This is a genomic window from Peribacillus sp. RS7 (genome assembly GCF_041956845.1).
Taxonomy (GTDB): Bacteria; Bacillota; Bacilli; order Bacillales; family DSM-1321; genus Peribacillus.
Map to the genome: position 1 here is coordinate 5,016,093 of NZ_CP168135.1, position 57,671 is coordinate 5,073,763.

Annotated in this window: 49 protein-coding genes (2 of these 49 cut by a window edge); 11 read left to right on the plus strand and 38 right to left on the minus strand. The window is 39.5% G+C overall.

Features of this window, described 5'->3' with window-relative positions:
• The 5 genes from ACDZ29_RS24895 to ACDZ29_RS24915 all read right to left on the minus strand — a co-directional run.
• Positions 1 to 83: the 5' end (the start) of an amino acid ABC transporter permease gene (locus ACDZ29_RS24895; protein ID WP_370015221.1), read on the minus strand. Its footprint begins 556 nt before the window's first position; 83 of the gene's 639 nt are visible here — the first part of the coding sequence; its start codon is at positions 81 to 83; the stop codon falls past the left edge of the window.
• Between the two features lie 102 nt (positions 84 to 185).
• Positions 186 to 1,013: a transporter substrate-binding domain-containing protein gene (locus ACDZ29_RS24900; RefSeq protein ID WP_289325233.1), complete on the minus strand. Its 828-nt coding sequence runs from the start codon at positions 1,011 to 1,013 to the stop codon at positions 186 to 188.
• A 22-nt stretch (positions 1,014 to 1,035) separates the two neighbouring features.
• A complete protein-coding gene (locus tag ACDZ29_RS24905) occupies positions 1,036 to 1,764 on the minus strand; it encodes an amino acid ABC transporter ATP-binding protein (RefSeq protein ID WP_289316246.1) in 729 nt (242 codons plus the stop codon).
• A gap of 438 nt (positions 1,765 to 2,202) precedes the next feature.
• Complete coding sequence (locus tag ACDZ29_RS24910) at positions 2,203 to 2,613, minus strand: hypothetical protein (protein ID WP_289325234.1); 411 nt, start codon at positions 2,611 to 2,613, stop codon at positions 2,203 to 2,205.
• A 337-nt stretch (positions 2,614 to 2,950) separates the two neighbouring features.
• Positions 2,951 to 3,853, minus strand: a complete 903-nt coding sequence (locus ACDZ29_RS24915; protein WP_370015222.1) for an AEC family transporter — start codon at positions 3,851 to 3,853, stop codon at positions 2,951 to 2,953.
• Positions 3,854 to 4,113: 260 nt separating this feature from the next.
• On the opposite strand from ACDZ29_RS24915, the gene ACDZ29_RS24920 reads away from it, so the two are divergent.
• The 3 genes from ACDZ29_RS24920 (at position 4,114) to ACDZ29_RS24930 (ending at position 7,566) form a co-directional block, all read left to right on the plus strand.
• Positions 4,114 to 4,566: a nucleoside deaminase gene (locus tag ACDZ29_RS24920; RefSeq protein WP_289318367.1), complete on the plus strand. Its 453-nt coding sequence runs from the start codon at positions 4,114 to 4,116 to the stop codon at positions 4,564 to 4,566.
• 32 nt (positions 4,567 to 4,598) lie between these two features.
• On the plus strand, positions 4,599 to 6,362 hold the full coding sequence (gene ade, locus ACDZ29_RS24925; RefSeq protein ID WP_375089013.1) for an adenine deaminase: 1,764 nt from the start codon (positions 4,599 to 4,601) through the stop codon (positions 6,360 to 6,362).
• A gap of 145 nt (positions 6,363 to 6,507) precedes the next feature.
• Entirely contained in the window at positions 6,508 to 7,566 is a 1,059-nt protein-coding gene (locus ACDZ29_RS24930) for a lactonase family protein (RefSeq protein ID WP_375089014.1), read from the plus strand.
• A gap of 65 nt (positions 7,567 to 7,631) precedes the next feature.
• On the opposite strand, the gene ACDZ29_RS24935 is transcribed toward ACDZ29_RS24930, so the two are convergent.
• From ACDZ29_RS24935 to ACDZ29_RS24955, 5 genes are all read right to left on the minus strand, one after another.
• Positions 7,632 to 8,429 (minus strand): endonuclease I family protein, encoded by a 798-nt coding sequence (locus ACDZ29_RS24935; protein WP_375089015.1) that lies wholly within the window; start codon positions 8,427 to 8,429, stop codon positions 7,632 to 7,634.
• 93 nt (positions 8,430 to 8,522) lie between these two features.
• Entirely contained in the window at positions 8,523 to 9,137 is a 615-nt protein-coding gene (locus tag ACDZ29_RS24940) for an NUDIX hydrolase (RefSeq protein ID WP_375089016.1), read from the minus strand.
• Between the two features lie 583 nt (positions 9,138 to 9,720).
• Positions 9,721 to 11,061: an aspartate aminotransferase family protein gene (locus ACDZ29_RS24945; protein ID WP_375089017.1), complete on the minus strand. Its 1,341-nt coding sequence runs from the start codon at positions 11,059 to 11,061 to the stop codon at positions 9,721 to 9,723.
• A gap of 70 nt (positions 11,062 to 11,131) precedes the next feature.
• Entirely contained in the window at positions 11,132 to 12,589 is a 1,458-nt protein-coding gene (locus ACDZ29_RS24950) for a CoA-acylating methylmalonate-semialdehyde dehydrogenase (RefSeq protein WP_289335134.1), read from the minus strand.
• Positions 12,590 to 12,788: 199 nt separating this feature from the next.
• Positions 12,789 to 13,337 (minus strand): GNAT family N-acetyltransferase, encoded by a 549-nt coding sequence (locus tag ACDZ29_RS24955; protein ID WP_370015229.1) that lies wholly within the window; start codon positions 13,335 to 13,337, stop codon positions 12,789 to 12,791.
• Between the two features lie 120 nt (positions 13,338 to 13,457).
• Here ACDZ29_RS24955 and ACDZ29_RS24960 point away from each other — a divergent pair, with 120 nt between their 5' ends.
• Both ACDZ29_RS24960 and ACDZ29_RS24965 read left to right on the plus strand, forming a co-directional pair.
• The gene (locus ACDZ29_RS24960; protein ID WP_375089018.1) at positions 13,458 to 14,414 is read left to right on the plus strand and encodes a D-2-hydroxyacid dehydrogenase; all 957 of its coding nucleotides are present in this window, start codon (positions 13,458 to 13,460) and stop codon (positions 14,412 to 14,414) included.
• A 184-nt stretch (positions 14,415 to 14,598) separates the two neighbouring features.
• Positions 14,599 to 14,799, plus strand: a complete 201-nt coding sequence (locus ACDZ29_RS24965) for a cold-shock protein (RefSeq protein WP_029714163.1) — start codon at positions 14,599 to 14,601, stop codon at positions 14,797 to 14,799.
• Positions 14,800 to 15,017: 218 nt separating this feature from the next.
• On the opposite strand, the gene ACDZ29_RS24970 is transcribed toward ACDZ29_RS24965, so the two are convergent.
• The 8 genes from ACDZ29_RS24970 to ACDZ29_RS25005 form a co-directional block, all read right to left on the minus strand.
• A complete protein-coding gene (locus tag ACDZ29_RS24970; protein ID WP_375089019.1) occupies positions 15,018 to 15,872 on the minus strand; it encodes a crotonase/enoyl-CoA hydratase family protein in 855 nt (284 codons plus the stop codon).
• A gap of 215 nt (positions 15,873 to 16,087) precedes the next feature.
• Positions 16,088 to 17,080 carry an ABC transporter ATP-binding protein gene (locus tag ACDZ29_RS24975; RefSeq protein ID WP_375089020.1) on the minus strand — a complete coding sequence of 331 codons (993 nt, stop codon included), beginning with the start codon at positions 17,078 to 17,080 and terminating at the stop codon, positions 16,088 to 16,090.
• Between the two features lie 13 nt (positions 17,081 to 17,093).
• Positions 17,094 to 18,107, minus strand: a complete 1,014-nt coding sequence (locus ACDZ29_RS24980; protein ID WP_289325244.1) for an ABC transporter ATP-binding protein — start codon at positions 18,105 to 18,107, stop codon at positions 17,094 to 17,096.
• 49 nt (positions 18,108 to 18,156) lie between these two features.
• The gene (locus ACDZ29_RS24985; RefSeq protein ID WP_375089021.1) at positions 18,157 to 19,086 is read right to left on the minus strand and encodes an ABC transporter permease; all 930 of its coding nucleotides are present in this window, start codon (positions 19,084 to 19,086) and stop codon (positions 18,157 to 18,159) included.
• Positions 19,086 to 20,015, minus strand: coding sequence for an ABC transporter permease (locus ACDZ29_RS24990; RefSeq protein WP_141994689.1), 930 nt, complete (start codon positions 20,013 to 20,015; stop codon positions 19,086 to 19,088). The genes ACDZ29_RS24985 and ACDZ29_RS24990 overlap by 1 nt, the downstream gene beginning before the upstream one ends.
• Positions 20,016 to 20,148: 133 nt before the next feature.
• The gene (locus tag ACDZ29_RS24995; RefSeq protein WP_375089022.1) at positions 20,149 to 21,783 is read right to left on the minus strand and encodes a peptide ABC transporter substrate-binding protein; all 1,635 of its coding nucleotides are present in this window, start codon (positions 21,781 to 21,783) and stop codon (positions 20,149 to 20,151) included.
• A gap of 722 nt (positions 21,784 to 22,505) precedes the next feature.
• Complete coding sequence (locus tag ACDZ29_RS25000; protein WP_289325247.1) at positions 22,506 to 22,940, minus strand: DMT family transporter; 435 nt, start codon at positions 22,938 to 22,940, stop codon at positions 22,506 to 22,508.
• 180 nt (positions 22,941 to 23,120) lie between these two features.
• Positions 23,121 to 23,693 (minus strand): GNAT family N-acetyltransferase, encoded by a 573-nt coding sequence (locus ACDZ29_RS25005; protein ID WP_289325248.1) that lies wholly within the window; start codon positions 23,691 to 23,693, stop codon positions 23,121 to 23,123.
• Positions 23,694 to 24,225: 532 nt separating this feature from the next.
• Between ACDZ29_RS25005 and ACDZ29_RS25010 the strand changes: the two genes are divergently transcribed.
• The 3 genes from ACDZ29_RS25010 (at position 24,226) to ACDZ29_RS25020 (ending at position 26,795) form a co-directional block, all read left to right on the plus strand.
• A complete protein-coding gene (locus ACDZ29_RS25010) occupies positions 24,226 to 24,852 on the plus strand; it encodes a CAP domain-containing protein (protein WP_289325249.1) in 627 nt (208 codons plus the stop codon).
• 273 nt (positions 24,853 to 25,125) lie between these two features.
• Positions 25,126 to 26,007 (plus strand): tetratricopeptide repeat protein, encoded by an 882-nt coding sequence (locus tag ACDZ29_RS25015; RefSeq protein ID WP_375089023.1) that lies wholly within the window; start codon positions 25,126 to 25,128, stop codon positions 26,005 to 26,007.
• Between the two features lie 188 nt (positions 26,008 to 26,195).
• Positions 26,196 to 26,795 carry an exonuclease domain-containing protein gene (locus ACDZ29_RS25020; protein ID WP_375089024.1) on the plus strand — a complete coding sequence of 200 codons (600 nt, stop codon included), beginning with the start codon at positions 26,196 to 26,198 and terminating at the stop codon, positions 26,793 to 26,795.
• 547 nt (positions 26,796 to 27,342) lie between these two features.
• On the opposite strand, the gene ACDZ29_RS25025 is transcribed toward ACDZ29_RS25020, so the two are convergent.
• The 8 genes from ACDZ29_RS25025 to ACDZ29_RS25060 form a co-directional block, all read right to left on the minus strand.
• Entirely contained in the window at positions 27,343 to 29,739 is a 2,397-nt protein-coding gene (locus ACDZ29_RS25025) for a YhgE/Pip family protein (protein WP_375089025.1), read from the minus strand.
• Positions 29,740 to 30,159: 420 nt separating this feature from the next.
• Positions 30,160 to 31,158, minus strand: a complete 999-nt coding sequence (locus ACDZ29_RS25030) for a nitronate monooxygenase family protein (protein WP_289316224.1) — start codon at positions 31,156 to 31,158, stop codon at positions 30,160 to 30,162.
• A gap of 169 nt (positions 31,159 to 31,327) precedes the next feature.
• Positions 31,328 to 32,071, minus strand: coding sequence for a Cof-type HAD-IIB family hydrolase (locus tag ACDZ29_RS25035; RefSeq protein WP_289325254.1), 744 nt, complete (start codon positions 32,069 to 32,071; stop codon positions 31,328 to 31,330).
• A 290-nt stretch (positions 32,072 to 32,361) separates the two neighbouring features.
• Positions 32,362 to 33,357 carry a cation diffusion facilitator family transporter gene (locus ACDZ29_RS25040; protein ID WP_375089026.1) on the minus strand — a complete coding sequence of 332 codons (996 nt, stop codon included), beginning with the start codon at positions 33,355 to 33,357 and terminating at the stop codon, positions 32,362 to 32,364.
• A gap of 286 nt (positions 33,358 to 33,643) precedes the next feature.
• A complete protein-coding gene (locus ACDZ29_RS25045; RefSeq protein WP_289325256.1) occupies positions 33,644 to 34,402 on the minus strand; it encodes a hypothetical protein in 759 nt (252 codons plus the stop codon).
• A gap of 257 nt (positions 34,403 to 34,659) precedes the next feature.
• A complete protein-coding gene (locus ACDZ29_RS25050) occupies positions 34,660 to 36,078 on the minus strand; it encodes an amino acid permease (RefSeq protein ID WP_375089027.1) in 1,419 nt (472 codons plus the stop codon).
• Between the two features lie 846 nt (positions 36,079 to 36,924).
• Entirely contained in the window at positions 36,925 to 38,016 is a 1,092-nt protein-coding gene (locus tag ACDZ29_RS25055) for a histidine kinase N-terminal domain-containing protein (protein ID WP_375089028.1), read from the minus strand.
• Positions 38,017 to 38,288: 272 nt separating this feature from the next.
• Positions 38,289 to 40,130, minus strand: a complete 1,842-nt coding sequence (locus tag ACDZ29_RS25060) for a sigma-54-dependent Fis family transcriptional regulator (protein ID WP_375089029.1) — start codon at positions 40,128 to 40,130, stop codon at positions 38,289 to 38,291.
• A gap of 521 nt (positions 40,131 to 40,651) precedes the next feature.
• On the opposite strand from ACDZ29_RS25060, the gene ACDZ29_RS25065 reads away from it, so the two are divergent.
• The gene (locus ACDZ29_RS25065) at positions 40,652 to 42,133 is read left to right on the plus strand and encodes an aldehyde dehydrogenase family protein (RefSeq protein ID WP_289325259.1); all 1,482 of its coding nucleotides are present in this window, start codon (positions 40,652 to 40,654) and stop codon (positions 42,131 to 42,133) included.
• Positions 42,134 to 42,376: 243 nt separating this feature from the next.
• On the opposite strand, the gene ACDZ29_RS25070 is transcribed toward ACDZ29_RS25065, so the two are convergent.
• From ACDZ29_RS25070 to ACDZ29_RS25085, 4 genes are all read right to left on the minus strand, one after another.
• Entirely contained in the window at positions 42,377 to 43,081 is a 705-nt protein-coding gene (locus ACDZ29_RS25070; protein WP_289316217.1) for a TerC family protein, read from the minus strand.
• Positions 43,082 to 43,401: 320 nt separating this feature from the next.
• Positions 43,402 to 44,889: a tagaturonate reductase gene (locus ACDZ29_RS25075; RefSeq protein ID WP_375089030.1), complete on the minus strand. Its 1,488-nt coding sequence runs from the start codon at positions 44,887 to 44,889 to the stop codon at positions 43,402 to 43,404.
• An 83-nt stretch (positions 44,890 to 44,972) separates the two neighbouring features.
• A complete protein-coding gene (locus ACDZ29_RS25080; protein ID WP_370015263.1) occupies positions 44,973 to 45,986 on the minus strand; it encodes a zinc-binding alcohol dehydrogenase family protein in 1,014 nt (337 codons plus the stop codon).
• 31 nt (positions 45,987 to 46,017) lie between these two features.
• Positions 46,018 to 47,523 carry a UxaA family hydrolase gene (locus ACDZ29_RS25085; RefSeq protein ID WP_375089031.1) on the minus strand — a complete coding sequence of 502 codons (1,506 nt, stop codon included), beginning with the start codon at positions 47,521 to 47,523 and terminating at the stop codon, positions 46,018 to 46,020.
• A 199-nt stretch (positions 47,524 to 47,722) separates the two neighbouring features.
• Here ACDZ29_RS25085 and ACDZ29_RS25090 point away from each other — a divergent pair, with 199 nt between their 5' ends.
• Positions 47,723 to 48,592 carry a helix-turn-helix domain-containing protein gene (locus tag ACDZ29_RS25090; protein ID WP_375089032.1) on the plus strand — a complete coding sequence of 290 codons (870 nt, stop codon included), beginning with the start codon at positions 47,723 to 47,725 and terminating at the stop codon, positions 48,590 to 48,592.
• Between the two features lie 108 nt (positions 48,593 to 48,700).
• On the opposite strand, the gene ACDZ29_RS25095 is transcribed toward ACDZ29_RS25090, so the two are convergent.
• The 8 genes from ACDZ29_RS25095 to ACDZ29_RS25130 all read right to left on the minus strand — a co-directional run bounded on the left by ACDZ29_RS25095 (position 48,701) and on the right by ACDZ29_RS25130 (position 56,886).
• The gene (locus tag ACDZ29_RS25095; protein WP_289325265.1) at positions 48,701 to 49,942 is read right to left on the minus strand and encodes an MFS transporter; all 1,242 of its coding nucleotides are present in this window, start codon (positions 49,940 to 49,942) and stop codon (positions 48,701 to 48,703) included.
• 157 nt (positions 49,943 to 50,099) lie between these two features.
• Positions 50,100 to 51,101, minus strand: a complete 1,002-nt coding sequence (locus tag ACDZ29_RS25100; RefSeq protein WP_289316211.1) for a LacI family DNA-binding transcriptional regulator — start codon at positions 51,099 to 51,101, stop codon at positions 50,100 to 50,102.
• 206 nt (positions 51,102 to 51,307) lie between these two features.
• Positions 51,308 to 52,144 carry an SDR family oxidoreductase gene (locus ACDZ29_RS25105; protein WP_375089033.1) on the minus strand — a complete coding sequence of 279 codons (837 nt, stop codon included), beginning with the start codon at positions 52,142 to 52,144 and terminating at the stop codon, positions 51,308 to 51,310.
• Entirely contained in the window at positions 52,141 to 53,217 is a 1,077-nt protein-coding gene (gene uxuA, locus ACDZ29_RS25110; protein WP_289325267.1) for a mannonate dehydratase, read from the minus strand. The genes ACDZ29_RS25105 and uxuA overlap by 4 nt, the downstream gene beginning before the upstream one ends.
• Before the next feature lie 12 nt (positions 53,218 to 53,229).
• Positions 53,230 to 53,850, minus strand: a complete 621-nt coding sequence (locus ACDZ29_RS25115; RefSeq protein ID WP_289325268.1) for a bifunctional 2-keto-4-hydroxyglutarate aldolase/2-keto-3-deoxy-6-phosphogluconate aldolase — start codon at positions 53,848 to 53,850, stop codon at positions 53,230 to 53,232.
• A gap of 13 nt (positions 53,851 to 53,863) precedes the next feature.
• The gene (locus tag ACDZ29_RS25120) at positions 53,864 to 54,883 is read right to left on the minus strand and encodes a zinc-binding alcohol dehydrogenase family protein (RefSeq protein WP_375089034.1); all 1,020 of its coding nucleotides are present in this window, start codon (positions 54,881 to 54,883) and stop codon (positions 53,864 to 53,866) included.
• Positions 54,884 to 54,892: 9 nt separating this feature from the next.
• The gene (allD, locus tag ACDZ29_RS25125) at positions 54,893 to 55,903 is read right to left on the minus strand and encodes an ureidoglycolate dehydrogenase (RefSeq protein WP_289325270.1); all 1,011 of its coding nucleotides are present in this window, start codon (positions 55,901 to 55,903) and stop codon (positions 54,893 to 54,895) included.
• A gap of 26 nt (positions 55,904 to 55,929) precedes the next feature.
• Positions 55,930 to 56,886: a sugar kinase gene (locus tag ACDZ29_RS25130; RefSeq protein WP_375089035.1), complete on the minus strand. Its 957-nt coding sequence runs from the start codon at positions 56,884 to 56,886 to the stop codon at positions 55,930 to 55,932.
• A gap of 371 nt (positions 56,887 to 57,257) precedes the next feature.
• Here ACDZ29_RS25130 and ACDZ29_RS25135 point away from each other — a divergent pair, with 371 nt between their 5' ends.
• Positions 57,258 to 57,671 carry the start of a DMT family transporter gene (locus ACDZ29_RS25135; protein ID WP_375089036.1) on the plus strand. Its footprint extends 504 nt past the window's final position, so 414 of the gene's 918 nt are visible here — the first part of the coding sequence; the start codon lies at positions 57,258 to 57,260; the stop codon falls past the right edge of the window.

Sequence of the window (57,671 nt, forward strand, 5' to 3'; positions counted from 1 at the left end):
GCGATTAAACTCGACATGATCGTATTTTTAAAGCCTAATAAATACATATCCAGATTCTCTGTTAAAATGGAGAAATCAAGCACGGCATACACTCCTTTAACTAGTAAGGATGAGCAAAAAGCTCATCCTCACAAGACAAATGTTCAAATGTTAATTAAGGTCATTTCCCTTACATTTGGTAATGATTAATGTTTAATCCATTTATCATGGATTTCATCGTACTTGCCTGAATCTTTAAGTGACTTAAGGGCTTTATTCAATTCGTCAACAAACTCAGCATTTCCTTTTTTCACAGCAATGCCATAAGGCTCGTCTGTAAATGTTCCGCCAACAAGCTCATAATTTGGATCCTCGTCAGCCATACCATAAAGGATTGAATCATCCGTAGTCAATGCATCCCCTTGCCCAGATTTAAGTGCAGCGAACGCTTCGGAATAGTTTTCAAATTCAAGAACTTGTGCGTCAGGAGCCTTTTCACGGATATTTATGGAAGAAGTAGAGCCCTTAACAGCCAATACCTTTTTCCCTTTTAAACTATCAATACCCTTGATATCGCTGCCTTTTTTGACTAGCAGGGATTGTCCGGCATCAAAGTAAACATCGGTGAAGTCAACTTCTTTTTTACGATCTTCCGTGATTGTCATGGTCGCTACAATCGCATCGATATCACCATTATTCAATAAGGCCATCCTTGTTTTAGAAGTCACTTCTTTAAATTCAACTTTATTCTCATCACCTAGGATTTCTGCTGCAAGAGCTTTGGCGATATCAATATCAAATCCTTCTACATCTCCAGTACTAGGATTTTTCAATCCAAATAGCCTTGTATCATTTTTTACCCCAAAAACAATCTTATCCTTATCCTTCACTTGTGCAAGAACATCCGTTTCTTTGTCTTTACCGCCACCCTCTTTATCTTTGCCTGAATCTTCTCCCCCGCCGCATCCAGCCAATAAAATGACAGCCAATAAAGATAGCAAAGATAATTTCAACCATTTCTTTTTCTTCAACATGTTAATCACCCCTGTTTTTTATTTAATGATTTAATATACGGCTAAGAAATAAACGAGCCCTCTCTTCACGAGGATTGGCGTAAAACTCAGCCGGTGATGCCTCTTCTAAAACCCTGCCTTCGTCCATGAATACGATTCGATCCGCTACTTCACGGGCAAATCCCATTTCGTGCGTGACAACCACCATCGTCATTCCTTCATGGGCAAGTGCTTTCATAACATCCAGTACCTCGCCAATCATTTCTGGATCCAAGGCTGAGGTAGGTTCATCAAATAGCATGATTTCAGGCCCCATTGCCAAACCTCTGGCAATCGCTACCCTTTGCTGCTGTCCACCCGAAAGTTGGGAAGGAAATGAATTCGCCTTATCTCCAATCCCTACTTTCTCCAGATACTTTTGCGCAATCTTTTTCGCTTCCTCTTCTGATTGTCCTAAAACCTTCCTGGGTGCAAGCATGATGTTCTCGAGCACGGTTTTATGAGGATATAAGTGAAAATGCTGGAAAACCATACCGATATTCCGACGCAGTTTGTTTATGTCCGTTTTTCTATCCGCTACATTTAAACCATTAACGGAAAGGGAGCCTTCCGAAATGGTCTCAAGACGATTAATGCATCGAAGCAGGGTACTTTTCCCTGATCCTGACGGTCCGATGACTACTACCACCTCCCCTTTATTAATAGTAAGATTAATATCCTTCAATACATGGAAATCACCAAAATACTTATTCACCCGGTCAAAAACAATCATAATTGGCCTCCCTGCCCATAATCAATCTTTTGGTCTGAAAATTGATAATAATCAGAATTCTAAATGCATAATATAGCATTCTCTTAAATCGAATCATTTCTATATGTATAATCCTTTCTCCATTTATCATTTCCCAATATAAGGTTATTTTTTTTATTATTTTAAACTAGTAATATAAAAAAATATATTCAATATTCACATTATTCATTATATAAAATATTACTTAAAATTACCATATAAACTTTAAATTGTTAAAAGCAATAACATATTTTATGATACTATTGCTATATTCCATAAAACCCACATATTTAAATCGATCTCCCCTAAATGATTCCTATTTTTGTAAAAAGGGATTTATTTCCCGTAAGCAAAATGCCTGATATGAATTAGCAATTATAGAACGAACAAAAAAAAGACAGCAAAAGCTGTCTTTTACATTCATTCTTTTATAGCATCTTCAAATGGTGCTGAAAATAAGCCACTAGGCGCCAGCATATCCGTATCCGATTCCCGGCTTTCCCCACCCACAGTATATGGACCTGCTGGATAAAAATCAAACAAATCACTTTCCTTATGTATGATCAAAAAATACTCGTATAAATCATCCATAAGTTCCTGATGTTCATCTAATTTCATGATTTCGCCACATTCATCAATTACAAAGTTTTCATTAATCGCATCTTGAAGTTCCTCATTATTTGAATACGCGATAAAAAAATCCACATCTCCACACTCCATGCATAGCAAGAGTTTTTCTTCTAGTGCTTCTTGATAGGATTTCTGAACGATCTCCTTCAAAATGGCTTCAATCTTTTCAGGATTAGTTAGTTTAATTTTAGTCTGGATCACAAAATCCCTCCAATTTAATAAAATGACATTTAAAAAGTATATGCCAGTTTAATGAAAAATAAAAAAAGCAAGCTCACCCTTTGATCAATATTAAATGAAACTGCTATAAGTCCGTTCCTTATTAACCCATAAATCCAAATGGAATCCAAAGCCATCATTTCGTTCCTTAACCTAGACGCGTATGATAGCCATTACTCCACCTGCTCACTATAAGTGGAATTTGCCTAAACTTGATCATCAAGGGCAACGCATGTAATCCGGATCCCTGCGCATTTGTAAGGAATTCTCCGCCTCGTGTATATATTAAGTTTGCCCGCATAATCAGAATGATAATCTTCTATAATACAAAGAAAAAGATGATCGGAAGCGTAATCAAGCTTAATGAAGTACTAATGAACGTAGCACTTGAGACGAATTCAGGTTCTGTATTGAATTGGAGCGCATACATCGTAGTGTTGGCCGCCGTTGGCATGGCAGCTACGATAATCATGATATGCCTGACCATTTCATCCACTGGTAAGGCAAGTGATAACAGGAATGCAATGGCTGGCGAAACAGCAAGTTTAAGAAGAAGTGAAACTGATAGCTTACGATAGGCAATTTTTCTCAGTGAAATGTTGGCTAGCTGCATTCCGAGTGTAATCATAATTGTTGGGATTGCTGCATTTGCAACAAGGTTAATAGCTTCCATAACCGAATTGCTTAATGGAATTTTCACAAACTGAAAAACCGTACCTGCAATAGCTCCATACACGATTGGCATCCTGAATACTGCTTTAAGCGCTGTTTGGACTCCGTTACCTTCCGGGCTGCCCTTCGCTGCGAAATAGATGCCAATGGTGCACATGACTAACTGCTGACCCACCATCAGGATGATCGCATAATCGAGTCCTGCTGCACCGAATAACAGGAAAATGACTGGTGTTCCGTAATTCCCGTTATTCATGAATGCCGATGCCAATATCATGCCGCTTGTTTCGGTAACTGAATAATTACGGAAAAACGATATGATATAGACTACCAGTATGAGAGAAAGACAGAGTACTATCGTGAAAAGGAACAGATAAAAATAATCAATCGTAAATTCTGCGGAATAAAAAGTTCGGAACACAAGAAAAGGTGACATTAAATATAATGCCATCGTGGAAATCGATTTTGTATCAAGTTTAAACTTTTTCTGACCGACGTACCCTAAAACAAAAATACCGAATATCGGTAAAAGAACGCCCAAAAATCCCATACATCTCACCTTCATAATCCTATGATTTTCTTCTAACAATATCAGTTTTATCATTATTTGTAAAAATTCTCTCAAATCGTTCCTGATTCTAACGTCATATATCCTAACATATAATGATTTTTCTTTATTTTCAGAAAATTATATTCAATTTTTGTCTATATATGGTATATTATTTATTATATTTACGTTAAAAAACGTAACATCAACACAATTGGTTTATTAATAAATGAAGGGGTGTTTTTTTAGTGGATGTAAAATTCATGGAGATGGCCGTTCGGCTAGCAAATGAAAATGTATTGGCAAAGAACGGTGGACCTTTCGGTGCTATAATCGTAAAAGACGGCAAAGTTGTAGGAAGAGGATGTAATAATGTGACAACAGCCAACGATCCCACAGCTCACGCCGAAGTACAGGCGATACGTGATGCATGCAGGAATCTCAATAGCTTCCAGCTTACAGATTGTGAAATATACACTAGCTGCGAACCTTGTCCAATGTGCATCGGTGCCATTTATTGGGCACGTCCAAAAGCCATTTATTACTCATGCACTAAAGAAGACGCTGCACTTATTGGTTTTGATGATCACTTTATATACCAAGAACTTGCCCTGCCAATGAAAAACCGCACTATTAAAATGGAACAAATGTCTTTCAATGACCACGATTTACCATTCCGGACATGGGAGACCCATATTGAAAAAGTAAAATATTAATATGTTATATCTTTGCCAAAGGGGTTACGAATATGAAAAAAAACTTGCTTAAAAGGAGAATAGACGTCGCCGCAGGCAAAACGCCTGCAGACTGCGTCATTAAAAACGGGCAAATTATAGATGTATTCAATGGTGATACCTATTCAGGCGATATTGCCATTGTCGATGGTTTTATTGCTGGCATTGGGAGTTATGAGGGTATTTCAGAAATTGATGCTGCTGGAAAATTCGTATCCCCTTCATTCATTGATGGCCATGTCCACATTGAATCTTCGATGGTCAGGCCTTCTGAACTCGCAAAAATCCTCCTTTTACATGGTGTGACCAGCATCGTTGCGGATCCTCATGAAATAGCCAATGTTTCCGGTAAAAAGGGCATTCATTATATGATTGAACAATCCGGCCAACTTCCTTTTGACTTCTACTTCATGATGCCATCTTGTGTACCTGCTACGGAGTTTGAACATTCTGGCGCTGTCTTAAGAAGTGAAGATCTAAATTCATTTTATCAAAACCCGAAAGTGCTTGGTTTAGCCGAAGTGATGAATTTCCCGGCCGTTTCACATACGGAGGATGATATGCTGCAAAAATTATACGATGCAAATAGACTAGGCAAAAGCATAGATGGCCATGCAGCTGGATTATCCGAACAACAGCTCAATGTTTATATGAGTGCCGGCATTAAAACGGATCATGAATGCACTACAGCGGAAGAGGCAAAAGAAAGACTGCGAAAAGGAATGTATCTTATGATCAGGGAAGGTACTGTTGCCAAAGATTTATTAAACCTGGTTCCAGCCATTAATGAGCTGAACTCCCGCCGTTGTTTATTCGTCACCGATGACCGGCACCTCGATGATATTGTTTCTGAAGGAAGTATCGATCACAACGTTCGACTTTCCATAGAAAATGGTATCCCACCGATTACCGCGATTCAAATGGCGACCATCAATGCTGCAGAATGTTTTGGTTTAAAGGAACACGGTGCTATAGCACCCGGATACAAAGCAGACTTCCTTCTATTAGATGATCTCGATACAATCATCATCCATTCGGTCTTTAAAGAGGGAAAACCTATGGTCCAAAATAATCGATTACTGAACTTTCCTGAAAAGGAACAGGTTATTGACGACGGTTTGAAGCACTCCGTTAAATTTCATGAAATAACGGAAGATGATTTGGCGATACCTTTTAAAAATAATCTTGCTAATATTATTGAGATTACTCCAAACAGTTTGATTACAAAGCATTCGATTGAACCGGTTACACTTAATCATGATGGTCTATTCCAGTTCTCTGAACATGTTGATCATATAAAACTAGCAGTTATTGAACGGCATCATATGACCAAACAATTAGGTCTTGGAATCGTCAAAGGGCTTGGTTTGAAATCAGGCGCAATTGCCACTACAGTAGCCCATGATTCACATAATTTAATCATTGCCGGCACGAATGACCAAGATATGCTAAGGGCAGCAAAGGAAATCAAAAAGATGCAGGGTGGATTGGCCGTAATCCAAAATGGGAAAATACTAGCTTCCCTTCCCCTTCCAATAGCTGGATTGATGAGTGAATGCACATATATGGATGTGGTTCATTCATTGAAACGAATCGATGAAGCCCTTTTGAAACTCGGTGCCAACAGGCACTTCAACCCTTTCCTTACACTTGCGTTCTTGGCGTTACCTGTCATCCCGGAAATTAAACTGACGGATCAGGGCTTATTTTCCGTTTCTGAGTTTAGGCATATTCCTATTGAAGCCGTTATGCCTGCCGATAAGTTCAATCTACTTTGACCCCCTACCCGGGGGTTTTTCCCATTCACCCCCAAAATTTCTATATGAATAATGTTATAACTCAACTTAAATCGGGAAAAGGATATAATCGGTATCATCTATGTTAAAATAAAAAAAACACAAATCTTTCTTGGAGGAGATAAATATGGCAAAACATGATCAACAGACCATCATTGGATATATTGGCACTTACACAAAAGGAAGCAGCAAAGGTATTTATCGCTTTACTTTAGATACAGCAGAAGGAAAACTCAGTACACCGGTTCTTGCAGCAGAATTAACCGATCCGACTTATGTCGCCATCAGCCAGGACAAAAAGAATCTCTACGCCATTTTAAAAGAAGCGGGCAGCGGTGGAGTTTCTTCCTATTCGATTAATGAAGAATCGGGTGAACTTACCTTCTTGGGCCAACAATTGACACCGAATGGCTCTTCCTGCCATATAAGTGTCGACAGCAAGAAACAGGTCTTGATCACTTCCAGTTATGGAGATGGCCTGATTGAATCATATCCGCTTCATGACAATGCGACCCCTTTGCCAGTATCATCCACCATTCAACATGAGGGTCAAGGACCGAATGAAGAACGTCAGGAAAAAGCACACACTCACTTCGCTGGTTTCACACCGGATGAAAGGTTCATTGCTGTAGTCGACCTCGGAATAGATAAAGTAATAACCTATAAAATACATAATGGGGTTTTGGAAGAAGTAAACAGTTTATCTGTTGCTCCCGGCAGCGGACCGCGGCATTTGACCTTCCACCCAAACGGAAAATTTGCGTATGTCATGGCAGAACTTGTGCCGGAAGTCATTGTTTTGAGCTTCGATAGTCTATCGGGAAGCTTTTCTGAATTGCAAACGGTTCGGACCGTTCCGGAAGATTTCAAGGAAAATAACCAAGGAAGCGCCATTCATATTTCTGATGACGGGGAATTCATTTATGCCGCAAACCGCGGACATGATAGTATTGCCGTTTACCAAATCCATCAAGAAACAGGCAAACTGGCATTCGTGGAACTGGTTTCTACTGAAGGACATTGGCCACGTGATTTTTCATTGGACCCAAGCGGAAAATTCCTGATCGCTTCTAATGAACAATCAGGAAACCTGACACTATTTGCACGGAATGAACAGGACGGAAAATTAACATTGTTGCAAAAAGATGTTCAAGTTCCCTTCCCTGTTTGTGTAAAATTCCTTTAGTTCTATAATTAAAAAAGGATTGAAGCTTTTACCACAGCTTCAATCCCTTTTTTATAAATCCTTCTTTAATTCCATTTCTCCGCCATTTCCGGAAAATCTATAAATGGGTTTCGATTACCCTGAATTTCATGTATAGCCTGGTTTCTATGTTTTTCATAAATGCTGACCGGAAAAAGCCGGTGCCATTCCAAAAGCAGTGCCAGGTTAACTTTGCCGCTATCGATGATTCCCTCATATCTTAATAAAAAATACATGGTAGCTCTCGCTACGATACCTTTTCCATATTCAGGTTCGAATTTACCTTCATCAGATTTCCCGCAACCCGCCTTTATACCGGCAGCCGATGCTTCTGGGATATAATCCTCAAAATCATAGTATGGAAAGTTACTCCGGCTGCTGTTACAAGTTGGTTCACAAGCGAACAGATGGTGCAAATCTCCCCTCATCGGTTCTTTTTTATTGAACCATGATTGAGGTACGACATGTTCACAATTAACGAGCATGTTGTCCATCTTTGTTGATTCAATGCCTCTTGACAACACTTCAAGTATACGGATATCTTCCTCAATGACTTCCACAGGATCCATTCCTTTACCGGAATACAGACTTTTCAGTTTGCCATTTTCCTGTAAGTCCACCCAAGGGTAAACATGACGATGTGGTGAGTAGTTCAGCTGGTTTTTATGGGTTGTCACAAGCAGGTCCTTCAATCCTTCTCGGTCCAAGGAATCATCTTGATAGTATACACGCTTAAGTTCCTGATCTTTGGATTCATCATAGTATTCGCGGTTTTCATTGAAGTTCACAAACGCAGCCATTGCCATTGCCCGTTCTTTTTCAAGTACTTCAAAACTATTCTTCATCCACTCATCTCCCCACTTCTATTAAAACCTAACTTTTACCATATTTAAAGTTTAATAGAAATCGAACGAAAAAAAAAGGTGCTTTAGAAGGGTCTAACGAAGAATTTCAATAAAATGGGTAAGGATTTTTGCTGTCATTCCCCAGATTACACGATCGTTATATAAGTAAAAATATTCTTCCATCTGTTTTGGCTGCCATTTATAATTCTCTCCGCCAAAGATTAAATCATGGGGGAAGTTTTCATGTGGTTCCACTTTATACTTCACATGATATATCTCTGGCGGTTTTTCCATGAAAAAGGATAGCGGGACCGTAAAAATGGTTTCTACCTCAGCTGGATTAGGTATTATCCGTTGATGGTCACGAACAAATCCTGCATAAGGATAAACAATCATGCCAAAAGGAGATACCAAATAATCAATTGGAAAGACATTATAGATATCTTCTTTATTTAAATTAAGTTCCTCGTATGTCTCCCTTAGTGCAGCCGCCTGTTCATCATGGTCCAACTTGTCTATTTTACCGCCTGGAAAACAGATATCCCCCGGCTGCCTCCTCAGTTTGTGTGAACGCTCTTCAAATAGAACGTGTATTCCATCTTCCTTCTCTATTAGGGGTACCAATACGGCATACTTTGAAAAATTCCCACTCCCTAAAATTTCAGGGGTATGTAATGTGAGTTTTTTTGTTATATCTTCAGTTTTCATGTCCCTCACCTCTTCTGACGGAATATTGACGATATGAGATCGGTTTATTTTCTACCACTCCTTATCATTCCATTTTCAAACATACGCTATAACTAAGCAAGGAAAACGATTCCAATATGTTCCCTTTAATTCATAATAGATTACTTAGCCTCTATATTCTTGTTTTTTTCATACAATATAGGCCTTTAACATCCAAGAAAAGGAGGAATTAAACCTTTTTCCATTACACTAAATCTCTCATTTCATTTCCATGGGGAAAATATATTCATTAATAACCTATGTGATTAGCTAATTTGTGGATGGGCGATCACTGATAGGGTTTTTTCACTATTGATGGGATGCACATCATCCATATGGATCATTTAACAATAGATAAAAGCACCGGTCAAAGTTATGAACGGTGCTAAAACGAAACACAGCAGTCTCAATTAAAAAGTAAAGTCTAGATCCAATCTTTGTTAATTAACAAAACCGAATGTATAAGAGAATATTAATAGGTACATATAGAAATCACTTTAATACTGAATTTTCAGAAATCTAATTTGTGGCCACTCATTCTATTATTTCCCAAGGTTCGTAATATTTATAGTTCTGCTAGCGCTCGCTTTACTGTCGTTACGATGAATAAGAAATCCTCTTCAGTTATGCTAAGTGGAGGAGCAAGGGTCAGGACATTATTGAAGCCCGCTACCGTATCACCATTTTTACCTATGATCAGCCCCTTTTCTTTGCATGACGCAATCATTTTATTGATTTTGGAAAGTTCGATTGGCTGTTTTGTCCCTTTATCTTCCACCAGTTCAATTCCTACCAACAAACCTTTCCCACGCACATCGCCAACATTAGGATGAGATTTGATTTCTTCAAATTCTTGCAGCAAGCGAAACCCTAACTCTTTAGAACGTTCTATAAGTTTTTCATTTTCATATATTTCAATATTCTTCAAAGCAAGGGCACAGGAAGCTGGATTGCCACCAAAAGTATTTACATGACGAAAGCGGTCATAATCATTTGTACCGATGTATGCTTCATAAATTTCACGTTTGACGGCTGTGGCGGATAACGGCAGGTAAGCGCTTGTGATTCCTTTAGCCATTGTTACGATGTCCGGTTTTACATCATAGTTCATAAATCCGAATTTCTTCCCAGTACGGCCAAACCCGCAAATGACCTCATCCGAAATGAGAAGGACGCCATTTTTCTCACAAATTTCTTTCACACGTTTCATATATCCATCAGGTGGCATCAAAACTCCGCCTCCTGTGATGATAGGTTCCATTATTACCGCAGCCACCGTTTCGCTCAACTCCCATGTAATGGTACGGTCAATTTCCGCCGCACTTTTTTCGCCGCTTTCATCCTCTGGATTTCTGTAAGAATCAGGCGGTGATACATGAAGAAATCCTGGGGCGAGTGGTTCATATTTATACTTCCGCTGCGCCTGCCCGGTAGCTGCCAGGGCTCCCATCGAATTTCCATGATAGCCGCGATAACGGGAAATGAATTTATACCGTCCATGTTCACCTTTTTGCTGATGATACTGCCGAGCAATTTTAAAAGCAGTCTCATTTGCTTCTGAACCGCTGTTAGAGAAGAAAATCACATAATCCCCACCCAGCCATTCATTTAACTTCTCTGCTAGCTTAATAGCCGGAATGTGGCTGTTCGTTAAAGGGGCATAAGGAAGTTCCTTCAACTGTTCGTAAGCTGCTTCAGCCAGTTCCGTTCGACCATAACCCACGTTGACACACCATAACCCTGACATCCCATCCAAGTAGCGATTTCCATCAACATCCGTTATCCATGCTCCTTGCCCGTTTTTGACCACCATTGTCCCAGGGTTGGGTTCAGCCCCTTTCATATGATGCCAAACATATTTGCCATCCATAGCCTTAAGATCCTGACCCTGTTTTTCAACCTGCATAAGCCACACTCCCCCAATCATAATGTATAAAGGAGGGCCGACCACAAACTGCGTCGACCCCTTTTTCATATCAGTATCTTGCCGTTAACATTTTCTTTCTAGTGTAAAATTCCACTCCGTCTTTTCCATTGGCATGAAGGTCTCCATAAAACGAACTTTTATATCCAGAAAATGGAAAGAATGCCATTGGCGCGGGTACCCCAAGGTTAATACCAAGCATTCCTGCATCAATTTCTTCACGAAATTCCCGGATGGCTTTTGCACTATCCGTATAGAGGCAGGCACCATTGGCAAATTCGGATTGATTGGTCAAATCGATTGCTTCTTCAAGGGTATTAACTCGTACTATGGATAAGACAGGGGCAAAAATTTCATCCTTCCATATTTTCATGTTTGTATTTACATGATCAAATAATGTCGGTCCAACGTAATAGCCATTTTCCTGATCGCCTTCATTCCTGCCATCACGAAGGAGGACAGCTCCTTCTTTTTCCCCAATTTCAATATATTGTTCTGTTCTCTTTTTATGTGTATCACGGATCACGGGTCCAAGGAAAACGCCCTTATCCATTCCATTTCCAATCTTGATGTCATCCGCTGCAGCCTTTAATCTCTCAACGAGCGAATCTCCCACTTCTCCCACTGCAACAACCACCGAAGCAGCCATGCAGCGCTCGCCTGCAGATCCGAAAGCGGCATTGGTTATGTTCGTTACCGCATTTTCCAGGTCTGCATCAGGCATGACGATTGAATGGTTTTTCGCTCCTGATAAAGCCTGGACACGTTTTTTATTGGCAGCTGCAGTTTTGTAAACATACTCTGCGACAGGCTGGGATCCTACAAAAGATACCGCTTTAATGTCTTCATGTTCCAAAATCCCGTTCACGACATCATGTGCACCATGGACAATATTGACGACACCATCCGGAACACCGGCTTCCGTCAATAATTCTACAAGACGGTTGGCTAAGAGCGGTGTCCGTTCTGAAGGTTTTAAAATAAACGTATTGCCACAGGCTATTGCAAGCGGGAACATCCAACATGGCACCATCATCGGGAAATTAAACGGCGTAATCCCGGCAACGACACCCATTGGATAACGGTACATGCCAGATTCAATGCCTGGGGAAATGTCAGGAAGCTGACTGCCCATCATTAAGGTAGGCGCACCTGCAGCGAACTCCACGCATTCAATCCCACGTTGTACCTCACCATATGCTTCTGTATAGCTTTTTCCATTTTCAATCGTGACCAGCTTTGCCAGTTCATCCCAGTGTTCTATCAATAATTGCTGGTAACGGAATAAGAAGCGCGCCCTTTTTGGCACGGCCACCTTTTTCCATTCTTTATACGCATTTTTAGCAACCTTAACCGCTTGGTTTACATCTTCCCTTGTGGAAAGGGGTACGATTGCCAAAGCTTCTCCTGTTGCCGGATTTGGCACTTCTTCATGTTTCGATGTTGAGGAATCCACCCATTTGCCACCGATATAATTTTTCAACGTTTCTACATCATTGATAACTGCCATTAAAGAAACCCTCCATTTCAACACGATTTCATAGTTTCATTATATTTTTCAAACGGACTTTTTACATTAGACGTTTTGTATAGTTTTTAATTCAATATTTGCACATATTGTTTGTTTTTGATTTTCCTATATTCATGAAAAGAATTCACCATGTAGAATCTCCTTTGTACTTTCCCTTTACCGGAAGCCCTCACACCCATCATTTAATAATCGAGTATAGCTTTAGGTCTTGATGCTTTCCCTTAACAAACATTCCTTTTCTTATGATTCCCTCAAAAGACATACCCGCCTTTTGCATGACTCGCTCTGAACCAAAATTTTCAACGAAGCAGCGTGCTTGTATTCGAACCAGGTTCATATTTTCGAAGCCAAAGGCAATTATCTTTTGGGCAGCCTCCGTCATCAAGCCACTCCCCCAATATTCGGGTGCCAATACATACCCGATTTCGGCACTATGATGATTAACCTGCCATGAAACAAAGTCAATAGTACCAATCAACTTACCACTTTCCTTGTGTTGTATGCCCCATGGAGCGATTTTCTTATCCTCATAATTTTGTAGGATGAATCTGATAAAATCCTTTGTATCACTTAGGGAACGATGGGCTTCCCATGTTACGTAGCGGGAAACTTCACTGTTGGATGCATACGCGAACATGTTTTCTGCATCACTCATGGTGACTTTCCTCATAACCAAACGTTTTGATTCTATAATAGGCAGCTGTCCATATATGTCTTTCACGTTCATGATTACACCCCATTCCATTAATTATCAGTATTATAACAAGATTGTTAACCAATCTCTTTCTCAATTGAAAAATTATTGAAACTTACGTATAATTCAGAAAAATGATTACGGAGGATAATTATGCCAAAAAGAAAACTCATAATAAGCCAAAACTTGAATGTGCTCTTATTACAGAAGATTAAAGAATTGGTTCCCGAGTGGACTGTCATCACCGGAAGATCTCCGGAAATATGGAAGGATCATCTAGCCGATGCTGAAGTGATCGCAGGCTGGAAAACGGAAATGGCTGAATCCATCGATGCAAGCGAAGTAAAATGGATCCAGACATGGAGTGCCGGAGTGAATGCCTTACCCTTGGAAAGTTTGGAACAAAAGAACGTGCAGATTACAACTGCAAATGGCGTCCATGCCTATCCCATTTCAGAAACCATTTTCGCGTTAATGCTTGCCTTAACAAGAAAAATAGATACATATATTAAGCAACAGCAGGTGAAGACTTGGCATCACGCAAATATGAAGCAGGAAATTCATGAAAAGACCATCGGGATCATCGGTGTTGGAAAAATCGGAAAGGAAACAGCTAAAATTGCCAAGGCTTTTGGCATGTCCGTATTAGGAGTGCGCCATTCCGGTAAATCTGAAGAATTTGTCGATGAGATGTTCACACAAAATCAATTGAATGATCTCCTTCCAAAGTGCGATTATATTGTCGTGACATTACCATTGACCCCAGAAACACGAAATATGTTCGGGAAAAACGAATTCCGACTAATGAAGCCCTCCGCTTTTTTCATTAATATAGGAAGGGGAAATCTAGTTATTCAAAACGAATTGGTCCAAGCTCTCAAGGACAAAGATATTGCTGGTGCTGGACTTGATGTGTTTGAAACGGAGCCACTTCCTGGGAAGAGCCCATTATGGGAGATGGACAATGTAATCATCACGCCGCACACATCCGGTAATACGGAATTTTACGACCAACGGCTTATTCAGGATATTTTCATGCCGAATTTAGAGAATTACCTAAATGGTAAACACCCCTCAATTAATTTACTTGATTACAGAAAAGGGTATTAAGAATTGTACAACACCATGCACAATAAATAATCTTACTTTGTTTGCTTGCAGATTCCGACATTATCTGTTATATTTAAAAAGAATTATTTTTGTTCGGGAAGATTGATAAGTGAAACACTTTTCGTCTAATGATTGAGCAAGGGTAGTAACACAATGTGTGGATTCACACTAGGAGGCAACAACAATGGAACAAGGTAAAGTAAAATGGTTTAACGCAGAAAAAGGATTTGGCTTCATCGAACGCGAAAACGGAGACGATGTATTCGTACATTTCTCAGCTATCCAAAGCGAAGGATTCAAATCATTAGACGAAGGTCAAGAAGTTACTTTTGAAGTTGAGCAAGGTCAACGTGGACCCCAAGCTACTAACGTTCAAAAAGCATAATTTTAAATACAATATATAACGGACTCTACTTGTAGGGTCTGTTTTTTTTGATTAAAAAGCAAAAATAAAAAAACCCTATTCGCGGGGAATAGGGGAACATGAAACAAGTTTAGTAAATGGTAAACACAGTATAACACACTAAGAAAAGAAACCCTAATTTATCCGAAAAGTAAAAATTATCACTCACTTCCACAGGCTCCCTGACTACCATTCATTTCTTATTTCTTATCTACTTCATATGTTCGATCCGTTCCCCATGGGTAAAACGGAGGCATATCGGTGCTGCTTTTCATTTTGAAATCAGCTTTCCTTTTTTTCAAGAACGCTTCAATCCCTTCTATTGCATCCGCTTGTTTTCCGGTCCAATGAATCATTTTCGATTCTATTTTATGTGATTCAACAGGATGGTTAGCACCGAGCATGGTCCACATTAACTGCCGGGATAACGTCACCGAGACAGAAGATGTATTTTCTGCAATGTCTGCTGCAATCTCCATTGCAGCAGACATCAATTCATCCGGCTCGACGATCTTGTTTACCAACCTTCCCTCATATGCTTCACTGGCCGAAATCATCCTGCCGGTAAAAATCCATTCGGAAGCTTTACCCATTCCGACAAGCCTAGGCAAGAACCAGCCGCTGCATGCTTCCATCGTTATTCCTCGCCTCGCAAATACAAAACCCATTTTTGAATCTGTAGACGCAATTCTAATGTCCATGGGCAAAGTCATTGTGATACCAATCCCAACTGCCGCTCCATTAATGGCCGCTATCATAGGTTTCTTCATCTCAAAAATTCGTAATGACAACATCCCCCCTGCATCGCGGTATTCAACCAAAGGAGTATGATCCATAAAGGTTTCTGCACCTTTTTCCAAATCCATTCCAGCACAGTAAGCATCCCCAGCGCCAGTTATAATAACGGCTCGTACGTCATCATTTTCATCCGCTTCATCAAAAGCATGGATCATCTCCTCACACATCTTTTCATTGAAAGCATTCATTTTTTCAGGACGATTAAGAGTAACAATCATGACTCGATCGACGATTTCACTAGTTATCGTGGAATACAATATCAGTCTCCTCCTTCTCACACAAATTGGAAATATTCAACAGATTATTAATTTTACATATAATTACATTTTATCTGTTTTATTTTCAGATTCCTAGTTATTTATTTTGACAAACTGATAATTAATTTAATCTGCAAAAATAATCGCTTCTATCTAAAATATTTTACATAAATATGTAAAAAAAGACCAGTCGCAAATGCAACTGGTTTTTTTATTTACCAATATAAATGACAAGCAACGAAATGCCCCGGTTTTTGTTCTTTCCATTCAGGTGCAGCACTGGAGCATATCTCCATCGCTTTTGGGCAGCGAGTGCGGAATACACAGCCACTTGGCGGATTGATCGGACTTGGTACATCGCCTTTAAGTACGATTCTTTCCCGTTTAATAGTGGGGTCTGGAATCGGCACTGCAGAAAGCAAAGCTTGCGTGTAAGGATGCAGCGGATCTTTCGTTAAAGAATCACTATCCGAAAGTTCCATCATTCTTCCAAGGTACATGACTAAAATGCGATCTGAAATATACTTGACCATCGATAAATCATGCGCGATGAATAAATAAGTCAATCCCATTTCTTTTTGTAGCTCTTTTAATAAGTTAACTACTTGAGCTTGTATCGAAACATCCAAGGCAGAAATCGGTTCATCACATACGATGAATTTAGGATTTAAAGCCAACGCCCTTGCAATTCCAATACGCTGGCGTTGTCCACCGCTGAATTCATGCGGAAAACGAGTGATATGTTCCGGACTTAAACCAACCAGCTTCAACAGTTCTTCCACTCGTTTTTTTCTCTCTTTACCTTTTGATATCCCATGAATGGCAAGTGGTTCCCCAATCAATTCCTCCACCTTCATCCTTGGGTTCAAGGAAGCGTAGGGATCTTGGAAAATCATCTGTATTTCACGGCGGATATGTGACATTTCCCCCGGCTTGTAATCGAAGATATTTTTCCCCTGAAACAGAACTTCTCCGTCTGTCGGTTCATAAAGTCGGGTAATTGTACGACCGGCAGTCGATTTACCACAACCGCTTTCCCCAACAAGACCCACCGTTTCCCCTGGGTAGATTTTGAGATCCAAACCATCTACCGCTTTCAGCGACTGAGAACCAACAGGAAAATATTTCTTCAAATTCTTAATTTCAACAAGAGGAGAATTTTCGTTGACTGTCTTTTCATTTACTGACTTATTTTTTAGTGAAACCATTGGTTCTCCTCCTTTATACATTAGTCGGTGCTTGTACCTGTGTTGCTTTTGCCATTGGGTGGTGTAGCCAGCATGCGGCTGTCTGTCCCACTTCGACTACTTCAAGTTCCGGATCATGGTCTTTGCACACTTTCATTGCGGATTCACATCTTGGATAAAAAGGGCATCCTTTTGGCGGATCCAACAAATCGGGCGGTGATCCGATAATGGGAACCAACGGTGCCGTTTTTTCCATATCCAGCCTTGGCACCGTTTTAAGCAAGCCTCTTGTATATGGATGCTGTGGATTTGAAAATATAGCTTCTACTGTACCAGTCTCCACAACCTTACCTGCATACATGACGACTACCCGTTCGCAAGTTTCCGCAACCACACCTAAATCATGAGTGATTAAAATGATGGAAGTATCCATTCTGCGTTGGATATCTTTCATCAGTTCCAAAATTTGCGCTTGTATCGTTACATCCAATGCCGTTGTAGGTTCATCGGCGATTAATAATTTCGGTTCACAAGCTAGAGCCATTGCTATCATCGCCCTTTGGCGCATACCACCTGAAAACTCATGTGGATATTGCTGCATCCTTTTTTCAGGCTGAGGAATACCTACCAGTTTAAGCGTTTCCAACGCCCGTTCGTATGCATCTTTTCGGGACATATTTTTATTATGCTTTAAAATGCCTTCCATGATTTGGCTGCCGATTTTTGTCGTTGGATTGAGAGAAGTCATTGGATCCTGGAAAATCATGCTGATTTCATTTCCGCGAATCTTCTGCATTTCCTTTTCACTCATTTTAATAAGGTCTTTGCCGCCAAAGTTTATTGACCCTTTTCCATACTCTGCTGGAGGTGTTTCCAGTAATCTCATGATGGATTTCGCAGTAACACTTTTGCCGCATCCGGACTCTCCAACAATAGCAACGGCTTCCCCTTTTTTCACTTCAAAGTTCACGCCGCGTACTGCTTGCACTTTTCCTGCATAAGTATGGAAGGTGATGTGTAAATCGTTGACTTCCAATAGGTTCTCCATCATCGTCCCTCCTATTCTAGTAATATCAAATCTTTATGTTAGGACTCATTTATTTCCGTAGTTTTGGATCTAGGGCATCCTGCAGTCCGTCACCAGCCACATTGAACGCGAACATGGTTAAGGAAATCAATATTGCCGGGATTAAAAGTTGATAGAAATTCCCTACCAAAATGCTTCCAAGGGCATCACTTGTCAATGTTCCCCAACTTGCCTGAGGTGCTGGCACTCCCAATCCCAAAAAGCTTAGAGTAGCTTCGGCAAAAATAGCAGTGGGTACAGTCAACGTTAAATTGACAAGGATCGGTCCCATTGTATTCGGAATCATGTGTTTTCTTAAAGTCCAGCTCGTATTGGCTCCAGAGATGGTTGCTGCATGGATATATTCATTCTCTTTTAGTTGTAACACCTGTCCCCTTACCAATCGCGCCATTGGAATCCAGCCTGTAATTGACATCGCAATGATGATCGGCAAAATACCAGGTTTTAATACGACCATCATTAAGATAACCATCAATAGGTATGGAATCGCATAAATCACTTCAGCAAACCGCATCATGATATTATCCGTGCGTCCACCACGAATGGCTGAAATCCCGCCATAAAGGACACCAATCAAAAAGTCAATCAGCGCAGCCATTAATCCAATGAACAAGGATATCCTTGCACCATACCAAGCTCGCGTGAATAGATCCCTACCTGCTGAATCCGTTCCAAACCAGTGCTCGGCATTGGGGCTAAGATTCTTTTTCTCGAAATCTTGTCCATAATAAGTATATCCGTTAATATATGGCCCAAAAATCGCCAGCAAGACCAAGAGTATAATAAGAACAAATCCAGTCATCGCCAGTTTATTTTCTTTAAAGCGACGCCAGACGTCAGACCAATATGAAACTGTTGGTCTGGCAATTCTTTCTGCTTCCTTAAAGTTTCCTTCAGCGGGTTGGAACATATCTTCGGTTAAATGCACTTTATCTGCCATTATTTCTTCTCCCCCGTCACTTTAATTCTCGGATCAATTAACGTATAGGCTATATCAACGATGAATATCAATAGGATAAGCACCGCACTATACACAATTGTGGAACCAAGAATGACCGGGTAGTCTCGGTTGGATATTCCCTTTACGAACATATCTCCCATGCCCGGTATTCCAAAAATACGTTCAATGATGAAGCTTCCTGTCACGATATTAGCAGTCAGGATACCCAGAATCGTGATAATCGGCAATAACGCATTCCGAATGGCATGTTTGATAATGACACCGCTCCGTTTCAATCCTTTGGCCTTTGCTGTCAAAATGTAATCCTGTCCCATTACTTCAAGCATGCTTGTCCGCATCAATCTCGCGATGAAAGCAAGAGGCATCATTGACAGGGCAATGGATGGTAAAATGGTATGCTGCCATGTCGCCCATGTAGCAACAGGGAATATATTCCATTTTATTGCAAAATAATTGATTAAAATAGTCGCCAAGATAAAGTTCGGGACAGAGATCCCTACGATGGCAATGACCATTGATAAATAGTCGGGCCATTTATTTCTTTTCAGTGATGCCACGACACCCAAAATGAGCCCAAAGAAGATGGCAATCACCAATGCTTGTGCCCCTAAGTGTAAGGACACTGGAAAACCCTTCAAAATGTAATCATTCACGGAAATGGAAGAGGATTTTAATGAAGGACCAAAATCAAATTGAACGACTTCCAATAAATAATTCCCATATTGGGTCAACAACGGCTTGTCCAATCCATAGTGGACTTGAAGGTTTTCATAAACAGCAGGAGGCATAGCTCCTTCTTTAGCAAATGGATTTCCCGGAATCGTATGCATTATGATGAACGTTAATGTAATAACTGCCCATAAAGTAATAATCGCCCATTTAAAACGATTTAATGTATATCTCAACATGGTAATCACCCCAATCATCGATTTTCTAAGGAGTTGAAAACGGAAATGAATTCATGAAATATTCAAATTCGCAATTGAAAAATGGGGTATGTCCTAAATCGGACATACCTCCCATTTCACTTTTATCCTTCTATTATTTTTTATCCGCGTAAATAAAGTTCGGATAAGCATTAATCGGAGCAAAAACTCCAGTAACATTCGATTTAACCATATATGGTTTTGTATAGAAGTAAACCGGAAGGATCGGCATTTCTTCGATCAGAACTTCCTCTGCTTTATGTAAAGCAGCCATGCGTTCTTTTGGATCCATTGTAGATTTTGCCTCTTTTAATAAACCATCATATTCTTTGTTCGACCAATTTGCATCATTATAGGCACCGTCCGTTTCCCAAAGCATGAAAGTCATTGGGTCAACATAGTCACCAACCCATCCTGCACGGGAAATTTCAAAGTCTCCAGCTTTTTCACGATCAAGCTTAACTTGGAATTCTGCATTTTCAAGTGTCACTTCAACACCCAGGTTATCGCGCCACATTCCTTGAACGGCTTCAGCAATTTTCTTATGAGTATCTAAAGTATTATACAAAATTGAAAAATCAGGCAATTCTTTCATGCCTTCTTCAGCAAGACCTTCTTTTAACAATTTCTTGGCTTCAGCAACGTTTTCCTCAAATAGGTTACCTGTATTTTCCTGGAAATCTCCAGTTGCATCAGGAATGCCCGGAGGGATTACTCCAAAGGCAGGTTTTTGACCACCTTGAGCAACATTTTCAGTAATTTTTTTACGTTCGATAGCCATTGAAAGCGCTTTCCTTACTTTTGCATTATTGAAAGGCTTTACTTCCGTATTAAAGTTGTAATAGTAAACAGCAAGTTCTGCGCCGTTTTTGAATTCTTTGTCGCCAGAATTAACCAATTGTCCTTGTACATCCACTGGCAGCGGATAAGCGATATCCAATTCGCCACTCTGATACATTTGCCATGCTGTATTTTCATCTTCAATCAGAGCAAAGTTAACTGCATCCAATTTAATTTTGTCTTTATCGTAGTAATTTTCATTCTTTTCGATTTTCAGGCTTTCTTTATGTTTCCACTCGGTTAATTTGAATGGACCGTTCGATACGTGTGTTTTTGCATCCAAAGCCCATTTTGGATTTTCTTCCTGTACCTTTTTATTGATTGGATAGAAAGTATAGAAGGAAGTCAAGTCAAGGAAATATGGTGTAGGCTGCTCCAAAGTAACCTCTAATGTATGGTCGTCAGTCGCTTTAACTCCTACGTCCTCTTCCTTTCCTTTTTTACTGTTGTAAGCTTCCCCACCTTTAAGATAATAAAGTTGGTAAGCATAATCAGCAGCTGTTTCCGGTTTCAAAGCATATTTCCAAGCATATTCGAAATCATTAGCTGTAAGCGGGTCTCCATTTGACCATTTCAAACCATCTTTCAATTTGAATGTCCATGTTAATCCATCTTCACTGATTTCCCACGATTCTGCAGAACCAGGCACGATTTTGCCTTCTTCTGTTTTCTTAGTCAATCCCTCAAACGTATGTTCAAGGATCCATGATTCATGAGTACCTTGAGCATTGGCAGGGTGAAGCGAACCAGGTTCACTTGAGTTGTTTACGTTTAATACTTTTGATTTGGCTGAGTCACCCGAGCCGCCTTCTTTTTCATTCGAAGTTTCCTTCGAACCGCCGTTACATGCCGCAAGAATAAGCATGATGGCCATAAGAAGAGCAAGCACTGAAAATTTAGACTTTTTCAAAAAATATTCCCCCTCATCTTTAATCTTTTTTCGAATACTCCCATTTATGAGATTATCCTTCTACCACCTATTAATTGTTCGTATAGTACATTCCGAATGTCAACGAGGAAAGTGAGAAGCATTCATTGCAGGAATCCACCAAAAAACTAGCGAACCGTTTGCATAAATCTGTGTTTCTACCTAAATAAACCAATTAATGCAGTTTACTAGTTAAAAATCACCCTCTTTCCAACCTCGCCAGGGTACTATACCTCGAATTAAAGATGTTGAATTTTAAGTATATTACGAATAAATCAAAAAATCAATAAACTGATGAGTACTTTTTCACAAGATAGTAATTAATTGCTAATCAATTCGATCTAGATAATAGGTAAATAGAATCGAGCAACCTAATTATTGTAAAATGACTTTCGGCATCTATCTTTTTTCCACATTGTTTAATACCAGTATTCATATATGTTCGCTTGTCTTACCATTGTTATTTTTTTCTAAATATTCTAATAATTTAAGTCAGTTAGGTTGCTAAGCCCACTTTCCTAGCAAACCATTTTAAAACAAATGATACATTTTAGTAGAATAATACATTACCTGAAAAAAATACTGGGTTTTAATTTTTTAAATCCCAAATAATGGGGAATAACTATAGGGGAATAGAAATATTATATCAGTTTCTCATCTATATTCACGCTTCAGCCACCACGAAAAAAGAACCTAACTCTAACTCATTTATGATTAAATAAATATAATGACACGAAAAGTAAGCATATGCCTGCCACCTTTTTCGCATCCAAAGGGATGCGTACCCCTCCAAATAAACCGAAATGGTCAATGACAGCCCCAATCAGTATCTGACCTGCGATAACCCCAACCAATGCAGGGGCCACTCCAATCTGCGGGACAACCAATATAATAACAATGACATAAATGGCCCCTAGAAGTCCGCCTATCAATTGCCATTTAGGTACAGTCGAAATTGCAGAAATATTTCCGTTTCCAGCAAACAAAACAATAAATAATAAAGCGAGTGTCCCGATTCCAAACGAAATGAAAGAAGCTTCAATGACCCCCACCTTTTTCCCTAATCCACCATTGATTTGCCCTTGTATGGCAATGGTAATGCCACCTAGGACCGCAAGCAACGGAAATAATATCTTCACGATGATTTTGCTCCTTTTTATGTCCACCCGGACTGATTAATGAATCCGCATTCCATTTTAACATGAAAAATATGTATATTGTCCTTTAGTGATATAAAATCATCTGTAAGGGAGAGATAATCTACAAATAAAAAAACTGGCACTTTGGGCCAGCTGCAATGTTCTATACTAAACTAAAATCTATTTGATCACTGAATTCCTTTGTTGCCGTAACTGGCAATACTCTGTACTTAACAAGGAAAATACCAGGGCATCATGCGATTGTTCACGAAGAAATAGATAACTTCGGAGGCTGCCTTCCTCTTTAAATCCAAATTTCTTCAATAGGTTTCTAGATGCAATATTATCCTTGAAAGTTAAAGCGGCAATTCTGTATAGTCTTAATTCTTCGAAGCAATAGCGTAATACTTCATTAACAGCTTCGGATGTGAAATGTTGCCTCCAATAATCCGGATGGATTTCATATCCTATTTCGGCACGTTTATTGGCAAGGCTCATTTGATTCAGGCCAACGGTACCGATGAATTTGCCTGAATCTTTCAAAATAACCCCCCACCGCATCCCACGTTTGTTTATATAAGCACTTTTAAACGAGTCAATTAAGCGGCGGGCATCTTCAACTAGAGTTAAACTTTCTATCCCATCATACTTGGTCACTTCATCTTTAGAGAGAATTTCAAACAGACTCTCGGCATGATGGTGACCTATTTCGATTAAACACAGCCTTTCTGTTTCCAATTCCTTAAACCACATCGAAGAATCCCCCCGTATATTCAGCTGTCTATTAAATTCTATTCATGAAGAAGTGATACCTGTCTTAATGGACAATTCTTTTAAATTCGTATTTTTAGGGAACAATGCCATTCCGTATGTCCTTTGACATCAAATCCCTGTGTTTGTGTAAGAATGACGTAAACCATCCTGTTCCCGCCTTAACCTAATAAGAAATAACAATTAGGTTGTTCTTAGGACCATTTAATTATTTCACTTGTTCTATACAGCTACTTTCGTTTTGATGTCCTTATTATTTACCCTGACAAACATAGCTTGCCAAACGTAAAATGATTCTTTATCTACACGAGAAAATTCTTCCAATCTATCAAAAAGTCCTATGATTTTGGTTTACCATTGACACTTCCAGGTTATTTGGACCCTTATCATTCAAGTTCTCATCCGATACCTTTTTCCCAGTCCAATAAAGAATGAGATTGACCAAATTTTACACAAAATAATTTTTATAGGATACTATACTTCCAATCCAGATATTATACTAGGAGGAAACAAAATGAAGAAAATAATCCTTTTATCAGCACTGTCACTATCCCTTTTATCTCCAACAGTTGCCCTGGGAGCCGATACTTACGAGGTAGCAAAAGGAGATACCTTAACGAAAATTGCTTCTGAATACGATGTCAGCATTTCCGAATTACTTAAAACGAACCCCGCTATAAAAGATTCAAATCAAATACAAATTGGACAAATCATAAATCTGCCTACATCCACACACATAGCTGATCAAGAAAATAGTCAGTCAGTTGAACAGCAGGTTCTTAATTTAGTGAACGAAGAACGTTCAAAATCCGGCCTCCCTTCACTTGAAATGGATACAGCCATTTCCAAGGTTGCAAATCTGAAATCTGAAGATATGCGTGATAGTAATTATTTCAATCATGCAAGTCCAACCTACGGATCGCCTTTCGATATGATGAAATCCTTTGGGATCAGCTACAGGTACGCAGGAGAAAATATCGCAGCAGGTCAGCCCAGTGCGGATGCTGTCATGAAATCATGGATGAACAGCCCCGGACACAAGGCCAATATTCTGAACAAGAACTATACCCATATTGGAATTGGACATGTGACAGGAGGGAAGTACACCCACTATTGGACCCAGCAATTCATTGGAAATTGAAATCTTTTGAGGCGGAAGATTTCCGCCTCTTTTTTTATCATTACCCTCCCTTCCTAATCTACGGCTTCCCCCCTCATCCATTTATTCTGAACCTGTTCACCTACAGTATGATAACTTCAATAATAAAACGTTCGTCATTTATTTTTTTGTTGGAGGGATACAAATGGAAAACAGTTAAAGTAGTTATATCATACTATCTTTCAATTATCTTCCTGATAAAAATAAATTATGTTAAAATAGAAATCTAGACATAGGTATAAAGGGGCATTTGCAATGAAAATAGAGGTTGGCTCTGTTATCCACGAATTACGAATAAAACAAAACCTTACAAGAGAAGAACTGGCTAAGGATATATGTGAACCTAATATCCTGTTAGATTATGAAAGAAGCATCACTTCTCCAACAATTGATGAATTGGCACTTTTTGCGGATAAACTTAAAGTTGACCTGCCCTACTTCTTCACTACCAAAAATGAACCAATTTATAATTACATAGAAACCATTAAACTTTTGATAAACAAATATAGACGCACACGTAATTATGAAGCAATCTATGAAATCGTCCAAAAAGAAATGGCAACGGCACCGGAAAAATCGATATCATTTTATCAATTCTTGAAATGGCATGAAGGTATAGCTTTTTTTTATTTGTACAATGACAAACAAAAGGCTATAGAATTATTGAATGAGGCCATTCGGATTACAATGGGTAAACGTGTCATTCTACATCAACAGGAGATAGCAGTACTAAATAGTATCGGAATCATCCATTTTAAAACGAAGAATTATGAAGAGGCCATCACCATCTTTAATGAAGCATTGGAATTTATCGAGAATATTCCCCATGTGAATCAAGAAGGTACAATTATCGTGAAGATCATTCATGGATTAGCACAAACATTGACTGAACTTCATTACTATCAGGAATCATTAAATTATACCCTTAAAGGGATCAACATTTGTAATTCGATAGAATCATTATATTTATATGCAGAACTTCACCTTTTAACTGGTAAAAATCTGTTTAATCTCCAACAACCTGACGAAGGACTGCAATATATAAATCAAGCCAAGAACATTTTCAGTCTTCAAAGAAACGAAGAATTCGTACAAATTGTCGAAGATGAATTGGAGAGCATTTTACAATTCATCTGAACTTAATTTGATAAAAAAAGATAGAGATTGCATTGATAAAAGCACTTCTCTATCTTTTTTTTATAGCATCGTCTGATCAGAAATCGCTTTAATCCAGGATTGTTCAATCTCGCCCTTACATTACACTTTCAATTGCTAACCTATGTCAGCTATAATAGATTAATGAAATTCTACTGGAGGAAAAAAAATTGTCTAATAGATTAGGTTTAGTACTAGACGTGGAAACAACTGGTTTACGTCCCTCTTCCGATGAAATTATCGAACTTGCCCTTATACTCTTTACATACAGCAGTGAAACAGGGGAAATTATTAATCTTATTGATCAAGAATCATTTTTAAGGGAGCCTCTCTCCTATCAAGCAAGAAGTAATTATGATCAAGCATACAGGATTCATGGAATTCCATACAGCTCCGTTGAAGGAAAAAGTTTTCACGATGAAAAAATTAAATCCTTAATAGCCCGTACTGATTCGATTTTCGCACATAATGCTTCTTTCGATAGAAGTTTTCTCTACCAAATGTATCCGGAAATCAATGATCAAAAGTGGTTCTGTACGATGCGGAATGTACCTTGGAAGCAATACGGGTTCGAGAATAGTAAACTCTTAACATTACTGCAGGCACATAATATCACCAATTTCCAAACACACAGAGCTCTGGACGATATTTCTTACCTAATGGAACTTCTGAGAAAACCTGGCCCTTCTGGTCACCCTTATTTAAAAGATGTCATTGCTAAAAATCCGATGAAGAAATATGCACCTGCCACTCAAAAGACAAGGGTATAGCAGCTGTTTAAATAATTTTACACCGTGTACAGGTTGCGCCATAGTTTTGTCATTATAATCGTTTTTTGACATCTTTCCCTTTTCCTTGTGAATAGGAAGCGCCTGGCACATATATTCAGGTTATTAATAAAAAACAGCGACCCATGACGGGTCGCTGTTTCAGTTTGTAGACAAAGGGGGTTCGGAATTAAAAAATTCCGAACCCCCTTTTGAAATATGTTTAGAAAGCATCCTCATCACCTCAATTTTTATAATTCTATTTTAAAACAATAAAGACTTTAGGCAAAAGGGTTCTATCTAAAAGTTAAAACAAAGTTGATTGGAGCGGAAGGTGCGAGACTCCTGCGGGAAAAGCGCGTCCAGGGGAGACCCCGCAGGCGCAAAGGCGCCGAGGAGACTCCCGGACCGCCCGCGGAAAGCGAGTGCCTGGAGCGGAAATCAACGTCTAAATTGTACACCCATAAAAAAACTGTAGACAAACTCGATTTTCATCGAGTTTGTCTACAGTCTAAAACAGCGACCCATGACGGGTCGCTGTTTTTTTTGATCATTGTACGGTTGCCTCTTCCTGTTTTTCATCTAATGCACTGTTCAATTTTTTGTACCGGAAAATAAAGTACGTGAGTGATAATAATAATGCCACTACAAGGAATATGGCCAATATGCTAAGATTATGCCACATGAAGCTATTATCTCCTGTTGAGATGACTGCTCGGAAAGCATTAATCGAATAAGTCATCGGTAAGAATGGTGTGAACCCTTGCAGGAAGCCAGGAACCAATTCATTCGGGAATGTTCCGCCACTGCTGGTCAGTTGAAGAATCAAAATTAATAATGCTATGAACCGGCCAGGATTATCAAAGGCTGAACCCAGGAACTGGATGATAGCCATGAATGTGCAGCTAGCAAGAATGCTTACTGCAAAAAACAGCGGCAGGCTCGTAACATCAATTCCAAGTCCTAAAATTAAAATCGAGTCCACCAATACGGCTTGAAAGATTCCTATGAGGGCCATGACGCTGTATTTACTAATAAACCAGCTAAATCCACTTGCAGGCTTAACAGCAGGTTCTCTTAACGGGAATATGATCGTCAGAACGATAGCCCCGATAAATAAACTCAATGAAATTAAATATGGTGCAAAACTAGTGCCATAGTTCGGTACATTATTTATTGGCAATTTATCCACTTTAACTGGACTTGCGAACATGTCATATACTTCTTCATTTGATTTTATGTTACCAGCTTCGTTTGCCCCATCCTTCAATTCGTCATGTAATTCTTCAGATCCATCTGAAAGTTTGGCAATTCCATCTTGTAACTTGATAGCTCCATTGGCCAGTTCTCCCATACCACTAGTAAGGCTGGATGAACCTTCTTTCAACTTATCCGTTCCTGTAACTAGACCTTTAGAACCTTCCGAAAGCTGTGAGGTTCCACTTGATAATTGCTTGGAACCATCTTCAAGTTGATCAAGTCCGCTTACCAAGTTGTTGCTGCCTTCGGTTAACTGACCAAGCCCACTCTGTGCTGAATCTATACTATCGCCAAACGTCGTCAATCCAGAAACCAATTGACCTTGACCATTTTTCAGTTCATTCGCTCCATTGGCAAGTTTATCCTGAGCTTGCTTCAATTGAGTAAAACCACCGCTTAGCGCACTTGAGCCTTCACCTAACTGATTTGCGCCATCACTAAGACTGTTTGAGCCCTTAGCAATTTCGGATGCACTGGCTGATAGTTTCCCTACTCCTTCAGAAACTCCTTTACTGCCTTCGCTTATGCGGGTTAGAGAAGCAATCACTCCATCCAAACGCGCTTTCTCGCCAGGATCATCAGTAGCTTCGGATTGTTGTTTCAATCCGGAAATAACTTCTTCCAAACCTGCTGAAACTTCAGAAGCCCCCGCTTTCGCTTCGCTCGATGCTGCACTCCATTCAGACAATGAACCTGACAGCTGATCAGCACCAGCGGCCACGCCATTTGCCCCCTCTGTCAAAGCGGGCAGCTTTTCTTCTATTTGATTGAAGCCCTCTAATGACTGCTGCAGTCCAGATGCCAATTCACCGGTACCCGCTTCAGATTTCTTGGCTCCTTGCAAAAGCTCGGATTGCCCATCTTTCATTTGTCCAACACCAGAGCTAAACTGTTGTAACCCTTGATTAAGCTCTTTTGATCCTGCAGCTGCGGAACCTACCCCATTTGAAAAGGTCAATGATTTTTCGGCTAGTTTTTCAAGGTTTTCATGGATTTCTACAGAACCTGAATGAACGGAATCAATTCCTTCATCCACTTTTTTAGAACCTTCTTTAGCAGAGTTAATCCCATCACCAAGTTCACTTGATCCGTTCTTCACTGTATCTGTTCCGTCTTTCAATTCTCCAGCTCCATCACTGGCACTTTTGAGTCCGTCAGCCACTTCGTTCAAATTGTCGAACATTGACTCCGCATAGGTTTTCGTAACGGCTGACGAAACTTCACCTTTGATTCTCTCCGAAGCTGCGTCACCTATTTTAGTAGATATATAGTTGAACCCTTCATTGGACGTGTAAATTAAATCCAGTTTTTCCGGATTGTCCTCCTGTAAGGTCGTTGCATTTTTCGAAAAGTTTTTCGGGATTTCAATTTTCATGTAATAATCTTGATTTTTCAGACCTTCATTGGCTTCCTTTTGACTGACGAAATGCCAATCGAAATCCTTTTTCTCCTTTAACTCCTTGACTAAGTCTTTTCCTATTGTAAGTTCCGATTCATTGAACTCGGCACCTTCATCCATATTGACAATGGCAACTGGCAATTGGTCCACCTTACCGTATGGATCCCAAAATGCCCAAAGGAAAGTGCCGCTGTATAACAAGGGAATCATTATGATCCCGATTATGGAAATGAGTATCATAGGATGTTTTATAATGGCTAAAAATTCACCCTTTAAAGATTTTAACACGCCTACCAAGTCCTCCTTTACGACGAATATGCCGTTTATTTAATCTATTTCAGTGAAAAACGGATTGAAGAATACATAATTAAGTCAATTGCTTCTGCAATATATATTTATCATCCTTTATCTATATATTACGTTCAAAACAAAAAATGACTAATGACTATATCGTTCATTCGGTCATTATCACGAAAATAATATAACATTTATCCATCTTTTTATCAATATTTTTTCACTGTCTTACATCCTAAATTCACTATTTTTCTTTATATATCCTATACACATTGCATTTATGGCTGAATAATTCTTTTATCATCAGCTGAAAAATTAGCCCTGATATTTCACACAAAAAAGGGCATCCATTATGGACACCTTTTTTGTGTGAAAATAAGCTATATTCGCATAATTAAATGAAGCGCTTTCATATCATTTTGATATGATGCCTTTTAATTTTTCCGCCTGCCCAGTCAATTTCTCTAAGGATTCCTGATACTCTTTTTCTAATTGTTTAATGATGCCGGCAGCGGTATCTATTTTTTTAATCGCCCCTACACCATGACCTGCTGACCAAATATCGCGCCACGCTTTAGAGTCAGATGATTTGGACATGCTGTCAAAGTCGACTTTTTCTTTTTTTGCTAATTGTTCTGGATCCATGCCTTGCTTTCTGATGCTCGGTTTCAGCATATTGCAATTAACGCCTGAAAATGCATCAGTCAAGATGATGTCATCATGATCAGAATCGACAAGCATTTCACGATATTCATCATTTGCCCTGCTCTCTTTTGCCACGATAAAACGTGTTCCCATATAAGCCAGATCTGCTCCTGCAGCCTGAGCTGCCAAAATACTGTGACCAGTACTAATTGATCCTGCAAGCAAAATGATTCCGTCCCAGAATGTCCTTACGCTGTCAACGAAAGCAAAACTATTTATCTCACCCGCATGACCGCCGGCTCCCGCAGCAACTAAGATCAATCCATCCACACCTGACTCGGCAGCTTTTTTTGCAAATTCCACAGAGCTGACATCCGAAAAGACCAAACCGCCATAGCTATGTACCACATCCACCACATGTTTTGGTGAACCTAATGATGTAATGACAATGGGAGGCTGATGTTTTTTGACCAGTTCCAACTCTTCATCAAGACGGCTATAAGTACGGTGAACAACCATATTCATTGCCCATGGAGCAATCTTTGAGCCTGGTTCTTTCTCCCCTGCTGCATTCAATGTGTCGTTTATGTCACCCATCCATTGATCCAGTACCTCTATTGGCCGCGCGTTCGGCGCTGGAAAAGAGCCAATCACCCCATTCAAACAGCATTCTTTCACTAACTCAGGACCGGATATTAAAAACATAGGTGCTGAGATAACTGGTAAAGATAATTGATTCCACCAATGTTCAGGCAAACTTCTTCTCATCTATGAAACCTCCCATTTTTAATATATTACCAAAATATAACACTACAAGATTATCATACTTCTAAAATACACAATTTTCAAGAAATTAATTCAGGAGCTGAACTTCATCATCATGCAAGCCATTTCATAAAAAACTGTATATGGAAAAGGGCCCATATACAGTATCGATTCAATTTGAAAGCACCCATTTACGAATGGCTTTAGCCACACCGTCTTCTTCGTTTGTTGCTGTCATCCAATCTGCTTTTTCTTTCACAATTTCTTGGGCATTTCCCATTGCCACTCCCACTTTTGCTTCAGAAATCATGGCAAGGTCATTAAGGCTGTCTCCTACCGCCATAACATTATCCATAGTAATATCGAGGAATGAACATACAAGCTTTATCGCTTTCGCTTTATTGACTCCCATGGCATTCACTTCAATATTCGTTGGGCTTGAATTGCTTATTTCAAAAGTTCCTTTTGATAACAGTTCATCCATGATGATTTTGCGGATGCCTTCATCATTTGTATCAAAACCGAATTTAAGCCACTGCGAATCATGGATTTTTTCAGGCATTTCAGCTCTGTAAATATTATCGCAACTAATTGCCCAAAAATGCGTACCATGTTTTTGGCTTAATTCCCACATCCACTGTATGGACTCACTATCGACGATATTCCTTTCCACCAGTTTTCCTTGATTATCGTAAATTTCGCTTCCGTTTACCGTAATGAGGTATGATTGGAGTTCCATTGACTTTGCAAAATCACTGCATGTAGCATAGGATCTTCCCGTGCTCAATACAACAAAAACCCCTTGATTTTCGGCTTCTTTAATCGCTCTCCTATTTTCTTCGGATATTTCTCCTGCAATATTTAGAAGCGTGCCATCCATGTCAAGTGCAACTAATTTAATATCAGGTTTCTTCATTCTTATTCACCCTTCCTTAATCCTTCTTATGTAACTATGTCCATGATAGCTTATTTTGCATGCACAAGGAAAGAACGTGAAGTATTGAACAAGCATTACCATGGAGGTTGTGATTTTTCCATTTCCAATTGTAAAATAGGTATTGATGTTTTTATGAATTAGTATAAGGAAATGAATGTCGTGAAACAAGGTCACAAAAATTTTTGTGACCTTGAGCATCAATCCGGATTCGATTAAATATAAATATATCCTTATCCGAACACTTAGTATTCTAGAACTCTAAACATTCTCTACTCCCCACCTTTTTCCATTTCATTCAATTCTTTTTTAATCTGACCTTCCCATTTTGGAACACCGTCATTTTCATCAAATTCTATGATGACATCCGTGACTCCTCTTTCCTTGAATATCTCATTAAACAGGCGATCTTTGATGTCATCAGCCTGGGCGATTGAAATATGGGGATCAAGTTCCACTTCAAGTTCAACATGAAAGTCCTCCCCTTCTTTTATTACGGCCAGTTTCTGTATATCCCTTACATCTGGGTCACCCATGACCATAGAACCAATCTTTTGACGCATTTCTATATCCGCTTCCCCAAGAGCGCCTGCAGCATTATCAAGGAAAACCCTTCCAACCACATAGAACATACCGAGACCAATCATGACAGAAGCAACACCTTCCGCTTGAATGAAGGGCGTGAAGTTTGCTAATAAGATGGCAATTATCGCAAGCACTCCACCTCCAGTTGCTACCATATCTTCCATGAATACTAATTTCGTCGCTGGTTTTGCTCTTTTTAAACCAGCAAAACTCTTAAAAATGACGGCTGTACCTTTAGCTTCGATTCCAGTCTCATGCACCACTTCTTTCATCGCTTTAAATAAAACATATGATTCCAACACAACAGCTAACGAAAGAACGGACAAGTTAATAATGATTCCAGTTGATTCTACTGGGTGCAATATGTGATGAAACCCTTCTTTAATGGTTTCATAAGACATGATCCCGACAACCAAAACCGCCCCTAATAAAACGAGGTTAACCAAACGCCCAAAGCCATCAGGGAATCGATCAGTTGGTGACTTTTTACTAAGTGCAGAACCGATGAAGACAAAAAACTGATTCGCAGCATCTCCCAAAGTATGTAAGGTTTCAGCGAACATAGCGACATTTCCTGTCATGAAATAAGCAATTCCCTTTAGCACAGCGATGATACTATTCACACATGCAGCAATGAACGCCGATTTATTACCTTGTTTTAATAAACGGAATAATTCTTTCATATAAATGCCCCCCCTTATCTTTAAATAAATCCATTATCTTAGTGTATTATCCCCAACACTGGAATATATGAAACCACAAAAGGGAAAAACTCCAAACTAAACGAATTCAGAATAACTGGCATTACTATGTTTTTTATATGTTGTATCTCCCACACACGATATATTCCAGTGTTGGACGCATAAATTCTAATAAGGTCTCAAAAAACTCATTCTTTTTATTCGGAACTGATTAATGCGATTTGAGATCCTTACAAAAAAAGGGAGTAAGCAGTAGCTTACTCCCTTTTTAAGCTTCCATCCCCTTTTTCACTAACTTAGATGGATTATTTACTTTATATCGTATTTCTTTATTGTATTTTTTATCGACCACTTTTCCATCAAATTCGATTTCGTCCCCTTCTTCGAGCTCAGCTTTTTTTAATGTCTTGCTATATCCACACCAAGCATCACCGATTGTCAGTTCAGGTTCCGTTGTCACCTTGACATTCTCCAAGAGTATGACTTCATCTTCTTCACCAGTGAAATGGTTCATTTTCGCCGTGAACTCCTTGACAGTTGCGGTGAAATGCACTTTTTCCCCAGGTAAATCCAACTTAGGTTTTGCTGTCGCCTTTTTACTTTTGGTTTTTGCTTTTTTTGGTTCTTCACTTAGCTGATCCGATGTTTCCGTAATTGGGGCTTCCATCACCTGTTCCTCTTCACTTGGAACTGCGGATGTTTCGGAAACCGGTCCGCTCAACAACTCTTTTCCGAAACTGGAGCTTTGCATTTCCTTTAAATAGGAAGGGTTAATGCAACTAAGCTTTCCATTCTCAAATTCAACGACCACCGTGTCAAGACCGTTTCCATATTGTTCATAACCTGCCAATTTGACTTTCCCTTGAAAACTGCCGCTTTTATATAATAGTTCTCTTTTAACCGAACGGGCAGTGAATAATTTCCACTCCATTCCTTTAGCGATATAGTCCGTATCATCTAAAAAAGGGATATACTCTCCTCTTGGTGCGATATAATGAATCAAATCTTCAGCTGGAGTTTCAGCCACAGTCACCACTCCTAATCTTTTCTATAGATTATATTCTAGCAAAGGATTTCAAAGTTGCAAATGAATGAGTTTATCATAATCGAATGTCCCCTCTAAAAATCGTCCAGAAGTATGGCATTCAGAGTTCCGAACATCTTTCAATTCCCCCATACTATGAATGCCATCTTTTTTAAACTAGAAAAAAGGCTGCTCACTAAGAGCAGCACTTTTATTAGAATAGTCAATCTTTTCTCCTTGGACAAAAACGACTACATCCTTTACCCTTCTTTAACTTGAATTTTTTTTAGTTTACCGTCTTGTACAGGAGTCATTACATTTTTCTTATGATAAAACAGAAAGTATGACCCTATAACAAGAATCGTGAGAAGGCTTGTAAGAAAGAATTGCAACCGCATGGAATCAATAAATGCTTGAGCAACAAATATAATAAATAATACTGCAATAGTCGCGTAGGTTAAGTAAGGGAATAGCCACATTTTCACTTTAAGTGTTCCGGGATTTTCTTTTTCCGTCTTTTTCCTCAAATACAGATGAGAAAAAGCGATAAATATATACATGATCATAGTGACTCCTCCCGAGCTATTTGCGAGAAAAGCAAACAATTTATCAGGGGAAACAAATTTAAATGTCGTACACACATAAGCAAAGAAAACACATGCCATTAACGCCCAAATCGGGATTCCCCTCTTATTCACACGGGATAGGATTTTCGGTGCATCACCTTTTTTTGCTAACGAGTATAACATACGTGAGCTTGTATATAGCCCTGAATTCAAAACAGAAAGCAATGATATGAAGATTACAATATTCATAACTTGACCCGCTGCCGGGAGGCCTGCCATATCAAAAACGCTGGCATAGGGGGTTTTCAGTAAATCTTCAGCCCCCTGTGGGATTACGATAACTAAAATAGCCACTGAGCCGACAAAGAAAAGAAGGAGACGCCATACAACAGCGTTTATGGCTTTAATAATATTTTTTTCAGGGTTTTCAGACTCTCCTGCAGCAATGGCAGCAACCTCACTACCCGATAAAGAGAAGGTAATGAATATCACACTAAGGAGGACCGGAAGAAAACCATTTGGAAAAAACCCTCCATTTCCGGTAATGTTGGCAAGTCCTGGTGAATCAAATCCAGGAACAAATCCAAAAATCATCGCTGCACCCAGGAATAGGAAGATGACAATGGCTGTCACTTTCATGAAAGCTAACCAGTATTCAAATTCACCATAAGCTTTGACTGAATATATATTCGTAACCATCATTAAAATAGGGAAAGAAAGACTAGCAGCCCACATGGGTATGGCAGGAAACCAATCATGAACCATAGTACCCAATAAAGTTGTTTCTATAGCAATAATGATAACCCAGTTGAACCAGTACAACCAGCCAATCGTATATCCGGCCCAAGGGCCCATTGCCTGATGTGCATATGTTGAAAAGGATCCGCTATCAGGGTTCACCACAGCCATTTCACCCAGCATGCGCATGATGAGCACGATCATCAATCCTGCGATTATATACGATATAATAGCACCAGGTCCTGCTGAACCTATTATTGTTCCGCTTCCGATAAATAGTCCTGCCCCAATGACCCCGCCAATAGAAATCATTGTGACATGCCTGGTCTTGAGACCATGTTTCAGTTCATTTGTTTGAAAAGCCACTATTGTCACCATCCTCTAAAACTGTCAATTTAACGTTTTGCAAGCAGAAAACTACTGCTCATGGGTACCCTAGTAGAAATCTTTCATTCAAAAACAATGTTTGCAGTCTATCCCCCTGTTTCACCAATGCTTTTATGAGGCCAAATTTGGTCGTTAAGAAAAAAGTTATATGTATGCTGTAACGCTTATACTATTTACCTTATCCGCTTTTCCCATTTAAACTTCCTCTTTTTCTATCTACAGCCCCTAAACGAAACACGCGAAAAGTATAATGATCCTTGATGGATTTTGCTCTTTTTACTTATTGTTATGTATAAAATATATAATTTCACACCCCTGCCATATCTTTCTAAAAGCACCCTCTCTCCAAATAAATTTATACATATTTATAAAAGCAATATCCATGCCAAAAAAAGGATGGTTAGTTCAATAGGATTTAACGCTTTTGTGAATTTAATTTGATTCAATAATGAATCAAAAATTCAATATATGATTCATAAATTAATTATTCCCTCCTTTTGATTCACATTCGAATTAAAAAATGACAATTTAATTGATATCTTTTAAATTATCGACAAAAATTATCGACTGAAAAATTTCAAGGTGGATTATAGGATATTTTTCATAAAATGTGAAAAAATGACTAAGGGGGGCAATAAAAATAAGATGCCAAAATCCAAATTATGAATTTTGACATCTTCCAAATGGATTTATTTCCACTAAGACTGATTCTTCGTCCGGGATATGCTTCCGCTACTAATCCAAGACCTACTACATGCTTCGGAAAATAAGGATATGTATGAATAAAGCTGTATGTAAAGTCCTGTAGGTTATGTATCAAATCATTATAAAAATTTAGTACTGAACAATTGGGAAATGGATGCTGAATGTGGTCAAATTTTCATTAGAGTCACAATTCATATATCCATCATTACTTTCAATGATCTTTTTACATACGTATAATCCAATTCCCGTTCCTAACTCTTTTGTTGTGACAAAGGGCTCAAAAATAGATTCGATCAATTCACTGGCAATGGCCGGTCCATTATTAGAAATTCGAATTATTCTTTCATTCGCCTCAATTAAAGAGTTTATCCTCAAAATTCTAGGGTGTTCCCTATCCTTTAAAGCATCAATGGAATTAATGAAAAGATTCAAGAACACTTGTTTTAACCCATCCTTGCTCGCTGTCATGACTAAGTTTGGATAAATATCTATTTCCACATTAACGCTGGCATCCACAATATTCGCATAAGTCAATTCTTGTATTTCTTCAATTAACTTTAATACGGAAATTTCCTCTCTTTGTTCCTCATTAAAATCAGATTTGGAGGTATGGAGGAATTGGGTTATCCTGAAATTCAACTGATTTAATTCATAATCAATGATATCCAAATATTTCAACCCTGGATTCTCCCGCTTCAATAATTTATTGAACCCCATGATAGCTGTAAGCGGGTTTCGGAACTCATGTACAAAGCTTGAAGATATCTGTCCCAGTACCGCTAATTTATCTTTGTGGTTTTCACTTATATAAGACTTTTTTTCCTCAATCACTTCATTTGTTAGATTCGTATATCTCGTTACTGCATGATAGCTGAACGAATCAAAGTGCAAGTTAATGTCATTAATGAATTTCTGCATATAATAAATGGGGATATTCGTCCCAAAAACATTTCTGATTATGATATTTCTCCCTAAATTGATATTATATAGAAAATCCCCGATGTTAATATTTGCTTCAAGACGTTCTTTTGCAACCTGGTAAGCCAACCTTATCAGCACGTCTTCCGACAATGCCTCCTTGAACGTTTGGATGACCAGTGAGTACATCCCATATCCATTTTCTTTAACTTTTTCTTTGTAGGGGTCTATTTCATTAATCTTAATGGTCTCGTTCCATTCATTTAAAAACAAAGATTCATTTTCTTCCAGATATCGAATCAAAACATTTTTATACTCCTTATGTTCAGATGACAACTCCATACTATTGACCACACATCCCCTTGCGGAATTTTAGATACTATATCAATAACATCATTCTATATGAGATTTTGATTTCCTGCACTTCATTATTTATTGTTTTGAAGATGAAAAGTAGCTTGTAAGGAGACAAGGTTTGCTGGTCCGCATATAGTTGCTTGCGATAACAAAGGAACGACCAAATCAGGTCAGAGATTTTCATAAAAAGGAAACTCTTCATTCCTGCTTTTTATATCTTAAGAATCTCTTACTTTTTGAAAGTTCATTCCGTATTTTTTCATTTTTCTATAAAGTGTATTTCGGCCGATATCAAGTTGTTTTGCGGCGTTACTGATATTTCCATTTGTTCGTTCCAAGGCATTCCTGATAATTTTGGTTTCTTGTTCTTGAAAGTTTCTTGGTTCTCGATCGGCATTTGCCTTTTCTTCAAGTGTAGTGGAAGAAACAGGGCAAAGTGCCTCGAGTAAGTCCCTTGTAATCGGACCATTATCAGCTAGGAATGCAGCCTGTCCGAGCACGTTTTGCAATTCACGGAAATTTCCTGGCCACGAATATTCCAAAATGAATGTTTTAGCTTCGTGCGTTAATTCGGTATGTTCGCTCTTATATGCTAAACCCTCTAAAATGTATTCTGCTAACAGTAATAAATCTTTACGACTCTTGAGATTTGGAAGTTTTAACGATAATCCACACAGGCGAAAAAATAGATCGGCACGGAATTCCCCCGCTTCAATTTCTTTTTGTAAGTCTTTGTTTGTGGCGGCAATGACTCTTACATCGATTGGAATGGAAGCATGTCCGCCGACACGGGTCACACATCTTTCCTGAAGCACGCGAAGCAGAGTCGCTTGAGCTGGAAGCGGCATGTCCCCGATTTCATCCAAAAACAGGGTTCCGCCATCAGCAGCTTCGAACTTCCCCTTATGTCCGCCGCTTTTTGCGCCAGTAAAGGCACCCTTTTCATACCCGAATAACTCACTTTCCAATAAGTTCTCGGGTATTGCGCTGCAGTTTATAGCGATGAACGGTTTATCGCTTCTTAAGCTAACCCCATGAATGGATTGAGCGAACAGTTCTTTTCCCGTTCCACTTTCTCCAGTGATTAGAAGACTGATATCAAGTGTTGCTGCCCTTTTGGCAATGGATATGGTTTGATTCATTTGCGGATCATTACTGATTATATCGGTAAATTGATATCGATTAGTTAAACCATCATTCAATTTTTGTTTTTTTAACCGTAGGATCACGGAGGACTGATTTTCCATATTTTTACCAAGGGGCTGAACTGTGTATTCCTGGTCTTTTATTGAAATCTTCTGTTCTAAAACACGCGGGTCTAATCTTGATATTATATTCGGTATCGGTTTTTTTAATGTGCCAATAACTTTGGATGCCGCAATGTTGAGATTTGTAACTTTGCCCTCTTTATCAAGGGTGATTAGAGGATCAGGGTATTGATCAAATATAAAATAAAGGTTTTTCTCCCTTTTTTGAGTATGTGACAATAAGAGCGCTTGTTTGATGCTATCAGCCACCCTTTGAACCAGACTAATGGAAAAAGGATGATAATTCTGTTGATGACTGCTTAAATTCAAGACACCAAGCAGATGCCCATCAGGGTGATAAATGGGGGAAGCGGCACAAGTAAGGAAATGGTTATCCTGATGAAAGTGTTGATTGCCATGAATCAATACGGGTTTTTTCTCTACAATGGCTGTTCCTATTGCATTTGTCCCTTTTGATTCCTCTAGCCAGTTGGCCCCTTTTCTGAGGGAAACATTATCTGCATGACGAATGAAAGCTGGATCGCCAACTGTTTCGATGATATAACCTTCAGGAGCAGCAAGTAATAAAATGGACTCCAAGCCATTAATCGAGCTATGAACTTCCTCTAAAATGGGGGAAGAATGGTACAGCAGTTCTGCATATTGATCGTGGTATTCGGCCAACTCAAATGCGCCAAGCATATCTTCCTTATCCATCGTGCTAGGCTGAAGTCCTTTTGAATGGCACCGCTTCCATGATTCTTGAATAAATGCCGGAACGGTTCCTTTATCCGCGCTAATATTAATAGACATTGAATAAGTCCTCCCGTATGTAAAATCCAGTAAACGGCCACTGTTTTTCGATTCAATTTCAATTAGGCAACTCTAAACAATCTTCAGTTTAAGAGTATTAAGGGTTAATCCATATAATTTAATTATAACAGAAAATTCAGATATCCACCAAAATGAAAATTCCCTTTTTGCTAAGTATTAAACGTTTTTGGTCCATACTGGAACACCTAACTGTTCCAAAGTGGAACAGTTAGGTGACTTCCTTCGATCCAATTCCCTTGATTTTATTGGTTTTTTATTATTGGCATAAGTCTTGCATAATTACATGATGAGTAATTGATTCCTTTTTGATAAGGGGGGAAAGAACCAAGTAAGTCGAAAGCCTTGTATTCCGTTGGGTAGTGTTTTCCTTATGCAACAGATCAGCCAATGGGAAATTCTTATTGAAGACATAAGCATATGCCTGATCCATTTACTTAGAGAACGCAATTGTCCGGACAGATTTTCATGATCGAACTTTAATATGAAAAGGGGTATTATACATGGAACAAACTATTAAACTTAATCCGCGAGTGCAAGAATTCTTAAAGGGCACTAAAAAGCTATTGATCAATGGGGAATTGGTGGAAGCTGCTTCAGGAAAAACCTTTGAGACTCTCGATCCTTCAAATGGGAAGGTTCTGGCCATTGTGAGTGAAGCAGGACCAGAAGATGTAGATAAAGCAGTCAAAGCAGCCCGCAAGGCTTTCGACAACGGTCCCTGGAAAAAAATGAGTGCATCGGAACGCAGTCGCCTCATTTATAAGTTAGCGGACCTAATGGAGGATCATAAAGAAGCGTTAGCACAATTAGATACCCTGGATAATGGTAAGCCAATTGGTGAAACCACTAATGCCGACGTCCCCCTCGCCATTGATCACTTCCGTTATTATGCTGGATGGACCACTAAGATAGTGGGTCAAACAATTCCTGTTGCAGGAAATTACTTTAATTATACCCGTCATGAAGCAGTTGGAGTGGTAGGACAAATCATCCCTTGGAATTTCCCCCTTCTTATGGCAGCATGGAAATTAGGTGCAGCCCTTGCAACCGGATGTACGATCGTTTTAAAACCAGCGGAGCAAACGCCGCTTTCAGCATTATATTTAGGGCAATTGGCGCTTGAAGCCGGTTTTCCTCCTGGTGTTCTTAATGTCATACCTGGATTCGGGGAAACAGCAGGATCACCGCTTGTAGACCATCCTGATGTCGATAAAATTGCCTTTACCGGTTCAACCTCAGTAGGGAAAATGATCATGCGCCAAGCTTCGGGCACTGTGAAAAAAATCTCGTTGGAACTAGGTGGGAAATCACCTAATATCATTTTACCGGATGCAGATATGAGTAAAGCCATTCCTGGTGCTTTGATGGGCATCATGTTTAATCAAGGACAAGTTTGCTGTGCCGGTTCCCGACTGTACATTCAGAAGAAATCCTATGATAACGTGGTAGCTGACTTAGTGTCCCACGCAAAAAATATTAAACAAGGGGCCGGTCTTGATCCATCAACCCAGATAGGGCCATTGGTATCCAGTGAACAACTGGAAAGAGTGGGCAGTTATATTGAAAAAGGGAAGTCTGAAGGAGCTGAAGTGGTTACAGGGGGCAATTACGGACAAGGTGAGGGTTATTTTGTAGCACCTACAATATTTGCAGGTGTTGAAGATGAAATGACAATCGCTAAAGAAGAAATCTTCGGTCCTGTTGTAGCTGCCATGCCTTTTGACGATTTGGACGATGTGATAAACCGTGCAAATAACTCTGAATATGGATTGGCCGCTGGTTTATGGACACAAGATGTAAAAAAAGCCCATTATGTGGCTAATGAATTAAAGGCAGGTACAGTTTGGGTAAACTGTTATAACGCCTTTGATGCAGCTTCTCCATTTGGTGGTTATAAACAAAGTGGAATCGGTCGGGAAATGGGCAGTTATGCATTGGATAATTATACGGAAGTTAAAAGTGTATGGATTAACTTAAACTAACAAAAAGAATGATCGCTCCATTTGGCTCAGACATTGCAATTGAAATGCATCTGGATATTGGGAATTAGTCACTCATTCAATTCATGTATTAATAAAGACATTAGAGCCTGTTTTCGTTTCCTTTAAATATTCGCAAAAGGGTGTCCAAAGTCCGGACTTTGGACACCCTTTCCTTGTTTTAGTAACTTATGTTCTAGACCAAAAGAAGAGACCTTTCATTTTCGAAAGGTCTCTTTAGGCTAATTACCCATTACGTTCAATTTGCATTTTCTCTTTGTTTGCTTTTTCTTTTTCTATTTTTTGCTGTCTTGAAGTCCCGGCAACCAGGATTCCGATCACTACTATCGCTTCAAATCCATATTTTATGAAGGGATTTGTAAAGTAGTCGTGCATGAAGGGTTCAGCTACGATCATTTTAGCAGCTGTCCAGCCTAGTATTCCCGCACCAATTATTATGATGAATGGGAAGCGCTCGATCAGTTTCAGGATCAAAGTGCTTCCATACATCACTACTGGAATTGATACAAGTAAACCGATTACCACTAAAGTGAAGTTACCATGAGAAGCACCTGCAACAGCTAGGACATTGTCCAATCCCATCAATGCATCTGCAATAATGATAGTTTTTATGGCAGCCCACATAGAGTCTGCAGGCTTCAAATCATGTTCTTCTTCATCGATAAGGAGCTTATAAGCAATCCATACAAGAAGTAATCCCCCTATTAAATGCAGTCCTGGCACCTCTAAGAGCCAAACAACCAGCAGCGTTGCGATGATCCTTATCACTATTGCCCCGACCGCTCCCCATATTATCACCTTTTTTTGCTGATCTTTTGGAAGCTTTCTTGCAGCCAATCCAATAAGGATCGCATTATCACCGGCAAGAACCAAATCTATCATAATGATCGCTAAAAGTCCTGAAATAAATTCACCTGTTAAAAAATCCAACACATTTTCCTCCTTTATACAAAAATAAAGAGACCTCTGCCATTTATGGCAAAGGTCTCGCTAAGCACTAAATGAATTAGGCCAATAAAGCCGGTGGAATCCCACGTAATGACGACTTTATTTCAGGTTATCCCTGACGCTACTCCCCTTCACGGGAATAAAGAATATGTAATTCTTTTGATATCTTCCCTTAGGAATCTACCAAGAAAAAATATCACTAATCCAGTATACCAAAAATACAAATAAAATAAAGTAAAAAATAAGAGATTGGAATAATATTCATGAACTTTACCTAGCCCATCACCTTTCAACGGATAATTTCAGTCAATCATCCCAGCTAGTTTTAGGCATAATTCGTTTCCTAGGTTTTTGATATAACCCAAATCCTTCCCCCATAGATATTGATTACTTAAGATGGCCTCTATCAATTGTAAAAGTGAAATATCTCCACTCTCATAACGAAGCCAATGTTCCCTAAAAAATTCAATTGTCTTTATATCGTCTTTAACGACATATTCTTTACCCGTAAAGCTTTTACCTATATAATTCCCATTCACTTCGTAAACCTTATAAAATCGGATCAGGCCCGAAAAACCTCGTACGATGCAGTCAGGCAGGCTACCTTTCGCCTTATAATATTCCTCTAAAGTTGGCAGGAGACGAACCCTGAATTTCGAAATGCTATTCAGCGAAATATCGGCAAGGAGGTGATGTACATAGGGATTCATAAATCGTTCAAGAACGCTTTTCCCATATAGCATCATCTCATTATGAGCAAAAGGTAATGTAGGGATTATTTCCTCTTCGATGGCCATGCTCAAGTATCTGTAGAAATCCGGATGATCGATTGCCTGTTTTACTTCTACCAATCCAGATAAAATGCCTAGAGGAGCCATCAAGGTATGTGAACCATTAAGAATCCGTACTTTTCTCATTTGATAAGGTACTAAATCTTTAACCCAACGCACATTTAATCCGGCTTTTTGTAAAGGTAGACGTTCATCAATAGAAGGGTCACCTTCAATAGCCCATAAATGATAGGGTTCAGCCGTATTTAGGAGAGTATCCTTATATTCCCATGCCTCAAATAGTTTTTCCGACTCATTAGCCGGGAATCCTGTTACGATACGGTCTACAAGCGAGTTTAAAAATAGGTTGTCCTGGTCCACCCACTCCATGAATGGCTTTGGTAAACCCCAATCACTGCCATGCTTGAGAACACATTCCTTCAATGAATCACCATTTCTATCTAAAAGCTCACAAGGTAGCATGATGAGTCCTTTTTCCGCATCACCGTTGAAATGCAGATAACGCCGATATAAAAATGCAGTCAGTTTTCCTGGAAAAGATTCAATCGGCACTCCTTCTTCCAAAGGAATCGGCTGATATTTGATTCCTGCTTCGGTCGTGTTGGAAACTACAAATTCCAATGCAGGGTTTTCGGATAATGTTAAAAATTCCATCCATTCATCATAAGGATCAATTACCTTTGAAAAAACAGAAATGATCTCTGGATGTTCCACTTTCTCACCTTGGTGGAAACCCCTTAACATTAATGTATACAGTCCATCTTGCCGCTTTAGTTCCTCTATTTTCCCTTTTCCAGCGGGACGAGGCTGGGTAACAGCAATACTTCCCAGGAAATGGCCTTGTTTATTACATTCATATATCATCCAATCAAAGAAGCCGCGGAGAAAATTCCCCTCCCCAATCTGCAATACCTTTATGGGAAAATCCATCATATGTTGATTTTGGACAGCTTTTGTATCTTTACTCAGACTCTTCAGGTGACCTTTATTCATGTTCATGACCAAAAAACTCCTTTCTCATAGGAATATCCAATTCGGAATACAATTTCAAGTGGTAGTCCTTACGACCAGAAACCTTAAACTTATATTTCAACAATGGCCTTGATCACTTTAGCTTCAGGAGTTAACCACCCTTCAAACTGATTGATCATTTCATCCATATGTGTGCGGTGTGTAATATACTGACTCATATCCAACTTATCATTTTTCAGCGTATTTACGACATAGTCAAAGTCATCCCTTGTTGCATTACGGCTTCCCATTAATGTAAGCTCTTTACTGTGGAATTCAGGATCATTAAAGGAAATATCCGCTTTAACCAAACCTACATATATCAATCTTCCGCCGTGAGCAGGGAATTTAAATGAATCCATCATTGATTTAGCATTACCTGTCGCATCAAATACGACGCTGGGCATATCTCCATTTGTCAATTCAGCTAATTTCTCCATTGGATTCTCCAATACGTTCAAAGAATAATCGACATTTGCCCATTTGCCAGCAAACGCAAGGCGTTCATCATTTACATCCATTGCGATCACCTTCGCACCCTGTTCCTTTGCGAATGCCATGACTCCCAAGCCAATTGGACCAGCACCAATTACAAGTGCAAATTCCCCTTTATGAATAGCAGCCCGTCTGACCGCGTGGGCCCCTATACTTAAAGGCTCTATCATTGCCGATTGGTCAAGTGTAAGACCCTCGGTTTTCACCAAATGATCATAAGGAACCGTAATCCATTCACACATACCGCCTTCCTTATGTACACCCAACACTTTCATATCCGTACAGCAATTCGTTTTTCCATTTCTGCATGCGATGCATTTTCCACATTCCATATAGGGAATGATTGATACTTGATCCCCGACATTCAATCCTGATGCGTTCTCCGGTAGGGATTCAATATAACCGGATAGTTCATGGCCAAGTATTCGAGGATAGCTAAAAAAGGGTTGATTACCTCCATATGCATGAATATCAGTACCGCATATTCCTATGCGCCGCACACGAATCAAAGCTTCCCCCGGGTTTGGAACTGGTTTTTCCGACACGATCATCTTAAATTCAAAAGGTTGTTCACAAACGATAGTCTTCACTGATTAACACTCCTTTTTTATGAGATATGTATTAAAGAATGACTCCTTCTTTAAAGATGCTTATCTCCTTATAACCGAATTTTTCATTATTCGTTTTCTTTTTACCGGATGAAAGTTCAAGGATGTATTGGAATAAATCGTCCTTTAATTCATCGATCTTTTGACCTTCAATTAACCGCCCGGCATTATAATCAATCCAGTGCTTTTTACGATCGGCCAATTCTGAATTCGTAGCTATTTTTACAGTTGGCACCGGACCGCCAAAAGGTGTTCCCCTTCCTGTGGTGAATAGAACGATATGTGCGCCCGCTGCTGCCAAGGCCGTCACCGAAATCAGGTCATTCCCGGGAGCATTGATCAAATTCAATCCATGCTTCACTACTCGTTCACCATATGGGCTTACATCCACTACAGTGGCATGGCCCCCTTTTTGCGTGCATCCAAGTGATTTTTCCTCCAGTGTACTTATGCCGCCCTCCTTGTTTCCAGGTGAAGGGTTTTCATAAATTTCCTGATCATGGCGAATGAAATACTGTTTGAAATCATTAATAAGGCCAACGATTTTATTAAAGGTTTCTTCATCCTTTGCCCTGTTCATTAATATCGTTTCCGCTCCAAACATCTCAGGAACCTCTGTCAATATCGTGGTACCGCCTTGTTCTACTATAAGGTCGGAAACCGCACCAACCAATGGATTAGCGGTTATGCCTGAAAAACCATCGGAACCCCCGCACTTCAAGCCTATTTTCAACTTTGAAACCGGTACGGGCATTCGTACGAACCCTTCCGCATATTCCACTAATTCTCCCATTAAACGTAAGCCGATCTCTAATTCATCATCAACCTCTTGGGCTTTTAAAAATTTAATTCGATTTGGAGGAAATTCGCCTATTACTTCTTTAAATGCTTCGATTTGATTGTTCTCACATCCCAATCCTACAACCAAAACCCCGGCTGCATTCGGATGTTGAGCCAAGGCCGCTAATAGCTTTTGGGTATGGGTCAAATCATCTCCTAATTGAGAACAACCGTAGGGATGGGAAAAATGATGAACCCCATCAATTTGGCGATCTTTAAACTGCTCATTGCCCATTTTAGCTAGAACTTCACATGTTTTATTGATGCAACCGACCGTGTTGATGATCCAGATTTCATTCCGGATACCCACTTCCCCATTTTCACGGATAAATCCTTGGAAGGTATGATTTTGACTTGGCTCTTCTGTATCTTGAATGCTAGGTTTATAGGAATAATCCAATATACCCTGCAAACCGGATGCTAGATTATGGGTGTGAACCCAATCCCCTATGGAGATATCTTCTTTAGCTTTTCCGATCGAGTAGCCAAATTTGATTACGTCCCCCCCTCGTTTTACCGGTTTCATTGACATCTTATGCCCTTTAGGAATGTCATCACTTGCCTTTATATGGATCATACCGCTGTCTTCTGATTGAATCTGGAGGCTCTGTCCTTTATAAATCTCCTCCAAGGAAATAACCACATCATCATTTGAATGCAATTGAACAAATTTATTCATTTTGTCCCCTCCTTATCATGGGTGATGACGTTCAAAGAGCAAACGTCAATACGTTTAGAAAGCCCTTTCATTTTTGTGTTTAAATATACTTTCTATTGAATCTATTATCATTTTAACATCAATATTTGAAATATAAATTGCATATTTTGCTATAAATATACTCATTCTTGTTGTATTATATTTTCAGGAGCTGAACGAAATGAAAAAAACCCATAATCCATTAGAACATGATTTACTCTTCCCATTTTCTTTTGTCTATCAAGATACTAAAAGTCCTCAGACTGAATTGTCAGATCATATGCACGACCATTATGAAATTGTTTATGTTTATAACGGTAATGGGACCTTTTTTATCGGTGATGTGTTTTATGATATGCAGCAAGGGGATGTATTCCTGATCCCGAATAATACCATTCATAGGGCATTACCCAACAAGGACGATCCTGTTACCTCCACCATTATCTTTTTCAGTCCAACATTAATATATAAAGATATGGTTGATGATTCTTTTTCATATTTACATTTGTTTGACCTAACAAAAAAGAGTAAGAATTATAAAATATCCTTGCCGCAAAAGAAACAAGTAAAGATCGAAGAACAGCTCCAACTCATCCTGCAAGAGTCAACTAGCCATTCAATGGGTTCGAGACATGCTTGTTTGCTGGTCGTTCACCAAATCATACTTGATTTATACCGTACCCGGATAAATGACAAACAAGATTTTACTGAGGGCAAAAGCTATAGTTCAGAATGGATCAAAGATATCTTAATTTATATTAATGACCATTTGGGTGAACCATTATCTTTGACGGTACTTGCACACAAAGCATTGGTCAGTCCCGCTCATTTCAGCAGAGTTTTTAAGGAAACGACTGGAATTGGGTTAATCGTGTATTTAAATACGAAAAGGATCATCAAGGCAAAGGAACTATTACTGGAAACGAATCACACCATTGCCAATATTGCTGAAATGTGTGGTTTTGAAAGCATGCCCCAATTTTATCGTACCTTTAAAAAATACAATGATAAGACACCTGCTGCATTTCGCAAAGAAAATCGTATGGGCTAGGATGGTAAAATTCATGTCTGATAAATATGGAAAAATATCGATCGATTAAAAATGGAAGTGTCTTCCCTTGATATTACCTTTGGGAGACACTTCCATTCTAACAATCTATTACGCAGGCTTTCCTATCGGTTGTACAAAACGGATGACTGCAAGCGATGCAACGATGGCCAATCCACCTGCAAGCAAGAATGCAACAGTGTATGTGCCTGAGGTATCGACAATATATCCTGTTAAAGTCGGTCCGATGATTCCTGCTGTATTTGCCAAGAAATGCATAAAACCTCCAACAGATCCAACATTACCAGGGTCGACAACATCGTTGACGATTGCCCAGTAAATGGCACCAGTCAAATATAGGAAGAAGACGGAAAGTGCGACAAGTGTAACCGCACTGAGCGTTGTGGATACAAGTCCGGCAAAACCAATACATACCGCCGATAAGAACAAACATGTTACAAGTACGAGCTTACGTGAGAATAAAACACCTTTTTGAGCGAATTTTTTAAAAAAGAAATCCGACACGAATCCACCCAAAGCAAGTCCGATGAATCCAAAAATCCAAGGAATCACTGTAATGATACTCATATTTTCTACACTTAGGCCGCGTGCATCCACCAAATAGCTTGGGAACCAAGTTAAGAAAAAGAAGAGAATATAGTTGTAAGAAAAAAAGGCTAGAGCTGTAAATAAAACCGTTTTTTGTTTTAAATAAAAGGTGAATTTCACCTTTTCTTCCGATGTTGCCGCTACATAAGATTTCCCCGTAAGTTTCTGTTCTTTTGACTCTTCTGGTTTTTCTTTAATGAATTTCCACCAGCAAATCGCCCATATAAGACCAATCACCATAATGGCAATGAAAGAAACTCTCCATCCATATGAGATCGCAATAAATCCAACTATTGGACCTGCAATTGCGCCACCAAGCGGTGTCCCGCTATTCGTTAAACCAACGATAGATGCCCGCTGATTCGCTGGGAACCAGTTATTAACCATTTTATTGATTGTTGCCGAAAGAGGACCTTCGCCCATCCCAAACAGTATGCGGATGACTATCATACTCGCAAAACCGACAGCAAGTACAAGTGCACCACTGAATAAAGACCAAACGATCATCGCAACAAAAAGCGTTAGCTTCGCACCCCATCTATCGGACGCCATTCCTCCAAGGAAGTTGAAGATGGCATATCCAACAGAAAAGCTACTAAAGATAATTCCCATCTGTGTTGCAGTTAAAGATAAATCATCTTGGATGAACGGAGCCGCAATGGACAGTGCAGATCGGTCCAGATAATTTATTACCCCTGCCAAGAACAAGAAAACGATGACCATTCCTCTACCATTTGAAAACATAAAGTACCCCCCTATACGCTTCAATAAATGCAGACGCATTTTTGGAAACGTTTCCATTTAATAACCAAGAGTAAAGCCTATATGACCTATAACTAAATCGGTTTAGAATTCCCGCAATTAAGCGCTTTCTTTTCCACAGGAATTCTTACATCCGGTTCTAACAAGAATTCCTTGAAAGCAAAGTCGGTTTCAAGCGATGGACACTTGTATCCTCATTTCCTGTTTTATTGATTTGACTAAGCAGTAACTCTGCTGCCAAGTTGGCCATTTCAATGGCTGGCTGATTAACCGTTGTGATGGTCGGTGTATAGAAACTGGCATACGGTACATCATCGATTCCTATGACCGCTATGTCATCAGGTATGTTGATTTCGTGCTGTTTCATATAACGCAATACCTCATTAAGGACGATATCATTTCCTGCCAATATGGCTTGAGGCGGCTTTTCCAATTCGAAAAATTCTGAAAGTGCATTCGGAATTTCATCTACGTTCACTGTTTTAATATATTCAGAATTAAATGGTATCCCATGTGACGCGAGTGAATCCTTGTACCCTTGGATCCGTTCGATTCGGGGACTAATATCGCGTATTATTGAAGTGGTCATGATTGCAATGTTTTCAAAACCCCTTTCAACAAACCGGTCAATGGCTAACTTGGAAGCAAGGTGATTATCGAGCATGACTGTTGCAATATTTAATTCCTCGATCGTCCTATCCATGAAAACAATCGGGAATTGATCACTCTTCATCCGTTTATATAAATCCAGATTATCCCCTGTGGGAAAAATGATGATCCCATCCACTTGTTTAGCTCTTAGCATTTCAATATAATTCTTTTCCTTTTCAGGATTATCATCTGCATTGCATACGATAATATGGAACCCTTGTTCATAAAAGTAGTTTTCTATAGCTCTAATAACTTGCGTTGAAAACGTATGAAGGATGTTGGCAACCACTACCCCAACTGTAAAAGTGGATTTTTGTTTTAAACTGCGCGCAATTATATTAGGCTGATAGTTTAACTCTTCTATAGTTTCTTCAATTTTTTTCCTGGTTTTTTCACTCATATATTCGTATCGCTTGTTCAGGTATTGGGAAACCGTGCTTTTTGATACTTTCGCGTGATTGGCGACATCAGTAATTGTAATGGTTTTCATTTTCATTCATTCCTGTCGTGTTTTTTCATTTCTCTGCCTAAAGCCATAAAACAATATGGCTTATTTATATAAGGAATATTTTATTATAATAAGTAAAGCTTTACAATCACCTTCTGATGCAGTAAAAAAGTCAATTTCCCTTACCCTGGAACTAATTGAATTAATGTACAACCGGTCACTTGATTGCTTTTTTATTGGAACTGAATTCAGACGCCTGAGTATGCCATGAAGCCCCCATCGACAGGTACCGTTATTCCCGTGACAAAACCCGAATAGGATTCATCAACTAGCCACAGCAAAGTACCGAGTAAATCTTCAGGCTGACCAAAACGCTTCATTGGTGTCGCGGTAATGATTTTATTAGACCTTTTTGTCATGCTCCCATCTTCGTTAAGCAACAGATCCCGGTTTTGCATCGTCAAAAAGAATCCCGGAGCAATGGCATTCACCCGTAATCCCTCTTCGGCAAAATGGACAGCCATCCACATGGTGAAATTATTTATCGAAGCTTTGGCAGCACTATATGCTGGTACTTTAGTCATTGGAGCGTAGGAGCTCATGGAAGATACGTTTACGATAACTGGTGCTTCCACTTGCAATAACTCTTTTCCAAAAACCTGACTGGCCAAAAATGTACCGGTGAAATTGCTGGCAAAAACTTGAGAGAAACCATTTTCATCCAAATCAAAAAAGGATTTTCCTTCCGCTTCTTCCCCATATTTCTCTGGAGCTGTAATGGCATCAGGGTGATTGCCTCCCGCTCCATTTATTAATAGATCAACTCTACCGAATGTTTCTATTATTTTCTCCCTTGCATTCTCCAATGAAGTTCTATCCAAAACGTCTGTCGCGATGGATATCGCAGCGCCCCCAGATTGTTCAATGAGTTCGACCACTTCTTGCCCTTTTTCAGCCGTTCTATTCAATATCGCTACCTTGACACCATGACGGGCCAATTCCACAGCCATTTTGGAACATAATACACCACTGCCTCCAGTGATTACCGCTACCCTGTTTGTTAGGTTTTCATGGATGGGAATCATGATTTTTCACCTAATTTAGTAGCTTCATATGCATCCCATAAACCTAGTAAATACATGATTCCCAGTGCTCTGTCATATAAACCGTAACCTGGGCGGCAAACTTCTCCCCAAATATGGCGGCCGTGGTCCGGTCTGACATAACCCGTATAATTTTGCTTATTCAATTCTTCCACAACACCCTGTATATTGATGGAACCATCTTGAGTATGATGGGACGTTTCCACAAAGTCACCGTTTTCATAAATCTTCACATTGCGTATATGGGAGAAAGGTGCACGGTTTGCATACTTTTTAGCTACTTGGACCATATCATTTTTTGGGTTTGCCCCCATCGAGCCTGTACACATGGTAAACGCATTCGACGGCGAATCCGAAATCGAGATCAGTTTTTCATAACTCGATTCTCCGGTGATGATTCTTGGCAAGCCAAAAATGGACCATGGCGGATCATCAGGATGTATTGCCATTTTTATACCGCAAGCCTCGGCAACAGGTAATATTTCTTTAAGGAATATTTCAAGATTCGCCCATAGCTGCTCCTCGTCCACAGCCTTGTAAGCTTCGAATAATTCAGAAATTTGATCCATCTTTTCGGGTTCCCAACCGGGTAAAGTTAAATCTGAAGCTTCGGTTACAGTACGAATTAAATCTTGCGGATCTAACGTATCCACTTTCGCCTTTTCATAAAATAAGGCAGTTGAGCCATCTTCCAAAGGATGGAACATTTCCGTCCGAGTCCAATCAAAGATCGGCATGAAGTTATAACAAATGACTTTCACACCAGCTTCCGAAAGATTGCGAATCGTCTCTTTGTATTTCTCTATATATATCATGCGATCTTCGTTACCCAATTTTATCGATTCATGGACATTTACACTCTCCACGACATCCGTGTGAAAACCAAATGATTGGATATACTCGATTTCTTCTTTAATTTCTTCCTTTTCCCATACCTCACCAACAGGTTTTTGGTGTAGTGCCCAGACAATCCCTTTCACTCCAGGAATCTGTTTAATGTGCTCCAATGAAACAGTATCATTGTCTTTCCCGTACCATCTAAATGTAATGTTCATCATGCACCTCCATCATTCCGCAATTTTCTGCATGTATTTTCTGCTTAACTCCACTGCTGCCTCATAGCCGCCATTCTTATAGGCTTTGTTCAAGTCACTGCCGATACCGATTGATACCGCGCCTGCATTCAGCCAGTCCTTCATATTGTCCAAATTAATTCCGCCGGTTGGCATGATCCTTACATTGGGCAGGGGACCATTAACCGACTTGATGAAAGAAGGTTCAAAATGGTTTGCCGGAAATAATTTTATAACATCACAACCTGCTTCCAATGCCATAGCCATTTCTCTAACTGTCATGCAACCAGGCATATAGGGAATGCCATATCGATTACAAAGTTCAGCAACACCATTGACAAAATAGGGACTGACGATAAAATTGGCACCAGCTAAAATCGCATGTCGTGCCGTTTCAGAATCCAGTACCGAGCCTGCTCCTAAAAGTGCATTCGTATTCTGCAATTCTTTGAAAGCTTCTTCAATTCCCGGAGTTGTGTAAGTCAATTCTATTGCCCGAACACCGCCATCCACAGCTGCTTTCGAAAGTTTTACTGCCTCCCCTGCATCTTGCCCACGGATAACAGCCACTACTTTCGTTTCCATTATTCGATGAATAATTGAATGTTTATCCATAACTCCTACCCCCTTAATTAAAAACGATGATCGCTTTTCGAACTTGTTCTGGATGATTTTCAACAAAATTAAATGCCTCTTGGATATCATCGAGTGAAAATGTATGGGTAACTAAACCTTCATGTCTTAGTCTGCCTTCATTTAACAGCTTGACCACTTTTGGGAACTGGTTGGTTTGCAATCTAGATCCTTTTACCGATACTTCCTTTTTAGTGATTGGCAGCTGGGAAACGGATGCAGGACGTTCATCAAAACCCAGTACGACAATCCGGCCAGCCGTTGATACGACATCGAATGACAATTCAAATGTCATCGGCAAGCATACTGCATCAATGACGACGTTGGCCCCTTCGCCCTTCGTCCATTCCTGTACTCGCTTTTGAACATCTTCTTTTCCCGCATGGACGGTAATATCGGCGCCGCTTTCTTTAGCGAATTCCAAACGCTCATCACTTAAATCCGTGATCATCACTGATGCACCTTGAAGCTTTGCCATCTTTAATATGCAAATTCCAATAGGGCCTGCTCCTTGGATAAGCACTGTTTCCCATTCCTCCACTTCGCCTCTCCAAACGGCCTGTGCGCCAATTGTATAAGGCTCAGCCAATACTATTTCTTCCCAAGCTAAAGCGGAATCCACAACATGTAATTGTTTCTCGGGAAGGACGAACCATTCCCTCATCCCACCATCTTCATGCACGCCAAAAACGGACAGTTTTTCACAAACATTTTGGCGACCTTTACGGCAAGCGTAACACTCCCCACAATAACTGATTGGCTCAATAACAACGTGGTCCCCCACTTTTATGCCCGCGACACCTTGACCTATCTCCACAACTTCTCCCGCTACCTCATGCCCAACTACCCGCGGCAGAGTTGCAAGGGGATTCGTACCATGGTAAATATGCATATCCGATCCACAGATCCCGACTCTTTTTACTTTCACAAGTACATCCGTTGAGTTCGAAATCCGGGGTTTTTCCACTTCTTGAATGATAAGTTCATGAGCTTTACGTACTTGAACCGCTTTCATTTCTTCCACCTACTTTGTAAGAAATTCATAAACACTTGCAGCTATCGTTATACCTTGTTTCAGGTTTTTTTCTTCATTGATTTGTTCAATCTCACCCGGTACATATACGCGTTCGAACCCTGGAGCAGGTTCAACCTGTTGCAGTTCTTCAATCATATGATCCATTTGTCCTAAAAATATATCGGTATCCGTAAAGAACGAAGGATTAATTACACAAAAATAGTGTCCCAGCTTCCGTTTCTTATCAAGATCGTCATACATTTTCCCAATGTGCGGACCAAATGCCGCGCCTGCCAATAATCCAGAAAACACATCTACAATTACGGATAGACCATAGCCTTTCGGGCCGCCGAAAGTGGAAAGGGAAACGACTTTATTCGGGTCTGTGACCGCAGCTCCATTTTCATCCACTCCCCATCCTTCAGGGATTTCCTTTTCTTCTTCACGCGCCTGAAGGATTTTCCCCCATGCAACATGGGAAGTTGCCATATCAAGAATAAAGGGTTTCTTTGTTTTAGCAGGAACTCCATAAGCGATTGGGTTTGTACCAAGAAATGAGGTTTTTCCGCCAAAAGGGACCACAATTTTATCGGTATGTGACATCGCAATGCCTATCAACTTTGCATCAGTGGCTTTTTGAACGAAATAGCTTAGTGCTCCGCAATGGCTGCTATTAAAAACAGTCACCATGCCCACTCCATTATTCCGAGCCATTTCAATCGCATGGTCCATGGCCACTTCGCCAATGACATGCCCAAATCCATCATCTCCATCAACCACACCGGTAACAGGCCCTGTCTTTTGGTAGGAAATCTGTGCATCGGGATTTATACCTCCTGCCAGTAAACGGTTTACATAATGCTCCGTTCGCAAAACACCATGGGAATTGACATTTCTTAGATCGGCATGAACCAATACCTCCGCGATTTTTCCGGCATTTTCTTCATTTAAACCCACTTTGGTCAGTTGTTTTATGACTAATCGTTTTGCTTCCTCAGCTTGTATCGTTACTGTTGTCATTTTATCCCCTCATTGCTTTCAGTCTTCTATCTTTCAATAACAGCCTCATTCTGTATGAAAGGCATTACTTCATCTAAATATGGTAAACCTTCATTGTCCCCTGAAACAGTTGTGACAAGAGCTCCTACACCATTAGCGAATGTCAATCTTTCATCGATGGATAGGCCATGAAGATATCCGTATATATAACCGGCATCATATCCATCCCCCGCTCCAACAGTATCTACCGGTATAACAGGGAAGGCTTCTTTTTCATGCCATTCTCTTTTTGTATATAGTTTTGAACCATGTTTCCCGTCTTTGATGACCAGCTGATCAATATCATTCAGTTTTGCAAATTCCGCCAATGATTCTTCAGTGTCATTTCCAGTTATCAATTTTATTTCATCTAAACCTGTAAGCAAAATATCCACATATGGGAAAATATCGAAATAAACCGATCTCGCTTCCTCGATGGACCATAGTTTCAATCGGATATTCGGATCAAACGAAACAGGGATATTTTTTTGTTCCGCTATTTCCATCACCCTTTTGGCAATATCCACATTTTTGGGGTCTATAGCCAAGAAAACTCCAGTAAGATGGACTATATCAATCGCTTCAAACATCTTCTCCGTTATATCTTCCGGCTTTAAAGTCAGAATGGGAGATTGATAACGGTAATAAAATGTCTTTCCGGAACCATCCTCCCGGATTTCTTTAAAGTTAATGGATGTTGGATATCCATCTACATAGGCAACATCACTCATGTCCACGCCTTCCCCGCGTGCGAAATTATATATGACTCTACCGAACTCGTCCTTGCCTAAACGGCTTAACCATTTTGCCCTCATGCCAAGCCTTGCACAGCCAATCGCAAAATTGAGTTCAGCGCCTCCTACTTTTCGCTCAAAACGGGTAACAAATCTTAAAGGTCCTGTTTCTTCCGGATTTAGCGTAATCATGGCGTCGCCGAGCGTTAAAACACCATATTTTGATGACAATACAGTACCTCCTTCTTTCGAACACTCAAGTAAAAAGTAAAACATGTGATCATATCCACTAAATCGATTTAGTTAATTACTAAACCGGTTTGGTAAACCATAAGGAAATTGTAAATGAAAACCCTACCAAAAACAATAGAAAAGTTTGATAATTTGTAATTTTATTTTTATTCGACCTATTTCCGTGCATATTTCAGCTTAAACCATGGTAAATATCCATATTACGTAAAATCGGTATTGGATTTTTTAATTGATTATCAGTTTCTGATTTTTTAACCTGGATATCTTATTAAAATTTTACTCTTTGCTATTAATTTGGAGTAAGTTGTATAATATATCAATTGTTAAATAAGTTTGAAAGGTTGTTTTGAATGAGTTTTGTGAAAATTTACATCTTACTTACGGGAATTATGATCACATGGGGATTGAACGTTTCAGTTATTAAAATTTTAGTTGCGAATACACAGCCAGTAACAATAACATCATTGAGAATTTTTACAGCTTCCCTTGTAGTCATTATTATCCTTTTCTTTCTTGGTCTAATACGTCTTCCTAAAAAAAGTGAACTTTTTTACGTTTTTGGAGGAGCACTTTTGAGTGTCGTTTTTCATCATTATTTTTTAGCTGAGGGATTAACGAAGACTTCCGCTTCGAATGCTGGGCTGATTTTGGGCATGGGTCCTATTTTGACTGTCGTATTGACTATGATATTCTTTCGCAAAAAGCCCACATTAATCCGGCTTCTTGGCTTTATATGCGGTGCGTTAGGAGTGAGTTTTACCGTT

Coding starts and splice junctions, on each gene's coding strand:
- ACDZ29_RS24900 (WP_289325233.1), bottom strand. CDS start 1,013: ATGTTGAAGAAAAAGAAATGGTTGAAATTATCTTTGCTATCTTTATTG.
- ACDZ29_RS24905 (WP_289316246.1), bottom strand. CDS start 1,764: ATGATTGTTTTTGACCGGGTGAATAAGTATTTTGGTGATTTCCATGTA.
- ACDZ29_RS24915 (WP_370015222.1), bottom strand. CDS start 3,853: ATGGGATTTTTGGGCGTTCTTTTACCGATATTCGGTATTTTTGTTTTA.
- ACDZ29_RS24920 (WP_289318367.1), top strand. CDS start 4,114: ATGGAGATGGCCGTTCGGCTAGCAAATGAAAATGTATTGGCAAAGAAC.
- ade (WP_375089013.1), top strand. CDS start 4,599: ATGAAAAAAAACTTGCTTAAAAGGAGAATAGACGTCGCCGCAGGCAAA.
- ACDZ29_RS24930 (WP_375089014.1), top strand. CDS start 6,508: ATGGCAAAACATGATCAACAGACCATCATTGGATATATTGGCACTTAC.
- ACDZ29_RS24935 (WP_375089015.1), bottom strand. CDS start 8,429: ATGAAGAATAGTTTTGAAGTACTTGAAAAAGAACGGGCAATGGCAATG.
- ACDZ29_RS24940 (WP_375089016.1), bottom strand. CDS start 9,137: ATGAAAACTGAAGATATAACAAAAAAACTCACATTACATACCCCTGAA.
- ACDZ29_RS24945 (WP_375089017.1), bottom strand. CDS start 11,061: ATGCAGGTTGAAAAACAGGGTCAGGATCTTAAGGCTATGGATGGCAAA.
- ACDZ29_RS24950 (WP_289335134.1), bottom strand. CDS start 12,589: ATGGCAGTTATCAATGATGTAGAAACGTTGAAAAATTATATCGGTGGC.
- ACDZ29_RS24955 (WP_370015229.1), bottom strand. CDS start 13,337: ATGAACGTGAAAGACATATATGGACAGCTGCCTATTATAGAATCAAAA.
- ACDZ29_RS24960 (WP_375089018.1), top strand. CDS start 13,458: ATGCCAAAAAGAAAACTCATAATAAGCCAAAACTTGAATGTGCTCTTA.
- ACDZ29_RS24965 (WP_029714163.1), top strand. CDS start 14,599: ATGGAACAAGGTAAAGTAAAATGGTTTAACGCAGAAAAAGGATTTGGC.
- ACDZ29_RS24975 (WP_375089020.1), bottom strand. CDS start 17,080: ATGGTTTCACTAAAAAATAAGTCAGTAAATGAAAAGACAGTCAACGAA.
- ACDZ29_RS24980 (WP_289325244.1), bottom strand. CDS start 18,107: ATGGAGAACCTATTGGAAGTCAACGATTTACACATCACCTTCCATACT.
- ACDZ29_RS24985 (WP_375089021.1), bottom strand. CDS start 19,086: ATGGCAGATAAAGTGCATTTAACCGAAGATATGTTCCAACCCGCTGAA.
- ACDZ29_RS24990 (WP_141994689.1), bottom strand. CDS start 20,015: ATGTTGAGATATACATTAAATCGTTTTAAATGGGCGATTATTACTTTA.
- ACDZ29_RS25005 (WP_289325248.1), bottom strand. CDS start 23,693: ATGTGGTTTAAGGAATTGGAAACAGAAAGGCTGTGTTTAATCGAAATA.
- ACDZ29_RS25010 (WP_289325249.1), top strand. CDS start 24,226: ATGAAGAAAATAATCCTTTTATCAGCACTGTCACTATCCCTTTTATCT.
- ACDZ29_RS25015 (WP_375089023.1), top strand. CDS start 25,126: ATGAAAATAGAGGTTGGCTCTGTTATCCACGAATTACGAATAAAACAA.
- ACDZ29_RS25030 (WP_289316224.1), bottom strand. CDS start 31,158: ATGAGAAGAAGTTTGCCTGAACATTGGTGGAATCAATTATCTTTACCA.
- ACDZ29_RS25035 (WP_289325254.1), bottom strand. CDS start 32,071: ATGAAGAAACCTGATATTAAATTAGTTGCACTTGACATGGATGGCACG.
- ACDZ29_RS25040 (WP_375089026.1), bottom strand. CDS start 33,357: ATGAAAGAATTATTCCGTTTATTAAAACAAGGTAATAAATCGGCGTTC.
- ACDZ29_RS25060 (WP_375089029.1), bottom strand. CDS start 40,130: ATGTCTATTAATATTAGCGCGGATAAAGGAACCGTTCCGGCATTTATT.
- ACDZ29_RS25065 (WP_289325259.1), top strand. CDS start 40,652: ATGGAACAAACTATTAAACTTAATCCGCGAGTGCAAGAATTCTTAAAG.
- ACDZ29_RS25075 (WP_375089030.1), bottom strand. CDS start 44,889: ATGAACATGAATAAAGGTCACCTGAAGAGTCTGAGTAAAGATACAAAA.
- ACDZ29_RS25085 (WP_375089031.1), bottom strand. CDS start 47,523: ATGAATAAATTTGTTCAATTGCATTCAAATGATGATGTGGTTATTTCC.
- ACDZ29_RS25090 (WP_375089032.1), top strand. CDS start 47,723: ATGAAAAAAACCCATAATCCATTAGAACATGATTTACTCTTCCCATTT.
- ACDZ29_RS25095 (WP_289325265.1), bottom strand. CDS start 49,942: ATGTTTTCAAATGGTAGAGGAATGGTCATCGTTTTCTTGTTCTTGGCA.
- ACDZ29_RS25100 (WP_289316211.1), bottom strand. CDS start 51,101: ATGAAAACCATTACAATTACTGATGTCGCCAATCACGCGAAAGTATCA.
- ACDZ29_RS25105 (WP_375089033.1), bottom strand. CDS start 52,144: ATGATTCCCATCCATGAAAACCTAACAAACAGGGTAGCGGTAATCACT.
- uxuA (WP_289325267.1), bottom strand. CDS start 53,217: ATGAACATTACATTTAGATGGTACGGGAAAGACAATGATACTGTTTCA.
- ACDZ29_RS25115 (WP_289325268.1), bottom strand. CDS start 53,850: ATGGATAAACATTCAATTATTCATCGAATAATGGAAACGAAAGTAGTG.
- ACDZ29_RS25120 (WP_375089034.1), bottom strand. CDS start 54,883: ATGAAAGCGGTTCAAGTACGTAAAGCTCATGAACTTATCATTCAAGAA.
- allD (WP_289325270.1), bottom strand. CDS start 55,903: ATGACAACAGTAACGATACAAGCTGAGGAAGCAAAACGATTAGTCATA.